Origin of the sequence: Caulobacter endophyticus, from assembly GCF_029543245.1 — a bacterium.
In the GTDB taxonomy this organism is placed as follows: domain Bacteria; phylum Pseudomonadota; class Alphaproteobacteria; order Caulobacterales; family Caulobacteraceae; genus Caulobacter; species Caulobacter endophyticus_A.
This window is the reverse complement of record NZ_JARQWV010000011.1, coordinates 1-55,447: the sequence shown is the minus strand read 5'-3', so window position 1 is coordinate 55,447 and position 55,447 is coordinate 1. Positions and strand designations below refer to the sequence as shown.

Below are 55,447 nucleotides of genomic sequence, written 5' to 3'. Positions count from 1 at the left end.
CTCCTGCTGATGGTCGTGGCCCCCTCGGGCGTGGGCAAGACCTCGCTGACCCGCCGCCTGGTGGCCGACCACGGCGACCTGCACCTGTCGATCAGCGCCACCACCCGCGAGCCGCGCCCCGGCGAGCACGACGGCCGCGACTACCACTTCGTCTCCAAGGACAAGTTCAAGGGGATGATTGAGGAGAACGCCTTCTTCGAATGGGCCGAGGTCTACGGCAACTTCTACGGCAGCCCCAAGGCCCCGATCATGGAGGCGCTGGAGGGCGGCGAGAGCGTGCTGTTCGACATCGACTTCCAGGGCGCCATGAAGGTGCACGAGCAGGCCGGCGCCGACAGCGTGCTGGTCTACATCCTGCCGCCGTCGCTCGCCGAGATGAGCCGTCGCCTGCACGCCCGCAGCCAGGACAGCGAGGAAGTCATCGCCCGTCGCCTGTCGCGCGCCAAGGACGAGGTCGCCGCCTGGGAGAAGTTCGACTACGTCGTGCTCAACGACGACTTCGACAAGGCCTACGCCGACCTCGCCCACATCTACCACGCCGAACGCCAGAAGCGCTCGCGCAACCCCTGGATCGGCGATCTGGTCGGCGACCTGCTGGCGGAAGATATCTGACGGGCGCCCGGGGAAATCTCCGGACCGTCCCCCATTTTCCGAGCTTCCCCGCGAAGGCGGGGATCCAAGCGGCCCTGGCGGCCTGTACCGCCACCGCTCCATCCTGAACCTCGGCTTGGGTCCCCGCCTCCGCGGGGATTGTGCGGGTTGGGAGTGCGGGGTGATGCTCAGTAGTGAAAGCTGCCGCTCTCGCGCGGCTGGATCAGCTCGCGGGCCCGCAGCACCAGCTGGGTGGGCGTGAACGGCTTCATCATGTAGGTCGTCGCGCCCGCGCTCATGGCCTCGACCACCCGGTCGAGCCGGCGCTCGCCGGTCATGATCACCACCGGCACCTCGCGGCCCCAGTCGCTGACCCGCAGGCGGCGCAGCACCTCGATTCCCGTCTCGCCGGGCATGCGCACGTCCAGGAACACGATCGCCGGGTGGCGGTCCTGCACGTCGGCCAGCAGGCGCTGGGCGTCCTCGGCCGTTTCGACCTCGAAGCCGCCCTCGACCAGCGCGCCCGACACGTATTCCAGCATCAGGGGGTCGTCGTCGATCACCAGGGCGAGGGGACGGGACATGCGGGACTCCGGGGGCGTCACAGCCAGACGCGAGACTGATTCTTGGTCGCCGCCCGCACCCGCGCCAGCAGGTCGTCGGCGGAGAAGGGCTTGAGCACGTAGCCGACGGCGCCGGCCTCCATGGCGGCCTTGACGTTCGCCCCGGCCGCAGAGGCGGTTATCATGATGGCCGGCACGGCCTTCAACCGCTTTTCCGCCCGCAGGCGTCGCAGCAGCGTCAGGCCGTTGATCTCGGGCAGGCCCACGTCGAGCAGGAACAGGTGCGGCGGACGGCGCAGGGCGGCGGCCAGAGCCTCCTCGGCGTTGTGCGCCACCTCGACGGCGAAGCTCTCCATTTCCAGCCGCAGCCGGACGAACTCCGTCACCAGCGGATCGTCGTCGACGACCAGGACGAGGTGTTGCTGCTCTGGCGCGGGCTGCATGCAGTGAAGATTCCTCCACCCGCGCGCGATTGCAAGCCGTGGTGCAGCCGTTCAGGCCTTCAGCAGCGCCGCCGCCAGGGCCTGGAAGCCCTCGATCGGGATCGTCTCGGCCCGCGCGTCGGGATCGATGCCCGCCGCTTCGCACAGCGCGCCGCCGCCGATCGGCTTGAGGCTGGAGCGCAGCATCTTGCGGCGCTGGCCGAAGGCGGCGGCCGTCACCCGCTCCAGGGCCGAGACCAGGGCCTTGTCCGGCGCCGGCTCCAGCGGCACGAGGCGGGTCACGGCCGAGGCCACCTTGGGCGGCGGGGTGAAGGCGCGGGCCGGCAGGTCCATGACCACCTTGGCGCTGCACACCGTCTGCGACAGCACCGCCAGACGGCCATAGGCGTCGTCGCCGTCCTGTGCCGCGATGCGGTCGGCGACCTCCTTCTGGAACATCAGGGTCATCGACAGAGGCCGGAAGGGCCCGGTGAGCCAGTTGATCAGCAGCTGGGTGCCGACGTTGTAGGGCAGGTTCGAGACCATGTGCGCCGGACCGCCGTCGGCCAGGGCCGCCATGTCGGCCCGCAGGGCGTCGCCCTCGACCAGAGTCAGGCGGCCGTCGGCGGCGTCGGCCAGTTCGCCCAGCAGCGGCAGGAAGCGGCTGTCCTTCTCGACCGCCACCACCTTGGCGCCGGTCTCCAGCAGGGCCCGCGTCAGGCCGCCGGGGCCGGGACCCACCTCGATCACGGTGTCGCCTTCGCCCACCTCGGCCAGGCGCGCGATCTTGCGGGTGATGTTGAGGTCGAGCAGGAAGTGCTGGCCGAAGCTCTTGCGCGCCAGCAGGCCATGGCGCTCGAGCGCCTCACGCAGGGGCGGCAGGTCGGCGAGGGAAGGGGACGTCATCGCCTCCCTCTAGAGCCAAAACCTTCGAAAGCCCAGCCGTCTCTAGGCGTTGCGCCGCGCGGCGATGTCGGCGGCCAGGCGGATGGCGGCGATCAGGCTGTCGGGACGGGCGATCCCGCGGCCGGCGATGTCGAAGCCGGTGCCGTGGTCGGGCGAGGTGCGCACGATCGGCAGACCTAGGGTCACGTTCACCCCGCCCCAGAAGTCGAGCATCTTCACCGGGATCAGGGCCTGGTCGTGATACATGCACAGCACCGCGTCGTAGGTCGCGCGGGCGTCGGCGTGGAACAGGCTGTCGGCCGGCGCGGGGCCGCGGGCGTCGACGCCGCGATTGCGCAGGGCCTCGACGGCCGGGATGATCGTCTCGATTTCCTCGCGGCCCAGCGCCCCGCCTTCGCCGGCGTGCGGGTTCAGCGCCGCGACCGCCAGGCGCGGAGCGGCGATGCCGAAATCGGCCTTCATGGCCTGGGCGGTGACCAGGCCCGCTTCGACGATGCGCTCGACGGAGAGGGAGGCCGGCACGCTGCCCACCGACTGGTGGATGGTGACCAGGGTGGCGCGCAGGTCGCCGGCGGTCAGCATCATCACCGGTCCGCGAGCGCCCTCGAAAGGCACGGGAGCGGTCAGCTCGGCAAGGAACTCGGTGTGGCCGGGAAACTTGAAGCCCGCCTCGTACAGCGGGGCCTTGGCTATCGGGGCGGTGACGAGGCCCGCGACGGCGCCCGACAGCGCCAGGCCCACGCCGGTTTCGATGCAGCGGACGATCTGGCCGGCATGGGCGCTGGAGGGCTTGCCGGCCACCACCGGCGACTGCAGCGGCACGTCCAGCACCGGCAGGGCTTCGGCAAACACCTGGGCGGCTTCGACAGGGCCGGTGACGGGCCGCACCTTCACGCCGCCGCCGGCGGCGGCCAGGCTCTGCAGGTCGCCGACGGCCATGAACACCGGGCCGCTCTCGCGGAGGGCGGCCCAGGCCTTGGCGATGATTTCGGGCCCGACGCCGGCGGGATCGCCGACGCTCAGGGCCAGGGTGTCTGTTTTCACCGGGTCTCGATGGTGGCGGAGTTGCGCAGGTCCCGCAGGTAACGTTTGGAGATCAGCGCAAGTTGCTGACCCTTAAGGCGATTTTCGATCTGATCGTGCGAGGGGGCAGCGCCGCCCGACTGGCGCTTGCCGCACACTGCGATCAGGTGCAGGCCCGCGTCGGTGCGGATCGGGTCCGACACCTGGCCGATGTTCAGGGCGTTGGCGGCTTCCTGGAACGAGGGAGCCAGGTCGCCGATCTCGGCTTCGCCCAGGTCGCCGGCGACCACGCCGCCCACCTTGCCGGCCTCGGCTTCCAGCGTCTGGCAGCTGGTCAGCTTCGGCTTCAGCCCGGCCAGCAGGGCCGTGGCGGCCTGCACGTCGGCTTCCGGAGCATCCTTGGGCAGGGCCACGGCCACCTGCTTGAGGTCGACCAGGGTCGCCTTGGCGCCCGAGCGCTTGTCGCGCAGATAGACGATGTAGACGCCGTCCTTGACCGGGATCGGGGCCGACAGCTGGCCGGGGCGCAGCTGTTCGAGCGCCGCGTCGACCTCGGCCGGCATTTCGCCCGGGCTCACCCAGCCGGCGTCGCCGCCGTTGGCCGCCGTCGAGGCGGCCGAGAACTGCCGGGCCACGGCCGCGAACGGCGCGCCCTGCTGCATCTGCGCCACCAGCTGGCGGGCGCCGTTCAGCGCCACCTCGGCGCCGCCGACGCGGACGGCGTCGATGAACACTTCGCTGACCTGGTACTGCGGCTTGCTCGCCGACTCGGCCATGCGGCGCTGGAAGGCCTTGATCTGGTCTTCGCCGATGCGCAGGCGCGAGCCGTAGCGGCCGCTGATCCAGTTCTGCCAGCTGGTCTCGGCGCGGATCTGGGCGCGCCAGGTGTCGCCGCTGACGCCCTGGGCGGCCAGCTGGCCGAGCAGCTGCTCGGCCGACATCTTGTTGCCCTGGGCGATGTTGGAGATCTCTTCGTCGACTTCCTTGTCGGTCGAGATGATCGTGATCTTCTGTTCGCGCTCGACGCGGCGCAGTTCCTGCATCTGGACGTGTTCGTCGATCAGCGAGCGCAGGGCTTCCTGCTCCAGCTGGGGCAGGTTCTCCTGGGTCGGTTGCAGGCCCGAGGTCACCATCAGCAGGCGCATGCGCTGCATCAGGTCATAGGACGAGATGATGTCGTCGTTGACCACGGCCGCGACGCTTTCCGACAGCGGATTGGCGCGGGGCTCGGCGGCCGCCGGCGGGGCGTCGACCACGGGCGGGGCGGCCTGCCGGGCCTGGGCGGGAAGGCCCGCCACGGTCAGGGCGAGGATGGACGCGGCGCTGGCCGCAAAAGTCGTCACGCTACGCGCAGACCGCATGGATAGTGTCGTTCCTCTGGAGCCCGGCCTGGCCGGCCGGCCTCGATTTCAACCTCTGTGGCGCGACGACCTTCCGGAAGACCGTGGGCGGCCGCGCCTCGATGCGTCGCGGAGACGCGTGCGGACGCCCCGCACGTCCCCCCGGACGTTGGATATTTTAGTCGCTGTACCCTGTATCGCCCAATGTGGCGAGGGTTAGGCGCACGACGATCGAGCGGTCCGGCTGGAGCCGCAGGCCCGTCACCGTCGAGCTATAGCGGTCTTCGTGTTGGTAGATGATGTCGATGCGGATGCAATCGTCCGTATAGGCCACGCCAAGGTCGCGGCGACGCCAGGTCTCGGCCACCAGGTCCAGCTGGCCGAAGGCCGTTAGGGCCCACTTCTTGGTCAGTTGCAGCTGGCCGCGGGTTTCGAAGTTTTCCTGCCGCTCGCCGTTGGAGTCGACATTGTCCTTCAGGTACCGGACCGAGCCTTGCAGGCGGCTGGTATAGGCGTCGGCGCCGGTTTCCAGGCGATTGATCTTGGTGGTGTCGGAATCAAGGCGCGTGCGGACGTAGGCGTTGATGCCCGCCACCGGGGTGACCGTGGCGGCGACGATCCAGTCCGACGACTTGTCCTGCAGGCCCGTGCGGCTGGGCAGCAGCGGGTCGTACTTGGTGCGGAAGCTGCGGCCCACCAGCACGCTGCCGCCGCGGCCGTCGGCGGTGTTGAAGGTGGCGCGGCCGCCCACGTTCATCCGGGTGCCGCCCTCGTAGAGGTCGAAGCCCGGCGACTTGTTGGTGCGGAACAGGTTGGTTTCGTCGAACTCGAAAGCCGAGCTGTCCTCGTTGTAGAGGTAGGTGGTGGCGCCGTTGCGGGCGACGACCACGGGCACGCGCGAGCTGTCCGAACCGGCGGCGATCTGCACCAGCGGCTCGAGGATGACGTTGCCGCCCTTGTTCAGGGCCTTGTAGAGCGGCAGGCTCAGGTCCACCCCCGCCACGCCCAGCGTCCGCGAGTAGTTGACCTCGGCGTCGTCCCCGGTCGCCATGGCGGCCGTCGACAGGTAGATGCCCTTGATCTTGTAGGCGTCGGCGCGGGCCTGGGCGAACGGCTGGACGCGCAGGCCCGGTCCGACGACCGCACTGGCTCGCCAGTCGGCCTGGACGCTGCCGCGAACGCTGTCGACGCCGCTTTCGTGCGAATAGGCCGAGAACAGGTAGGGCGACTCGCCGAACTGCGATTCCGAGCGGTTCAGCATCACGCCCGAACCCTGCAGGCGCAGGCGACCGAACAGCACCGGCGATTCCGGCTCCCAGCGGCCCTCGACCAGCGGGCCGATAACCGGGAACGCACCGCTGTTCTCGAACTTGTTGCCGATGCCGGTCGTCGGGTCGGTGCCGACCACGCGCAGGCCCTGCACCGAGACCGCCGAGATCGACAGCCACGAGCGGTCGTCCTGCCGCGAGGTGAAGATCTGCGACGTCAGGCGACGGTCTTCGCTCGTGAACAGGCCGCGCTGCTCGTAGACGTCGTTGATGTCGTACTTGTCGAAGATCAGGGCGTCGGAGGCGCGCTCGGCGCTAAAGCCCCACTTCCACTTGTCGTTGATGTCGAACGCGCCCTTGGCCAGGATGTAGCTGCGGGTCGTCGCATCGCCGAAGCGGTTGCCCCGGTTGTCGAACTCCTTCTCATACGTCGCCCCCATGCGCGCCTCGAGCATGCCCGAGTAGAAGCGCTTGCGGTAATTGACGTTGAGGAACGGGTTAACTTTCGTGTTGATTTGAGGACTTATGATCACATCCTGAGACGGTGAGATCACTTGCAGATAGGGCTGCTGGTAGGACAGGCCGCGACGCTGCGACAGGCCCACCTTCGGCGTCAGGAAGCCCGAGCTGCGGGGCGCCTGCGGGTCCGGGTGCCAGAACAGCGGCAGATACAGCAGCGGCGCGCCCCACAGGCGGATCTTGGCGCCGTGGTAGTAGACAATCTGGCGGCTCTTATCCTGCACCACCTTGTCGGCCTCGATCGACCAGGTCGGGGTCGGCTTCTCGGCGCAGACGTCGCAAGGGGTGTAGATCGCCTGGTTGAGCTCGGTGACCTGCTCGTTGCGGCGGATGGCGGTGGCGGCCGCGATCTTCACGTTCTGGTCCATGCGCGTGGAGAAGTTGCGCGCGAAGCCCGCACGCATGTCCTTGTCCAGCGTCAGGTCGTCGGCGAACTGGGCCGTGCCGTCGGCGTTGATCAGCGAAACCTTGCCGTGGGCGGTCACCACGCCGGTGGCGGTGTCGTAGATCACTTCCTGGGCGCGCAGGGTGCGGCCCTGGTAGCGAACCTCGACCGAGCCGCGCGCCGTCATGGTCTTGGCCGCGTCGTCGCGGACCAGGATGTCGGACTCCAGGAAGTAGCCTTCGTCGCCGAGGCCGTCGTCGGCCGCGGCTGGCGTGGCCGGAACTTCCGGGATCGTGGCGAGCGGTTGCTGGGCGTGCGCGCCGCTCGCGGCGGCGAACGCCAGCCAGGCCACGCCGGCCATCAGCAGCTTGCGAACCGCCGCGCCCGGCGCTGGGCTTAGATCGATCATCAGGGGCCTCGATGCCGGCGTCACAGACTCAACCATCCTCGGTATAGCAAAGCAGGGTCAGACCCGCCAAAAGCGCCGCAGCCGGAGGAGTCCAGGCGGCCAGGACAGGCCCCAGGACGTCGGCCTTGCCCAGCGCGCCGCACAGTTCGTTGAAGAAGAAGAAGCCAAAGCCGAGCGCGACGCCAGAGCCGGCCAGCGCCGCCAGGCCGCCAAGCCGCATCAGGCGCAGCGAAAAGGCGGCGGCAAGCACCGACATGGCCGCGAACAGCAGCGGCGTGGCCAGCATCGTCTGCAGGCGCATCTTGAACGGCGTCGCCGAGAAGCCGGCCGCCTCGGTGCGGGCGATGGTCTCGGGCAGGCGCCAGAAGGCGACGGCCTGCGGGTTCTTGAACCGGTCGGCGGCGGTGCGCTCGTCCAGGTCGGACGGCACCGTGACGCTGTCGGTGCGGATCGCGCCGGCGCCGGGGGTGGCCTCGCTGACGCCGGTCAGGCGCCAGAAGCCAGGCTCCAGGCGAGCCTCGGCGGCCTCGTAGCGGCGGGTGAAGGCCAGTGAACCGTCCGGCTTCACGTCGTAGACGAAGAACGACACGCCGCGCAGGCGGACCGCGCCGTCGACCGTGTCGCGCACGCGGGCGCGGATGACGATCTGGCGCTTGTCGTCGCCCTGGCGCAGCCAGGCGCCCTTGGGGGCGTTCTTCAGGTAGCCGGCCAGCAGGGCGTCGCGCTCGGTCTCGAACCGGGCGCTCATCGCCGAGGTCAGCGGGTTGAGCAGGGTGACGGTGACGACGCCCATGGCGAAGGCCGCGAAGGCCGCCGGCAGGATGAAGCGCCAGGCCGAGACGCCCGCCGCGCGCATGGCGATCAGTTCGCTGCGGCGGTTGAGGCCCACGAACGCCCCCAGGGTGCCGAACAGGAAGATGAACGGCGTCAGGGTGAGGAGGGTGGCCGGGGCCTGCAGCACCGTCAGGTACAGCAACTGGCCGAAGCTGGCGTCTTCCGAACGGGTGCCGACGTTGCGGGTGATGTCGACGAAGGCGATCAACATCACCAGCGCGCCCAGCACGGCCAGGGCCGCGCCGAGCGAGGCCAGCGTCTTGCGCAGGACGTAGCGCTCGATCATGCCGACGCCGATCACGACAGGCCTCCCAGCGGCTGCAGGCCGCCTTGGCCGCCGATCGGCACGTGGCGCTGCACCTTCTGGCGGAAGATCTGCGACAGGCCCCACCAAGTGGCGGCGATCGGCACGATGTACTGCAGCACGTTCAGCCACGCCGCATCGTCGCAGGCGGCCTGCACGCCGAAGCCCATGATCCGAACCACGGCCGCGGCCGCGCCGACGGCGGCGATGCGCTTGCCATAGCCCATGCGGCTGAACGCGCCGCCGATGACGGCGGCCAGCGCCATGGCCATCATGGCGATGTTGTATAGCGGGCTGGCCAGCCGCGAATGGCCCTCGGCCAGCATCTTCACGCGGTTATGCTGCTCCCACTCCTGGGTCATGTCCGGGAAGAACAGCTCGTGCGGATAGCGGTCGGCGATCTTGTAGTGCAGCAGCTCGTCGCTCTGGAACAGGGTCGACAGGTCGAAGACGTATTCCTCGAACGACAGGTAGTTCAGCACGCCGGCGCTCGAGAATTCCTGGTTCGAGCCCTTGCGCATGATCAGCACCGGCAGGTCGTTGCGCCGGGCGATCACGCCCTCGCGCGCCGTGTAGGTGACCGAGCCGCCATTGGGCTTTTCCTGGTGGATGAACAGGTTCTTGATCAGGTTGTCGCGGTCGATCGACTGGGCGTAGACCGTCAGGCCGGGGCCCGGCTCGGTGAACTCGCCCGGCCGCACCAGGGTCGAGGCGAGATCCGTCTTCATCGCGAAGGCCGTCTCGCGGATCAGGCGCGCCGACCACGGCTGCGCCCACAGGCCCAGTCCCAGCGAGATCAGGGCGGCCAGCACCGCAAGGCGCATGGCCGGCGAGATCACCCGCCAGCGACTCATGCCGCCGGCGAAGCAGACGACGATCTCCTGCTCGGTATGCAGACGGTTCAGGGCCACCAGGGCGGCCACGAACAGGGCCACCGGCATGATGATGTTCAGAAGCTGGGGCAGGGCCAGCAGGATCATCTTGGCGAAGATAAGCGCCGTCTGGCGCTGTTCGACCAGGATGTCGAATTCCGAGAGGCTGCGCGCCAGCAGCGCCAGCGCCGCGAGGGCCGCCGTGGCCAGGATGGTCGGCCCGACCAGCTGACGGAAGAGATAGCGTTCGATCAGGCGCATGCAGGGGGTGTTTCGGGGGCTTCACGGATTCGCGCGGCGAACCCCGGCGTTGAGGCGTGTTCTACACGTCTGGCTCGGCTTGGCACAACCGAAGACATCATGGGGAACCGCGTGACGGTGCTGTGAACGGCGACGGTCTTTTCCCAAGGATCGGCATGGACTATGCCGGGCGTTCACGTCCTGTCGCGTCGGATCGCGGCCTTCTTGAGGCCGCGCCGCGACGGGATCTCCCGCTTCCTGAGGAGCGCTGCATGCGTATCGAGTTCGTTCCCGCCGACAGCCAAGCCGGCGCCACCGCCGCCTTGGCGGTGCTGGCCTACGAGGCCGCCGCCCTTTCGCCCGAGGCCAAGGCCGTCAACGACGCCGCCGGCGGCGCGATCGCCCGCGCCGCGGCCGGCGGCCGCTTCATCGGCGCCAAGGGTCAGGTGCTCGACATCCTCGCCCCGGCCGGCCTGGACGCCGCCCGCGTGGTGGTGATCGGCGTCGACGGCGCCGGCGTCGTCGAGCCCGAGACGGCCGAGATCGCCGCCGCCCACGCCTACAACGCCGTCAAGACCTCGGGCGTCACCGAGCTGCTGCTCAAGCTGGGCGGCGACGCCGAGACCGCCGCCCGCGTCGCCTTCGGCGTCAGGCTGGCCGCCTACCGCTTCGACAAGTACCGCACCACCGAAAAGGCCGAGAAGAAGCCTTCGGTCGCCACCGTCAAGGTCGCCGCCGCCGATCCGGCCAAGGCCCAGAAGGCCTTCGCCGCCCTCGAGCCGATCGCCGACGCCATCCTGTTCAGCCGCGACCTCGTCTCCGAGCCGGCCAACATCCTGCACCCGGAAGAGTTCGCCGCCCGCGTGAAGGGCCTGGAGAGCCTGGGCCTCGAGGTCGAGATCCTCGGCGAGAAGGAAATGGCCGCTCTGGGCATGGGCAGCCTGCTGGGCGTTGGCCAAGGCAGCGTCCGCGAGAGCCAGCTGGTCATCGCCAGGTGGAACGGCGCGGCCGACAAGTCGGCCCAGCCGATCGCCTTCGTCGGCAAGGGCGTCTGCTTCGACACCGGCGGCATCTCGATCAAGCCCGCCGAGGGCATGGAAGACATGAAGTGGGACATGGGCGGCGCGGCCGCCGTGGCCGGCGTCATGCACGCCCTGGCCGGCCGCAAGGCCAAGGTCAACGCCATCGGCGTCCTGGGTCTCGTGGAAAACATGCCCGACGGTAACGCCCAGCGTCCCGGCGACGTCGTCACGTCGATGTCGGGCCAGACCATCGAGGTCATCAACACCGACGCCGAAGGCCGCCTCGTGCTGGCCGACGCCCTCTGGTACACGCAGGACCGCTTCAAGCCGAAGTTCATGGTCGACCTGGCCACCCTGACCGGCGCGATCATCATCTCGCTGGGCAACGACTACGCGGGCCTCTTCAGCAACAACGACGGCCTGTCGGAGAAGCTGCTGGCCGCCGGCGAGGCCGAGCGCGAGCCGCTGTGGCGCCTGCCGCTGCCCAAGGCCTACGAGAAGCAGATCGAAAGCCCGATCGCCGACATGAAGAACATCGGCGGCCGCCCGGCCGGCTCGATCACGGCGGGCCTGTTCCTGCAGCGCTTCGTCAATGGCGTGCCGTGGGCCCACCTCGACATCGCCTCGACCGCCTGGCGCAAGGGCTCGACCGATCCGACCGTGCCGGACGGCGCCGTCGGCTTCGGCGTGCGCCTGCTCAATCGCCTCGTCGCCGACGCCTACGAGGGCTGAGCCCCCTTATGTCGGCCGCGCCCTGCGAAATCTGGTTCTACCACCTGGAGCGAAGCAGCGCCGAACAGGTGCTGCCCGAGCTTCTGGAAAAGACCCTGGGGCGCGGCTGGAAGGCTCTGGTCCGGGGAGGGGATCCGGCGCGCCTCAACGCGCTGGACGCCCACCTCTGGACCTTTCGCGACGACAGCTTCCTGCCGCACGGCATGGCCGAGGAGCCGCTGGCCGAGCGCCAGCCGGTGCTGCTGATCGCCGCCCTCGACAACCCGAACGGCGGCGATGCGTTGTTTCTGCTCGACGGCGCCGAGCCGGGGGATCTCAGCGACTTTGCGCGCTGCATCCTGCTGTTCGACGGCCGTGACGAAGAGGCCCTGCGGCTGGCGCGGGGCCGCTGGAAGGCGTTCAAGGCGGCCGGCCACCCGGTGTCCTACTGGCAGCAGGCCGAGCGCGGATGGGAGAAGAAGGCATGAAGCGGCTGTTCACGGTTCTGGGCGCCACGATGGTCCTGGCGGCCTGCTCGACCAGCACGCCCGAGCCCGCGCCGCCGCCGCCGCCCGAAACGCCGGTGGCGCCGCCCGCCATCGCCCTGCCCAAGCCGCCGGAGCCGCAAAAGGACCAGTGCGGCCTGAAGGAGGCGCAGGCCTTCGTCGGCAAGAACCGCACGCAGCTGCCGGCCCCGGTCGATCCTTCCCGCTGGCGCGTGGCCTGCACCACCTGCCCGGTGACCATGGACTACCGCGCCGACCGCCTGAACATCCTGTTCAACCCCGACACCGGGGTCGTGCAGCAGGTGAAGTGCGGGTAAGGGCGGGCTGATCGCGCCCACCTCAATCCGAACTTCCCCGCGAAGGCGGGGACCCAAGCTGACGCTCCGAAATGTGGCTCGGTCGTAGGTCGTCGGCGACCTCGGCTTGGATCCCCGCCTTCGCGGGGAAGTTCGGTGAGAAAGATAGTATTTCCCCCTAACCATTTGTCCTCATGGACAAATGCGGAGTCCATCTAGACAGAATCGCCAGTCCCCGGGCCAAGTCTCCGCGCGACGTCGCGGCGCTCCCAACCAGCCGCGCGCGCCTGGGGAGTCTGAGCATGAAATTCGCCGCCGTCCTGGCCGCCGCTGCCTCGTTGCTGGCCGTTTCCTCCGCCTTCGCCGCCGATCCCGTCCCGCCGCCCGGCCCGCAATGGCTGAAGGCGAAGGACGGCCGCATCGTCGACGAGACCGGCGCGCCGGTGATCCTGCGCGGCATGGGCTTAGGGGGCTGGATGCTGCAGGAGGGCTACATGCTGCGCCTCTCCAAGCTCGGCCAGGAGCACGTCATTCGCGGCAAGATCGCCGCCCTGGTCGGCCCCGAGCGTGAAGCGGCGATCCACACCGCCTGGCTCGACAACCACACCACCAAGGCCGACATCGACTACATGGCCGCCGCCGGCTTCAACTCGGTGCGCCTGCCGATGCACTACGCGCTCCTGACCCTGCCGGCCGACCAGGAGCCCGTTCCCGGCGCCGACACCTGGAAGGAGGACGGCTTCAGGCGCATCGACGACCTCCTGGCCTGGACCAAGGCCGCTGGCATGCACCTGATCCTGGACCTGCACGCCGCGCCGGGCGGGCAGGGCAATGACCTGGCCATCTCCGACCGAAATCCGGCCAAGCCCTCGCTGTGGGAAAGCCCCGAGAACCAGCGCAAGACCATCGCCCTCTGGAAGAAGCTCGCCGACCGCTACAAGGACGAGCCGGCCATCGGCGCCTACGACGTGCTCAACGAGCCCAACTGGGACTTCGACAAGCCGGCCACGAAGAACGGCTGCGGCGACGAGAAGCAGCAACTGCTCTGGGACTTCCAGCGCCGGGTCACCGCCGCCATCCGGCAGGTCGACCAGCGCCACCTGGTGATCATCGAGGGCAACTGCTGGGGCAACAACTACAAGGGCATGGGCAAGCCGTGGGACGGCAACATGGCCCTGTCGTTCCACAAGTACTGGAACCGCAACGACGAGGCCGCGCTCGAGCCGTTCCTGAAGCTGCGCGAGGAAACCGGCCTGCCGGTGTGGCTGGGCGAGTCGGGCGAGAACTCCAACGTCTGGTTCGCCGACGCCATCCGCCTCGTCGAGAGCCATGGCGTCGGCTGGGCCTTCTGGCCGCTGAAGAAGATCGGCTTCAATCAGCCCCTTCAGGTCGAGGTCGGCGCCGACTACGACGCCGTGGTCGCCACCCTTACGGGCGAGGCCAAGACGCCCGTCTCGGCCGACAAGGCCTATGCGGTCTTGATGAAGCTGGCCTCCCACGACGTGCGCTTCGAGAACAACACCGCCCATCCCGATGTGATCGACGCCATGCTGCGCCAGCCGCACGACGAGAGCGTCCGGCCGTTCAAGCCGCACCGCATCGCCGCCAGGGGCGGGACGATCAAGGCCGTCGACTACGACCTTGGCCCCATCGGCAAGGCCTATTGGGACAAGGACGCGGCCAACTACCACGTCGCCACCGGCGGCGAACGCACGCTCTGGAACAACGGCCGCACCTACCGCAACGACGGCGTCGATATCGCCCCCGACGGCAAGCGCGTCACCGACTTCACCGCCGGCGAATGGCTGCGCTACACGGTGACCGCCGACCGCGCGGGGACCTACGGCGTGAAGATCGCAGGGCAGGGGCCGATGACCGTGTCAGCCAACGGCGGCGCCGGCGTGGTCTCGGGCGGAACGGTACGGCTGCCGGCGGGGACCAACGTGCTGGTGCTGCGGTCCGACGGCGCGGCTGAGGTGACGTCGGTGAGCCTGAACGCTCTCCCATAGAGGTTCAGCGATCCAGATCCTCCCCCTGAAGGGGGAGGTGGCCCAGAGGGCCGGAGGGGGGGCGTTTTCAGCTTCCCAGATTGCTGGACCTTTCTCCGTAAAATCCCCGCGAAAGCGGGGACCCAGGCTTTGCCCCCCAATCGCCGCCTCCCTCGCCCTTGTGGCGAGGGCCCATGCTGGCGACCGCTCAGACCTGGGCCATCCAGCAAAGGTCTGAGCAGGCTGAGCGATGGATCCTCGCCACAAGGGCGAGGAAGGCGTGAATTGGGTTGGGCTCGGAAAGTGGCCCGGACGGGGATAGAGCAGCGTGGATCCCCGGCGATTGCCGAAAAAAGTTCCACGAACTCAACCGCTTGCAACTTTCTCATCCAATTCAATCAGACGCGCCGAAACCCGCCGCATAATCAAACCCGTCCCCGCCATGGGGAGGGCTCTTGGTACCGGCCCAAGCGTGGCGAGGACCGCATCGAGCGGGGCCGCTTGAAGCGTCGTGGGAAAAGGCGGGCTTGCAGGAGCGCTCAGAAGGCGTGAATGGGCCGCCAAGCCGTCCACGGCGCAACGAGCGGGTCGACAGGGCCGGGATCGTTCAAACCGGCCTAACAGGATCAGCCGAGGCTCGCGCCGGATTACCGCGGAGCTATTGGTCCTGCCCGTCCGAGGGACAGCCGGATCCAGGGTTGAAACAGCACCCGCGCCTTCGGCCCTTCGGAATAACGATGCGGCGGAGCGGTCGACGAAGCCGAAACGCTAAAACAAATCACGGTCCCCGGGCTCCGCCCGGCCGCTCCGCGCCTCCCCACCAGCTTTCGTGGATTGCCACGGGAGATCGCCTCTCCATGTCCCTCTCCCCTTGCGGGAGAGGGTGGCCTCGCGAAGCGAGGTCGGGTGAGGGGTCTCTCAGAACCGTCCGCGCGACCCCTCATCCGTCGCCTTCGGCGACACCTTCTCCCGCAAGGGGAGAAGGATCTAAGCGGAGAACCCCATGCCCAAGTCCAAACCCCCGCGCAGCCGCCTGCGCCGCGCCCCGAACGGCAAGGCGCTCAGCGGCGTAAATCAGCGGGTGATCGCCGCCTGCGACGACCATATCGCCTTCCTGCAGCGCATGCAGCGGCAGGTCGACCAGGTGGCGCTCAAAGCTCCGGCCGAGGAGGTGGCCAACTTTCGCGAAGAGACGAACGAAGGCATCCGTTGCTGGACGGCCGTTCGCGACATGCAATACGAGTTTCAGCGTGATCGATCGCCGGCTTGGCCTGGCATCGCCGAGGCGCTCAAGGCGCACGAGGCGGAGGAAGCCCGGCGTAAGCGCCGCTAGCGCTTGCCCAAGCCCGGGAACATCGCCGCCTCGCCGTCGAAGACGCCCAGATAGCCCAGCTCGCCGAGCAGCGGCGTCAGGTCTTCGAGCTTGTCGGCCTGGGCGCGGGCGGCGGCCAGTTCGCTGGGGCGGCCGGTCTGGTCGTGCAGGCGATAGACCGTCCACATCTTGCCCTTGGGGGCCGCGGCGCCCGGGGCGAGATAGCGGTGTTCCCAGCCCACCAGGGCCGGCGTGCGGCCGATCTCGACGTCGAACGGACGGTCGCGGAAGGCGAGATCCATCTCCAGTCGCGTGGCCTCGGCCAGGCGCTGGTCGAGCCAGGCCGCGAAGGCTTCCAGCACGGCGGCGGCCGACAACCCTTCGGGGTTGGCGACGACGTGGTTGCGGCTGGAAAGGGCTGCGGTCATGGCCGCATCAATAGGCCCGAAGGTCTGTCGGAACGGCTAAAGCTCTTGGTTTACTGGCGTTTACCGAGAGTTGTTGTTCTGGAGCGGATCGATGCTCATCCGGTCTTCGCCGCCAGATCCGTTCTTCCCCGCGAAGGCGGGGACCCAAGCGGAGACTGCGGGCGATCACACTCCGAGCTTCCTCCTGAACCACAGCTTGGATCCCCGCCTTCGCGGGGAAGCTCGGTGAGATAAGATCTGAGCTGCCCGAACGCCTGTCCGACCTAGCCCTCGGCCTCGGCCAGCTGTTCGGCCAGCTCCATCCACGCCGCCTCGGCCTCTTCCAGCTTGGCCTTGGCGTTGTCGCGGCGCTTTTCCAGCTCCGGAACCTTGGCCGGCGTCTTCACATAGAGCTGCGGATCGGCCAGCTGGGCTTCCAGTTCAGCCAGGTCGCGGGTCTTGCGGTTCATCACCTGCTCGGCGGCCTCGACCTTGCGGCGCAGGGGCTCGACGGCGACCTTCTTCGGGGCGGCGGGAGAAGCGGCTTCCGCCTTGGCCGGCTCGCGGGCCACCTGGGTGGGCTTCACCGCCTGCTTGGCGCGCTCGAGCACGAACTTGGCGTAGTCGTCCATGTCGCCATCGAACGGCACGACCTTGCCGTCGGCGGCCAGCCACAGGCGGTCGGCGACGAGCTCCATCAGCGAGCGGTCGTGGGTGATCAGCAGCACCGCGCCCTCGTAGTCGTTCAGCGCGTCGAGCAGGGCCCGGCGGCTGTCGATGTCGAGGTGGTTGGTCGGTTCGTCGAGGATCAGGACGTGCGGGGCGTCCATGGCCACCAGGTTCAGCAGCAGGCGGGCGCGTTCGCCGCCCGACAGGTTGGCCACCGTGGTGTCCTGCTTCTCGAAGGTCAGGCCCCATTGCGCCAGGCGCGAGCGGCGCGAGGATTCGCTGGCCTCGGGCATGGCCCGGCGCACGATCTCCAGCGGGGTGTCCTTGGGATCCATCGCCTCGATCTGATGCTGGTGGAACCAGCCGACCTTCATCTTCTTGTCGCGGTGCAGCTCGCCCTTCTGGATGTCCAGCGCGCCGGCGATCATCTTGGCGAAGGTCGACTTGCCCGCGCCGTTGACGCCGAGAAGACCGATGCGGTCGTCCAGGTCCATGCGCAGGTTGAGGTTCTTCAGGATGGCGCGACCGGCCTCGTAGCCGACGTCGGCCTTTTCCAGCCGGATCAGCGGCGGGGCCAGCGGCTTGGGCGGCGAGGGCAGGGTGAAGGGCGCGACGCGCTCCTCGATGGTGGTCGCCACCGGCTCCATCTTGGCCAGGCGCTTCATGCGCGACTGGGCCTGGGCGGCCTTGGAGGCCTTGGCCTTGAAGCGGTCGACGAAGGCCTGCAGGTGGGCGCGCTCGGCGTCCTGCTTGGCCTTGGCCGACAGTTGCAGCCGGGCCTTCTCGGCGCGGCGCTTCTCGAAGTCGTCGTAGCCGCCGACATAGAGCTCCAGCTTGCCGCCGGCCAGGTGCAGCATGTGCGTGCAGCTGTTGTTGAGCAGCTCGCGGTCGTGGCTGACGATCAGGGCGGTGTGCGGATACTTCTTCAGCCGCGCTTCCAGCCAGAGGGCGCCTTCCAGGTCGAGATAGTTGGTCGGTTCGTCGAGCAGCAGCATGTCGGGCTCGGCGAACAGCGCGGCCGCCAGGGCCACGCGCATGCGCCAGCCGCCCGAGAACTCGCTCATCGGCCGGGCCAGGTCGTCCTGGGTGAAGCCCAGGCCGACCAGGATTTCCGAGGCCCGGGCCGGAGCCGAATCCGCGTCGATCTCGATCAAGCGCCCCCAGATCTCGCCCATCTCCTCGGGGGCGGCGGTTTCCAGGCGGGTCGTCAGGGCGTGGCGCTCCTCGTCGGCCTCCAGCACCGTGTCGAGCAGGGTGACGGGCGTGGCCGGGTGCTCCTGGTCCACCGAACCGATGCGGGCGTTCCTGGGCAGGCTGATCTCGTCGTCACCGGCCGTCAGTTGGCCGAGGATCAGCTTGAACAGGGTCGACTTGCCTACCCCGTTGCGGCCGATCAGGCCGACCTTCGCGCCCGGAGGCAGGCTGACGGTCGCCTTTTCGAAGAACCGGCGTCCCCAGGCGTCGAAAGTAAGGTCGTTGATCTGAAGCATCTGGGAACGCGGGGTTGGCGGGGAGGAGGCGCACGGCTATAAGCCCGCAACCTCCCAATTCACAAACTTTCTCTGTGAGATTTTCGGAATGACCGAACGTACCTTCTCGATCATCAAGCCCGACGCGACCCGCCGCAACATCACCGGCAAGATCAACGCCGTGATCGAGGAAGCTGGTCTGCGCATCGTCGCCCAGCGTCGCGTCCACCTGACCGAAGCTCAGGCCAAGAAGTTCTACGAAGTCCACGCCGAGCGCCCGTTCTACGGTGAACTCGTCGCCCAGATGACCGCCGAGCCGGTCGTCGTGCAGGTCCTGGAAGCCGAAGGCGCCGTGGCCAAGTACCGTGAAGTCATGGGCGCCACGAACCCGGACAACGCCGCCGAGGGCACCATCCGCAAGCTGTTCGCCCTGTCGATCGGCGAAAACTCGGTCCACGGTTCGGACAGCCTCGAGAACGCCGGCATCGAAATCGCCCAGTTCTTCACCGACGCCGACATCGTCGGCTAAGGCTTCCGGGCTTTAGGTTATGAAAAGGCCGGCGGGGCGACCCGCCGGCCTTTTTGTTTTTGGGGCGGTGAGAGAGCTTTTCGCATCCCCCAACTGCTTTCCTCGCCCTTGTGGCGAGGACCCATGTTCGAGCGATCTCAGACCTTGGCCGTCAAAGCTCGGAGGTAGGCGCTGGTCCTGAATTTTCTGAGCAGGCGGACGCATGGATCCTCGCCACAAGGGCGAGGAAGGCGAACGTTGGTGTCGGCTGGGGCCAAACCCTAAGCCAGCCCCGGATACAGATCGTCCCAGAACGGATTCGTCCGCTCGATCAGGTTGATCTTCCACTGCCTAGGCCAACGCTTCAGCGACCGTTCCCGTTGGAACGCCGTGCCCATGTCGTCTTGAGGTTCGTACCAGACGAGGCGTTTGAGCCCGTACTTCTTCGTGAAGCCTGGGATCAGTCCCTCGCGATGTTCCCAAATCCGGCGTGTCAGATACCCGGTCGCACCGATGTAGAGCGTCTCTAGGCGCTCGTTGGCCATGATGTAGACGGCGATGTAGCGCTCTTCGCTAGGCATGCGGGGAGCGTGGAGCAGTGGCCGAAAAGAAGGCCAGCGGAAAAGCCGGTGTTTTCGTCTCGCTTAGCTCTCAACCGCTTTCCTCGCCCTTGTGGCGAGGATCCATGGTGGAGCGTTCTCAAAAATTGGAGGATGGAACTGGGCGGTCAGCGCCTGTCCCGAAGCAACTGAGCATTCGGACACATGGGTCCTCGCCACAAGGGCGAGGAAAGCAAAGAAGTGGAAGGGCAAGAGTTGGGGCCCTTTAAAGCCCCTGCACAAACTCCGCCAGCACCGCCGGATAGAGCTTGTGCTCTTCCACCAGCACCCTTGCGGCCAGGGCGTGATCGTCGTCGCCGGTCTCGATGGCCACCCGGGCCTGGCCCAGGATCGGGCCCTCGTCGACGCCGGCCGTGACCAGGTGCACGGTGCAGCCGGCCTCGGCCTCGCCTGCGGCGATGGCGCGGGCGTGGGTGTCGAGGCCTGGATATTTGGGCAGCAGGGAAGGGTGGATGTTCAGCATGCGGCCTTCCCAGGCGTCGACCAGGAACGGCGTCAGGATCCGCATGTAGCCGGCCAGGGCGATGACCTCGATCCCGCGCTCACGTAAGGCGCTGTCGACCGCGCGTTCATGGGCCTCGCGGTCCTTGCCGAAGGGCTTGCTCTCGACGCAAAGCGCCTCGATCCCGGCGGCCTGGGCCGTGGCGAGACCGCCGGCGTCGGCCTTGTTGGCCAGCACCAGAGCGATCTCGAACGGGCAGTCCGGGGCCTGGGCGGCGCGGACCAGGGCTTCCATGTTGGAGCCCCGGCCCGAGATCAGGGCGGCGACCTTGGTCTTGGCCGACATCAGGCCTTGGCCAGCTGGCCGCAGACGAAGGCGTCTTCACCGGCGTTCAGCAGGGCGGCCAGCACCGGCTCGACGTCCGACTGGGCGACGATCAGGATGAAGCCGACGCCGCAGTTGAAGGTCCGGCGCAGTTCGTGGGCGTCGATCTGGCCGACTTCCTGCAGCCACTCGAACACGGGCGGCAGCGGCCAGGCGTTCCAGTCGAATTCCGGAACCAGACCCTCGGCGATGCAGCGCGGCGGGTTCTCGATCAGGCCGCCGCCGGTGATGTGCGCCCCGCCTTTCACTCGCCCCGACTGAAGGAGGGGCAGGATCGACTTCACATAGATGCGGGTCGGGGCCATCAGGGCCTCGGCCAGCGTCTTGCCTTCCTCGAAGGGGCAGGGGGCGTCCCAGGCCAGGCCCGAGCGCTCGACCACGCGGCGCACCAGCGAATAGCCGTTCGAGTGCGGGCCCGACGAGCCGATGCCGATGATCACGTCGCCGGCCCGCTGCTTGTCCAGCTTGGGCAGGACGCCGTCGCGCTCGACCGCGCCGACCGAGAAGCCGGCCAGGTCGTACTCGCCGTCGCTGTACATACCGGGCATTTCGGCGGTCTCGCCGCCGACCAGGGCCGCGCCGGCCAGCTTGCAGCCTTCGGCGATGCCGGCGACGACGCTCTTGGCGGTCTCGACGTCCAGCTTGCCGGTGGCGAAGTAGTCCAGGAACATCAGCGGCTCGGCGCCCTGGGCCAGCAGGTCGTTGACGCACATGGCCACCAGATCGATGCCGACCGTGGCGTGCATGCCAGCGTCGATGGCGATGCGCAGCTTGGTGCCGACGCCGTCGGTGGTGGTCACCAGCAGGGCGTCCTCGTAGCCGGCGGCCTTGAGGTCGAACAGCGCGCCGAAGCCGCCGAGGCTGGCTTCCGCGCCCGGACGGCGAGTCGCCTTGGCCAGCGGCTTGATCGCGTCGACGAGGGCGTTGCCGGCATCGATGTCGACGCCCGCCTGGGCGTAGGTCAGGCCGCCGGCTTGGTCGGTCTTCGGATCGCTCATCGGGTCGCTCATCTGTGGTTCCAGGCCCTCGGCGACCCTTGTTCGGCGCTTTGGGACAGAAAAGTGGCTGCTCCGCAACGCTTGACGCTTGCAGACTCGGGGGTGCGCGAGGCTATTAGCAGCCGATGACGCCGATCACCACCACCGCCGAGCTGGCGGAGTTCTGTAATGGTTTGAAGGGGCAGCCCTTCATCGCCGTGGACACCGAGTTCATGCGCGAGACCACCTATTGGCCCAAGCTCTGCCTGATTCAGGTTGCTTCGCCCGTTTCCGACGCGGTGATCGACCCGCTGGCCGAGGGCCTCGACCTCGAGCCGCTGCTCGAACTGATGCGCGACGAGACCCTCTTGAAGGTGTTCCACGCCGCCCGTCAGGACGTCGAGATCTTCAATAATCTGAAGGCGATGCCCACGCCTCTGTTCGATACCCAGGTGGCCGGCATGGCCGCGGGTTTCGGCGAGCAGATCGCCTATGACGCCCTCGTGCGCCAGATGCTGAAGATCGAGATCGACAAGTCGAGCCGCTTCACCGACTGGGCGCGCCGTCCGCTGACCGACGCCCAGCTGGCCTACGCCCTGGCCGACGTGACGCACCTGGCGCGCCTGTTCCCGGTGCTGCGCGATCGCCTCCAGGAATCAGGCCGCCTGGCCTGGGTCGAGGAGGAGATGAAGGCCCTGAGCGATCCGGCCGCCTACGATGTCGACCCCGAGAAGGCCTGGCGCCGCCTGCGTCCGCGCAAGACGCAAGCCAAGTACCTGGCCGTCTTCAAGTCGGTCTCGGCCTGGCGCGAGCGCACCGCCCAGCAGCGTGATCAGCCGCGCGGCCGCATCCTCAAGGACGAGGCCATCGACGAGCTGGCCACCCAGGCCCCGACCTCGCTGGAGGGGCTCAATACCCTGCGCGGCGTGCCCAAGGGCTTCGGCGGCAGCAAGTTCGGCCCCGACCTGATCGCCGCGATCAAGGCCGCCCTGGCCGATCCCGAGGGCTACGCCCCCGTGGTCGACAAGCCCGGTCCGCCGCCGCCGCCCTCGGCCGGCGCCGTGGTCGAGCTGCTGAAGGTGCTGCTCAAGGCTCGCGCCGAGGAAGCCGGCGTGGCCTCCAAGCTGATCGCCACCGTTTCGGATCTCGAGAAGATCGCGGCCGACGACGAAGCCGACACCCCGGCCCTCCAGGGCTGGCGTCGCGAGGCCTTCGGCAGCGACGCCCTGAAGATCAAGCGGGGCGAACTGGCCCTGGTGCTCGACGGGATCAAGGTCCGCGTCGTCGAAGTCCGCCGGACCCCGCGTTCGGCCTGACCTCGGTGCGATTTCAGTCGGCGGCGCGACTCAAAAGGGTTGCGCCGTCCGCCATCCGGCGTGAAGTGCAGCGGCTGTCTTTGTGCAAGACGGCACAGCTGCCTTATGGTCGACATGCTTTGAAAAACGATTGTTGATCTCCGGGCGCTATAAGCGTCGCGGGGGTAATCGGCTGTGGGGACGGCCGAAGACTGGGGAACTTGGTCGAGTTGGCGTACGCGGAACAGGAACCGTGGCTGGTCAGGGCCGCGCGTAGTTATGTGAGGCCCGCCAAGGCCCTGCGGCAGCAGATTCCGCTGCGTCTCTTCGTCATCGCGATGGTTTGCGCGGCGATCGGCCTGGCCCCGCGATTTTCCTTCATGCTGCCGTGGGCGTTCGCCTGCCTTGCGGCGCAAGGGCTTCAGGCCCTGGCCCTGCGCGCTTTCGAGGGAAATCAGCGCCGCTGGATTTTTGCTTGCCTGGGCGCCGACTTCCTGCTGGCCGTCGCCTTTGGCTGGCTGGCGGTGCCGCTCTGGCGGACTGGCCTGCCGGCCGGCGCGGCGGGCGGGGCGCTGCTGCTGGCCGGATCGGTCATGACCGCCCTGATGGGCGCTAAGGGCTCGCGCCTGGCCTTCGCGGTCACCGCCACGCCGCATCTGAGCTATCTGTTCGCCGCGCCGATCCTGGCCGGCAACCACGAAGACGTCGGCGTGAAGGCCTTCCTGATCGGAAGCGGGCTGATGGTGCTGGTGACCTCGCTCGTCTTCGGCTGGTCGCGCCAGACCCTGCTGGCCGAGCGTGAGGCCCGCGCCGCCGCCGAGATCCGTCGCGAGCAGGCCGTGGCGGCCGACGCCGCCAAGAGCGCCTTCGTCGCCATGGTCAGCCATGAGCTGCGCACGCCGCTCAGCGCGATACTGGCCGGCGCCGGCGAAATCGCCCGTGGTTCGCGCGGCCAGGCCAAGGGCAAGGCCGAGCTGATCGCTGACGCGGGCGTGATGATGCGGGCGCTGCTCAACGACCTTCTCGACCTGTCCAAGATCGAGGCCGGGCGGATGACGGTGGAGTCGATCGATTTCGCGCCGCGGACCTTGATCTGCGACACCCTGCGCTTCTGGCGGGCCGAGGCGCGCGACAAGGGCCTGGCCTTACGCTTCAAGGGTGGGCGTCATCTGCCCAGATGGATCAAGGGCGACCCGGTGCGTCTGCGCCAGGTGCTCAACAACCTGCTCTCCAACGCCATCAAGTTCACGCCCGAGGGCCGGGTCTGCGTAGAACTGGCCATGGAGCCGCGCACCGAAGGCGGCCTACTGCTGAACCTGGCGGTGACCGACACCGGTCCGGGTCTGGGTCCCGAGCAGATGGCGCGCCTGTTCACGGCCTATGACCAGTTGGGCGCCGACACCGCCCGGACCTTCGGCGGCACGGGGCTTGGCCTGGCCATCAGCCGTGATCTGTCCCGCCTGATGGGCGGCGACCTGACCGCGGTCTCGGCCGAGGGATCTGGGGCTCGCTTCGTGCTGACCTTGCCGGCCCCGGTCGGCGAGGAGCCGCCGGCGCCGGAACCGCTGGACGCGTCAGCCGAGGGCTTTTCCGACATGCCGACGGTGCTGGTCGTCGACGACCACGAGATCAACCGCCGCACGCTGGCCCAGGTGCTGGAAGCCTTCGGGCTGGAGGTCGCCCTGGCCGCCGACGGTGAGACGGCGCTGCAACTCGCCGGCGAGACCCGCTTCGACGCCATACTGATGGACGTCAACATGCCCGGACTCGACGGCCTGGACACCACGCGCCGCCTGCGCGCCGAGGGCCTGAACCAGGCCACGCCGGTGATCGCCGTCACCGGCGCGGTGGCCGAGGGCGACATCGCCGCCTGCCGCGCAGCCGGCATGCAGGACTTCGTCGAAAAACCGTTCGAGGTGACCGCGCTCTACACCGTGCTGGTGCGCGTGCTGGGCGGCGAGGAAACCGCCTAGCTGGTGATGTGGCTGAAGGTCTCGATGGCCGCCATGAGCAGGGCCGACAGGACCACGCCGTGATAGGCCGCGCCAAGCACGACCGTCCGCCGTACCGACCACCCACGCTTCGCACCGAAGGCGGCTGCGACCTCGCGCTGTAACTGCCTGGCGGGGCTGTCCACGGGGGTCGCGCAAGCGCCTGCCAACCGAACCACTTCGGGTGTCGCCGGCGGTTGCCGAGCCGCTTCGATGCTATCGTGAACGTCGTAGGCGACCTGCTTCTGCATGTCGGTTTTCTCCCCGTGCTGAGGGGGAAAGCTTCGGCTTGGCGTGGCTAACAAACCATGCTGAAAGAACGGCGTTCGCCTGCGGCTCGCTGTCGCGGCCTAGAGCGGCAGGACCTTCAGTTTCAGGCCCAGAACCTGAGCCAGAGAGCCGGCTCGTTTGGCGGTCTGTTCGCCCAGCAGCAGGGCCGCATAGCCCGGCTCGGCCGACAGCTGGACGTCGGCCTTTTCGATCGCCAGCCGCGAACGTGACAGCAGGGCCGGGCTACGCCCCGACAGGTCGCAGCCCAGTCGGATCGCCGCGCCCAGGGCCCGGGCGCGCTTGAGGCGGGCCGGGGTCAGCAAGCGCTCCAGGACCTGCATCTCCGGCGGATTGAACGGCGTCGAATGGCGCGCGAAGGCGGCGGCGGCCAGGAAGGCGCGCTCCACATGGGTCTGGCCGGCGATCGGCGCGCGCAGCACCTGCTCGAAGACGAGGTCGGCGCGATGGTCCGGATGCAGGCGCGCACCCAGGTCGGCCAGGCGGCAGGCCGCGGCCGTCAGCACCGCGTCGCGGCCGTCGAACAGGGGCTCCAGCTTGGCGAAGGCCGGCTCCAGCCAGGCCTGCAAGGCCACGCCCAGATCGTCGGCCACGCCCTGGCGGGCGGTCAGCGAGGCGCAGCCTTCGATCAGCGGATCCAGGCCCCGCACGCGCGGCGCCATGGCTTCGAAAAGCAGGCCCTCGCGAACGCCGAAGGCCGAGATCTCGATGCGCTTGAGGTCCAGGCGCTCGATCAGGCTCTCCAGCACCTCGGCGGCGTAGGGCAGGGTCTCGATGCGCTTCCTGGACATGCCCTCGATGCGCTCGAGCGAACTTCTGGACTGGTGCGAGACCAGGCGCGCGGCCTCCAGGGCCTCGCTGCGGCCGATCTCGTACTGGTGCACCACCTGAAGCGGGTAGCCCGACAGCCGCATGTGCAGCAAAGCCAGGTTGCGCCAGGCGCCGCCCACGGCGTGGAAGGCGTCGGCCTTGAACACCTCGGCCACCGGCGCCAGGCGCTGGGCGGCCAGGCGCCGCACGCGCTCGGCGTCGAAGCCCTCTGTCAGGCCCAGGCTGAACGGACCCAGCGGCAGGGTCACGCCCTGGCCGGCGCCGGTCGGCTCCAATCGAACCAGTTCCAGGCTGGCGCCGCCCAGGTCGCCGACCACGCCGGTGGCGTCGGGAGCGCCGGCCAGCACGCCGAGCGCGGCGTAGCGGGCCTCTTCCTCGCCGGAGAGCACGCGGATGGTCAGGCCGGTCTCTTCGGCGACGCGCTTGACGAAGGCGGGGCCGTCGGAGGCCTCGCGCACGGCGGCGGTGGCGGCGACGAAGGTCTCGGCCGGCTGCACGGCCTCCAGCACCGCCTTGAAGCGCTTCAGCGCCGCCAGGGTCTGGGTGACGCCGTCAGGCGCCAGGCGGCCTTTGGAGCCGAGCTCACGGCCAAGGCCGGCCAGCACCTTCTCGTTGAAGACGGTCCAGATGGCGCGACCTTCCAGCCGGTACACCACCAGGCGGACCGAGTTGGAGCCGATATCGATCACGGCCGCGTCGCGCGGCGCCGAGAGAGGCATGAGGCTGGTTTAACGCATTCGTCGCGCAGGGGAAGCAGCGGCCTTGGACGAAACTGTCACGAAAGCCGTCGCTCCCCAGTTTTTCAGCGCTTGCGCTTGGGGCCGACGTGATCGAAGGCGCGCGGCAGGTCCTGCACGTGATGGCCGCGGCCCGACAGGCTGGGATTGGTCATGAAGTACTCGTGGGCCGAGAACGCCCCCTTGCTGTCCCAGGCCGGATCGCGAGCGTAGTGGCCCTCGCTGTCGAGGCGCCAGCTCTGGGCCTCGTCGTTGAGGTTGGCGACCATGATCTGGCTCAGCACCTGCTGGTGCACGGTCGGGTTCTCGATCGGCACTAGGCTTTCCACCCGGCGGTCTAGGTTGCGGGGCATCCAGTCGGCCGAGCTGATGAAGGCGCGGGTCTGGGCGCTGGGCATGTCGGCCCCGTTGGCGAAGGCCACGACGCGGGCGTGTTCCAGAAAGCGGCCGACGATCGACTTGACCCGGATGTTCTCCGACAGGCCCGGAATGCCCGGGCGCAGGCAGCAGATGCCCCGCACCACGAGATCGATCTGCACGCCGTCCTGGCTGGCGGCGTAGAGGGCGTCGATGATCTGCGGGTCGACCACGGCGTTCATCTTGGCCCAGATGCCGGCCGGCTTGCCGGCGCGGGCGTTGGCGGCCTCGGCGGCGATCATGGCCAGCAGGTCGGGCTTCAGCGTCTGGGGCGAGAACGACAGCTTCTCCAGCGCGCCGGGCTGGGCGTAGCCGGTGATGAAGTTGAACAGCTTGCCGCCGTCGCGGCCCATGGCCGGGTCGCAGGTGAACAGGGAAAGGTCGGTGTAAACCCGCGCCGTCTGCGGGTGATAGTTGCCGGTGCCGAAGTGGCAGTAGGTGCGCAGGGCCTCGCCCTCGCGCCGCACCACCACCGACAGCTTGGCGTGGGTTTTCCAGTCGACGAAGCCGAACACCACGTGCACGCCGGCCCGTTCGAGGTCGCGCGCCCACTTCAGGTTATTTTCCTCGTCGAACCGCGCCTTGATCTCGACCAGGGCGGTGACGTTCTTGCCGTTGTCGGCCGCTTCGATCAGGGCCGCCACGATCGGGCTGTCCTTCGACGTTCGATACAGCGTCTGCTTGATGGCCAGCACGTTCGGGTCGCGGGCGGCCTGGCGGATGAACTGCACCACCACGTCGAAGCTCTCGAACGGATGGTGGACGAGGATGTCCTTCTCGCGGATTGCCGCGAAGCAGTCACCGCCGTGATCGCGCACCCGTTCGGGGAAGCGGGCGTTGTAGGGCTTGAACTTCAGGTCCGGGCGATCAGGCGGGATCAACTCGCTCATCTGGGCCAGACCCAGCTTGCCGTCGACCAGCACCACGTCTTCGGGTTCGGCGCGCAGGCCCTCGATGATGAATTCGCGAAGGTCGGCGGGCATGGTGGTCTGGATCTTCACCCGCACCACGCGGCCGAGGCGGCGCTTCTTCAGGCGCGCCTCGAACTCGCGCACCAGATCTTCGGCCTCTTCCTCGATCTCCAGGTCGCTGTCGCGGATCAGGCGGAACAGGCCGCGGCCCTCGACCTCGTAGCCGGGGAACAGGTGGTCGAGGAACAGGATGATGAAGCTTTCCAGCGCCACGATCTTGCGCTCGCGCTTGCGGCCGCGGGCGGTGCTGGCGATCTCCCAGAAGCGCTGAACCTGGTTGGGGATCGGGGCCAGGGCGTAGAGGTGCTTGTCGTCGGCGATCCGGCGCAGTTTCAGCGCCAGGCAGAAGCCCAGGTTCGGGATGAACGGGAACGGGTGGGCCGGGTCGACCGCCAGCGGCGTCAGCACCGGGAAGATGCGCGACTTGAAGATCTCCTCGGCGCGCTCGCGGTCGGCGCCGACGATGTCCTTGGCGTCCAGCAGCTTCAGGCCCTCGGCCCACAGCTCGGCGCGCACCTCGCGCCAGATCTTCTGCTGCTCGCTCATCAGCTCGAAAGCCGAGGCGTTGATGCGGGTCAGCTGCTCGCCCGGCGTCAGGCCGTCCTGGCTGACCACGCGCACGCCCTCGCGCACCTGGCCCTTCAGACCGGCCACGCGGACCATGTAGAATTCATCGAGGTTATTGGCGCTGATCGACAGGAAGCGCAGGCGCTCCAGCAGCGGGTGGCGCGGATTGCCGCTTTCCTCGAGCACGCGCTGGTTGAAGGCCAGCCACGACAGTTCGCGATTGAAGAACCGCTCGGGCGAGGCCAGCAGATCCTCGTCCAGCGTCAGGCGCGCGCGATCCTCGGGCGCGGTCTCCGCCTTGTGAAGGGCGGGCGCGAGGGCGGCGGCGTCTGTCATCGTCTACTCCGGGGCAATGCCCGGCATGGTGGACGAGCCCGATGACAGCCGCAAGACAAACAGGGATTTGTTCAAGAAAAGCCGGGCTTTCGGCTGGTCTTGTCTAGTCCTCGAACGCGTCGTCCTCGCCGAAGGCCAGCACCTGGGCGACGAAGGCGCGGGTGATGCCGCGATTGCCTTCCGAGGCGGCCTCGTCGAGCAGCGCCACCAGGGCCACGGCTTCCGGCGCGCTGCGCGGAATGCGACGCAGCAGATAGGCGTAGACGTCGTCGGCGGGCCGGATCAGGCGGTCGGCGAAGGCGCGGCGCAGCACGGCCTCCAGCACCACGTCGTCGGGCTCGTCGATGACGGCGGCGGTCATGGCGTTCAGGCGCGAGCGCAGGTCCGGCACGATCGTCGGCCATTCCAGAGGCGCGGCCTGGGCGGTCAGCAGCAGGCTGCCGCCGTCGACGCCGGCCATGTTCAAGAGGTGGAACAGATCCTCGTCCGACACCACGCCGCCCAGGGCGCGGCGGTCAGCGTTCTCCACCAGCACGGCGCGACCGCGCAGGGCCGGCAGGTTCAGCGGCGCCTGGTGAGGATCGGTGGCGTCGATGATCACCGCGCCGGCCTCCGCGGCCCAGGCGCGGGCCAGGTGGGTCTTGCCGCTGCCCGACGGGCCGATCAGCGCCAGACGACCGTTCGGCCATTCCGGCCACGTATCGATGGCGCGCACGGCGTCTTCGTTCGCCGGTGAGACGGCGAAGTCGGCCCGCTCGAAGGTGGGCAGGCGTTCCAACGGCAATTTCAGCTGGCTCAAGGTCGTCGCGAAGTCACATGGTGAATGGGTAGGCAAGGTATAGGCCGCGGGCCGCTGCGCCGCGAGACGGCGGGCAGGCGGTGTTGGGGATATAGGCCACCATAGATGTGGACGCAGGAAGCGGGTGTGGATGCTCGTGTGGACGCCGGTGTGGACGGCCGTGGTCAAATGATCCACCGGCCTGTTGAGCGTTAATCTTCTGGGGACTTCGAGGGTCTCGCCGACTGCGGCATGATCCGGCGGCGAACGCTTGGACGTCGCCGCGATTCACTTTCGGAGCTTCAAACTGGCCCAGACCGCCGCCACCGCCGACCTCGCCGCCTGGCGCGAGCAGATGACCAGGCCGCCCGGCGCGCTGGGCATGGCCGCTCGCGCCGTCCAGCTGAAGGTCAACCGGATCATTCCGGAAAAGGTCCATGCCGCCATCACCACGGCGATGCAGGGCATGACCCGGGCGATCCTCACCGGTTCGGACTTCGCCACCGGGGCGCCGCTGGTCCAGGCTACGCTGGACGAGCGGCTGGAGCGCGTTCGGACGGCGATCGACAACTGGAAGAAGGCCGCCGCCGCCGAGGGCGGGATCGCCGGGGCAGGGGGCTTCGTCCTGGCCGCCGCCGATTTCCCGCTGCTGATGAGCTTCAAGATCAAGCTGCTGTTCGAGATCGCCGCGGCTTTCGGCCACGAGGGCTCGCAGCTGTCCGAGCGGCTCTACATCCTGCACATCTTCGAACTGGCCTTCTCGGACTCCGCTCACCGCGCCAAGGTGTTCGAGGCCATGGACGGCTGGGATGCACGCACCCATCCGACCGATCTTTCCGGCTTCGACTGGCGGGCCTTCCAGCAGCAGTACCGCGACCACATCGACCTAGCGAAACTGGCCCAGCTGCTGCCGGTCGTCGGCGCGCCGGTGGGGGCGATCGTCAACTGGCGCCTGGTCGAGAAGCTCGGTCACACGGCGGTGATGGCCTACCGGATGCGGTTGGAGGCGATCCCACCTCTCCCAGAGGGAGAGGGAGGGGCCCATGCGTAGCATGGGAGGGTGAGGGGTTTCGGTCTTTCCCGATAAGGTGCGAGCGACGTGTGATGGGACCGCCAGTAGCGTACGCCCTCACCTTCCCACCGCTTCGCGGCGGGCCCCTCCCTCTCCCCACGGGAGAGGTTTTTAGAGAAGAGCCTGATCGATCGCCTTCTGCAGGTTTTCAGGGCTCTCGGCGCCGACCACCGCCACCTTGCCGGCGAAGATCGCCACCGGCACGCCGGTGACGCCGCCCTGCACGGCCATCGCGTGCTGCTGGGCGATCACGTCCTTGTCGGCGCCTTCCGACAGCAGTTGCAGCACGGCGACCTCGTCCATGCCGGCCGCCTTGGCGATCTGGCCCAGCACGACGGGATCGCCGATGTCGCGGCCTTCCTCGAAATAGGCGGCGAACAGGCCCTCGACCACGGCGTCCTGCACGGCCGCGCCGCGCGCCCAGCGGATCAGGCGGTGGGCGGCGCTGGTGTTGGGCGACAGGGCGATCCTGTCGAAGGCGAAGTCAATGCCTTCCTCGGCGCCGGCCTCTTGCAGCGCCTTGTGCACGGCCTTCAGCCGCGTCTGGTCCTTGAACTTGCCGGCCATGTAGGCGGCGCGGTCGACGCCTTCCTCGGGAAGGCTTGGGTCCAGCTGGTACGGACGCCAGATGACGATCGGCTCGAGGTCGGGCCGCGCGGCCAGGGCGCTCTTCACCCGCCGCCAGCCGAGATAGCACCACGGGCAGACGACGTCGGCGACGACGTCGACGGTGATCGGCTGGCCCATGGGAGAACTCCTGCGAACTAGATGGCTTTCTGGAGCGCTTGCGAGGCGGCGCGCTCCAGTGCGTGGATGGCGGTCTCGCCCGGCTCGATCTGGGCGACGCCGATGTCGAACTCGCAGACGAACGGGCTGCGGTCCTCGCCGGCGTCGAAGGCCGTGCAGCCGATGACCGCGGCGATGCGCTCAGCGGCGGCCTTGGCGGCGGCCAGGTTGGTCGCCGGCAGGGCCAGGGCGAAGACTTCCGGCGCAAGGCGCGCGGCGGTGTCCTCGACGCGGACCAGGCGGCCGACCATCGAGCCGATCTGCGGGATGGCGCGGTCCAGCCAGCCGTTCTGGCGCGCCCAGACCACGTCGGCCTTGTCGGCCACGCGCAGCACGCCGATCGACAGCGGGCGTCCACGTTCGCGCGCCGCGCCGGCCAGGCGGGCCAGGTGGGCGGCGAACAGGTCGCGGGTGAACAGGCCCGTGGCCGCGTCCATCAGGCCCGAGCTGCGAGCCTTTTCCAGCGCGCCGCGAATGGCTTCGCCGCGTCGGTAGTTGCGGGCCAGCTCGATCACGCGGCGGGCGGTGTCGCCCTCGGGCGTCTGCGGCGAGGCCACGTCCGACACGCCGCGATGGAACGCCTCGGACATGGTCACGTAGCTCTCGGCGTTCATGTAGAGCAGCGCCGGGATGTGGAAGAGGCGGGTGTTGCGCCGCATGCCGGCGGCGATCGACAGCGCTTCCTGCTGGTTCTCGCCGGCCCACAGCACCACCGCGTCGAAGGCCCGCTCGTGCAGGTAGTCGAAGGCGGTGTAGGCGGTGAAGGCGCCGACGACGTCGGCGCCGCCGCGGGTCAGGGCGTTCGAGAGAGCCAGGAACTGCGGGGCCGGCTCGCCGATGGCCAGCACGCGATAGGGCGCGCTGGAGGCTTCCGGCAGGTCCAGCCGGCGGCCGCGATCGCCGAAGGTGGTCAGGCGAAGCTCGAACTCTTCCTCGGCGATGGCCGTGCGGACCAGGGATTCCAGGCGCAGCACCGCCTGCGACGGATGCAGCGGCGGCGACAGGGTCAGGTCGAAGGCGCTCTGGCCGACATCCGTGCCCGGCTCGCCGATGGCGATCACCGGCAGGCGGCGCGGGGCCACTGCGGCCTTCAGGCGACGGGCCAGGGTCTGGCTGTCGGGGCCGGCGGCGTCCAGGTCGACGATCACCGCCTCGATCTGCAGGTCGCCCAGCGCGGCCAGGGCGGCGTAGGGGCCGCGCGCGGTGATGGTGCGCCAGCCCAGGCGGTCCAGCCCTTCGGACAGGGGACCGGCCCGCGTGTCGTCACGCGCCACGATCAGGATCCGGGCGTTCACCGCCAAATTCGTTCTCCGCTGGCGCAGGCCTTCGATTCGCGAGCCAACATAGCAGAGGCGAGGGTGCGGCAAAGGGATGCGTGGTCGCAGTCTTTACCTTGTCGACAGGCGATTTCGCCTGGGCTTGCCTGACCGGGCGTCAACCGGGTCCTACTGCCGCCAACAAGATCGAAACGGGAGGATGCGATGGGCCAGGGACCGCTGTCGGGGCTGAAGGTGCTGGAGTTCGCCGGGATCGGCCCCGGGCCGTTCTGCGGCATGCTGCTGTCGGACCTCGGCGCCGACGTCGTGCGCATCGACCGCAAGGGCTCGGGCCGCTCCTCGCCGGCCGACGTCACGGCCCGGGGCCGCCGCTCGGTGGCGCTGGACCTCAAGCAGCCCGCCGCCGTCGAGACCTGCCTGAAGCTGATGGAGACCGCCGACGCGGTGTTCGAGGGCTTTCGCCCCGGCGTCATGGAGCGCCTGGGTCTCGGTCCCGACGCCGCCTTGGCCCGCAATCGGAGGCTCGTCTACGGCCGCATGACCGGCTGGGGCCAGACCGGCCCCTACGCCAAGGCCGCCGGCCATGACATGAACTACATCGCCATCACCGGCGCGCTCGACGCCATAGGCACGCAGGACAAGCCGATCCCGCCGCTGAACCTGGTGGGCGACTTCGGCGGCGGGGCGCTCTATCTGGCGTTTGGCCTGCTGGCCGGGGTGATTCACGCCCGCGAGACGGGGCAGGGCCAGGTCATCGACTGCGCCATGAGCGACGGCGCGGCCTCCTTGATGGCCATGTTCTACGGCTTCAAGGCCATGGGCATGTGGCGCGAAGGTCGGCGCAGCAACCTGCTCGACGGCGGGGCCCACTTCTACGACACCTACCAGTGCGCCGACGGCAAGTGGGTGTCGATCGGCTCGATCGAGCCGCAGTTCTATCTGCTGCTGCTGGAAAAGACCGGCATCACCGATCCGCACTTCCAGGCCCAGATGAGCCGCGACGACTGGCCGGCCCTGCGCGAGAAGCTGGCCGCCGTCATCGCCACCAAGACCCGCGACGAGTGGTGCCAGATCATGGACGCCACCGACGTCTGCTTCGCGCCGGTGCTGTCGATGGACGAGGCGCCGGACCACGTCCACAACAAGGCCCGCGAGACCTTCGTCGAGGTCGCCGGCGTCATCCAGCCCGCACCCGCGCCGCGCTTTTCGGCCACGCCGGGCGTGATCCAGGGCCCGCCGCCCAAGATCGGCGCCGACAATGCTTCGGCGCTCGGCGACTGGGGCTTTGATCCGGAAGCCATTGCGGCGTTGGAGGCCGTGGGGGCGCTGTAGTCGTCCTGCGTGATCCTCGTCCTTCGACGAGCTCAGGATGAGGATCAAGGCGCAGGCGGCGCATTAGAAACCCTCACCCTGAGCCTGTCGAAGGGCGAGGGCTTCGCTATCCCTGCGCAAGCTGACAACCGCGTTCAGATGCGGTTCAGGCGGCGAATCCTACCTTCGAACTGTGACCGGCCGCTGCGCCAACCCGTCCCTCGATGTGGCGGCCGGTTCAGGCAAGACCTGCGGAGACGCGTCGCTTTCCCTGAGGCGGCGCGTCTTTGACCATCTGGAATAGCGCGACTTTATCGACAGCGTCGCCGTCCAAGGGTTGCTTCACCGGACGGCCGGGGGCAGTTTCCGCCGAATGCAGCCCCCCAAGGCCCCCATTCGCTGGCGAGACCTCGATCTCGACCCGATCCACTGGGTTCAGGAAATCCTTCGCGTTCTCGGCCTGGCCCTGTCCCGGCTGTGGGGGCGCGACGTCATGCTCTATGTGGGCGGCGTCTCGTTCTTCGCCCTGCTGGCGGTGTTTCCGGGCCTGGCCATACTGATCGGGCTCTACAGCCTGCTGCTGGACCCTAACACCGCCGCCCGCCAGGCCGACGCCCTGGCCTTCATGATGCCCACCGGCGCGCGGCCGATCTTCCAGAGCGAGATGCAGCGACTGGCCCATGCGCCGGTCTACACCGTCTCGCTGCAGAGCCTCGTGATCCTGGTCATCGGCGTCTATGCCGCCCATCGCGGCTTCAAGGCCCTGCTGGCCGGCCTGTCGTTCATCCACGACGAGGAGGATCAGCGCGGCTTCTTCGGCTTCAACCTGATGGCGCTGTTCGTGCTGATCGCGGCCTTCGGCCTGCTGTTCCTTATGTCGGGCATCTTCCTGACCTTCCGCCTGCTGGCCAGCACCCTGAACCTGCGGCCGCTGGAGGGCGTGTCCTGGATCCAGAGCGAGTGGACCTGGGCGACCATGGGCCTCGTCATCGGCATGACCCTGATCTATCGCTACGCCATGTCCCGCCAGCCCGTGGGCTGGCGCGCCTCGCTGACGGGCGGGTTCGCTGCGGGCCTGTTCTGCGTCTTCATGTCGTGGGCCAGCGCCTTCTACGTCGAGAAGGTGGCGCACCTGGGCGCGACCTATGGCTCGATCTCGGCCGTGATCATCTTCCTGATCTGGCTGTCGTGGAGCGTGAACGCGGTGTTCTTCGGCGGCGCCCTGGCCACCGAGGTCGAGATCGCGCTCGACGAGCGGCCCCAGGCCCTGGTCGACGGCCCCAAGGCCATCGCCCTCAAGGCGCCTTCGTCACCCGAAAGCTGATCACGCCGCCAGGCAGGTCCTCGACGCCTTCCAGCGTCGCGCCCAACTGGCGGGCGAAGTGCGGCACGTCGATGCGCGCCAGCGGGTCGTCGGCCAGCAGCCGCACCGTCGCCCCAGCCGGCGCATGTTCCAGCGCCCGCCGCAGCCGAAGCGTCGGCACCGGGCAGCGGTGGCCGCGCGCGTCGACCTCGATGTCGCTCACGAAAACACCTGCTCGGCTTCTTCTGCCGTGAGGATCCGGTGCTTGCCGGGCTCCAGGTCGTCCGGCAGCGTGATGCCGCCGATCCGCTCGCGATGCAGCGCCGTGACGTGGTTGCCCATGGCCGCGAACATCCGGCGCACCTGATGATAGCGGCCCTCGGTGATGGTCAGTCGGGCGGTCTTGTCGTCCACCACCTCCAGCTGCGCCGGCAGCAGCGACTTTTCCTCGCCCTCCAGCATCAGCGTCCCGCTGGCGAAGGCCTCGCCCTCCTTGCCCGACAGCGGCCGGTCGAGGCTCGCCAGATAGGTCTTGGCCACGTGGCGCTTGGGCGAGATCACCCGGTGCAGGAAGTCGCCGTCGTCGGTGATCAGCAAGAGGCCCGAGGTGTCCTTGTCCAGCCGCCCCACGCTCGACAGCGCAGGATCCCGGATCTGCCAGCGGCGCGGCAGCAGGTCGTAGATCTTGGCCCCGTCCTCCCGGTGCGAGCACACCACGCCCAGGGGCTTGTTCATCAGCAGCACCAGCGGCGCGGGCGGATCGATCGGCACGCCGCGCACGAACAGGTGCTGGGGCAGGTCGGCGGTCACGGCGATGCGCTTGCCGGCGTCCTTCAGCGGCGCGCCGTCGAAGGTCACCTTGCCGGCCGCCACCAGGGCCTGGACCTCGCGCCGCGCGCCATAGCCCAGATTGGCCAGCAGCCGGTCCAGCCGCGCCATCAGCGCCTTGGTCATTTCACGGCCTCGAGCACCTTGAAGCCTTCCTGGTCGACCACCGGCTTCACGCGGGCGAAGTGATCGGCCAGCACGGCCTCGTAGGGCAGGTGGCGGTTGGCCACCAGCCACAGCACGCCGCCCTTCTTCAGCAGGGCCGCCGCGCCGCGGATGAAAGCCTGGCCCAGCGCCTTGTCCTCGCCGCCGCCCTCGTGGAACGGCGGGTTGGAGACCACGAAGTCGAGGTTCGACAGTTCCGGCAGGCCCAGGCGGATGTCGGCGTGCGAGAAGCTGACCCGCGCGTCGTCGACATTGCGCTGCGCCGCGTCCAGGGCCCGGCGGTCGATGTCGACCAGAGCAAGCTTGGTCACCTTGGGCGAGGCCAGCACCTGGTGGGCCAGCACGCCGATGCCGCAGCCCAGGTCCGCGCCGGCGCCGGCGAAGGCGGGCAGGGCCTGCATCAGAAGGGCGGTGCCGGTGTCGAGGCGATCCCAGCTGAACACGCCCGGCTGGGTCCAAAGGCCCTCGCCGTCGATGCGGCGCGGCGCGCCCTCGGCCAGGGCTTCGGAGAGGCCCGTGGGCGCCTCCGGGCGCAGGGTCACGCAGATGCGATGGTGGCGACGGGCGTCCTCGCCGATGGTGCAGCCGAAAGCCGACAGTTCCTTCTTCAGGCGCAGGCCGCCGCGATCCTTGGGCGCGGCCACGGTCAGGCGGCCGCCGGGCTTCAGCGCGCGCAGGGCCTGGGCCAGCACATAGCGCCGCTCCACCGCGCCGGCCGGGGCCAGGATCACGAAGGCGTCCAGCGAGGCGTCGGCCAGGGCTTCCAGCGGCTGAGCCCCCGGCACGGTCGGCGCGGTCTGCACGGCGCCGCGCGGCGTCTCGATCACCTCGCGCTGAGGAAAGCCATAGACGGCGGCGGAGACGGTGTCGGTCATGAGCAGAGGATCTTGGGCCGTGGAACGCGAAGGGCGGGAAAGGGGCGTTGGTTACCTTGGGCCGGCCTCTGACGCCAGACTTTCACGTTTCGGCCGCTCGTGGGCATTGCTTGGGGCAGGGCGTCGAAGCAAGCTTTGGCCATGAACGCCACGGCCCTCATACTCATCGACCTGCAGCGCGGCATGCTTCCGGAGAACACCGGGCCGCGCAACAACCCGCAGGCCGAGGACAATGCCGCCCACCTGCTGCACGCCTGGCGCGTTCGCGGCCTGCCGGTCGTCCATGTGCGCCATATGAGCCGCTCGCCCGAGGGCTCGTTCTGGCCGGGCTCGTCCAACTGCGAGTTCCAGCCGCGGTTCGAGCCCCTGCCGTCCGAGCATCGGATGGAGAAGAACGTCCCCGACGCCTTCGCCGGCAGCGGACTGGAGCGCTGGCTGCGTCTGCGCGACGTGCTTCATCTGGTCGTGGTCGGGGTGGCCACCAACAACTCGGTCGAGGCCACCGTGCGCTCGGCCGCCTGCCTGGGCTTCGATGTCGCCGTACCGGCCGACGCCTGCTTCACCTTCGACAAGGCCGACCTCGAAGGTGTCGTCCGCGACGCGGTCGAATGGCACCTGATGAGCCTGTCGAACCTGGACGGCGAATACGCGGTGGTGACGCGGACGGACGAGATCCTGGCGCGGCTGGGGTAGGGCGTTCCGAAGCAGGGACGCGGCTACGGGTCTTGCCCGCTTCGATCGAACAGATCAGCCTTACGGGATGTCGACCAGATTTGCGTTGCACCTCTTGGCCCTGGGCCTGATCTCCGTCGCGCCGTCGCTGGCCTGCGCGACGGCTCCCCAAAGCCCGATCGCCGCCGGGCCCGTCGATGGCGTGCTCGAGGTCATTCGGCAGGCCCGCGCCTGTGGCTACAAGGCGCTCAGGATCGAGCTGGAAAGCGACGCGTCCGCTTCAGAGCAAGCAAGGCTCTTCCTTGATGACGCCCCAACCGAGGCGGCGACTAGATGTCTGGATAGCTGGACGACCTCGAATGGCGCGCGGTTGCGCCTGTCGCCGCGCTGGTACGGCGACAAATTTGAAGGCGATCCGCCCAAGTCTCGCTGAGCGGATGCGCAGTTCGAAGCCTAAGGCTCCCGCCGCTCCAGCAGCAGGATCTGCAGGTCCTTCTCCGGCCGCCAGTTCCTGCGCCGCACCTCGAACTGGGTCGGGCTGATCTTCTTGACGCCATCGAAGCAGAAGCTGACGAGGTTGCGCGCCGCGCCCTTGTCGACCACCAGCCTGAAGTCGCCGATCGGCTCGCTCCAGTTGCCGCCGGTGACCAGCACGTAGTCGATCCACTTCTCGATATAGGCGCCGTCCTCGCCGCCGGCGCGCTTTACCGCCGCGACCATGCCGGGATCCACGCAGTACTTGGCCTCGGTCTCCGCGCCATAGGCGCTGCCCACCGAGGTCGCCACCGTCGCGCCCACCGAGGGCGTATAGGCGTGCTCGACCACGATCGGCTTGCCGGCCGGGAAGGTCTGGCTCCAGTGATAGGTGGTCTTCATCACCCAGATCGGGCCCTGGTCCTCGTCATAGAGGCCAAGCGCCTGGGCTTCTTTCAGCTTGGCCGGCGGCAGGGCCGCCATGGCCTTGGTCGCGGCGTCCTGGTGCACGGCCAGCGGGATCCTGTTGGCGACCAGCCAGGCGGTGCGGTCGACGCCGCCGCCAAAGGCCTTCTGCTCGACCTGGGCCTTAACGGGCTTGCCGTCAACCTTGGTCGAGAAACCTAGAATGTTGGCCGGATCGTCCACCGGGATCGACACGTCGCCCATGAAGAAGCCGTCGCCGCCGATGTCGGGCATCGGGAAGGCCACGCGCAGCGTCACGTCCTTGCCGCTGGTGTTCTCGAACACGTAGCGGACCCGCACGGCCGTCGGCGAGATGTAGAGGTCCTCCGACCGCATGGCGACGGCGGTGGTTTTCGTCAGCACCAGCCCGCCGGCCGCCAGTTCGGCCGAGGTGTCGTTGGCCATGACCGGCGCGGCGCAGGCGAGGGCGGCGGCGAGAGCGGCTGAGCTGAGGAGCGAGCGAAAGGTCATGTCGCCGGGATAGCACGGCGACGACGACGAAGAAGTGGCGGACAGGGTGGGATTCGAACCCACGGTAGGCTTCCACCTACGGCGGTTTTCAAGACCGCTGCCTTAAACCACTCGGCCACCTGTCCGGAGCGGGCGGCTATATCAGCGCTTGTGCTTCGGCTCCAGAACGATCTGTCGCAGGCATCCTTAACCAAGCCTAAAAACATCTGAACGAAGCTGAAACCATGATGGGGGCGACCATCCGGAGTTTTGGCGACGTATGCGGCGCGAGCACAGATCTGAAATCCGGGCGCTGAAGGTCCTGGGCCTCTTGGCGCTGGGCGCCGCGGGCCTGGCCGCCTGCGCCACGCCCAGCCCGCGCCTGCCGATCGCCAAGAGCGTGCCCAAGTCCACGCCCGATCGCGAATATCATGGGCCGCCGCCGCCCGGTTATGGCCAGGGCCTGCGCGGCACCGAGAAGCCCTATCAGATCAAGGGTATCTGGTACTATCCGAAGGCCGATCCGGATTACGACGTGGTCGGGACCGGCTCTTGGTACGGCGAGCAGTTCCACAATCGCCGCACCGCCAATGGCGAAGTCTTCGACATGGACCTGCCGTCTGCGGCCCACAAGACGCTGCCGCTGCCCAGCATCGTCGAGGTCACCAATCTGGAGAACGGCCGCAAGATGCGGCTGCGGGTCAACGACCGCGGGCCGTTCGTCGGCGATCGCCTGATCGATCTGTCCAAGGCCGCGGCCGACGAGCTCGGCTATCGCGGCAAGGGCCTAGCCAAGGTGCGCGTGCGCTATATCGGCCCCGCGCCCAAGAAAGCCGCCGACCAGCCCCGGCGCTACGCCTCGGCGCCGGTCACGCCGCCGCCTGCCGCGCCCTACCGTCCGCCCGTGGCCCCGCCGCCGCGCGAGCCCGAGATCGTCAATGTTTCGGCTCCGCCGTCGGGCGCCTATCGCGTGCAGGCCGGCAGCTTCGCCAACCGCGACAACGCCGAGCGCGCGGCTGAGCGGCTGTCGGGCGCGGGCCGCGTAACCGTCGAGCCCATGGAGCGGGCCGGCGGCACGCTCTACCGCGTGCTGGTCAGCGCCGGCGACGACGAGGGCCTGGCCTGGGGCGTTCGCGACCGCGTCGCTTCGCTGGGCTTTGGCGACGCCACGGTGCTGCGGCCCTAAGCGGGTCTGGACAAGGCTCGCGTTCCGGCCGATTTGAGGCCGATGGCCAGCGGAACGTTCATCAGCTTCGAAGGCGGCGAGGGCGCCGGCAAATCCACCCAGGTGCGCCTCCTGGCGCAGCGCCTGGACGCGCTCGGCCGCGAGGTCGTCGTCACCCGCGAGCCGGGCGGCAGCCCCGGCGGCGAGGCGATCCGCGAGCTTCTGGTGCACGGCGCGGCCGATCGTTGGTCGCCGGTCACCGAGACCCTCCTGATGTACGCCGCCCGCCGCGACCACGTGGAGCGGGTGATCCGTCCGGCCCTGGCGCGCGGGGCGGTGGTCGTCTGCGACCGCTTCGCCGATTCGACCCGGGCCTATCAGGGCGCCGGCGGCGACGCGCCCGCCTCGCTGATCGCCAGCCTGGAAGAGCATGTGCTGGGCGCCACGATCCCGGCCCTGACCCTGGTCTTCGACCTGCCCGCCACCGTGGGCCTGGAGCGCGCCAATGCGCGGGGCGGCGCCGCCCGCTTCGAATCCAAGGGGCTGGATTTCCACGAGCGCCTGCGCGCCGGCTTCCTGGAGATCGCCCGCCGCGAGCCCGAGCGCTGCGCGGTCATCGACGCCACCGCCTCGATCGACGAGGTCTCGCAGGCCGTCTGGGCCGCTGTCGGCGAACGGCTGGACCTGGCATGAGCGACGCGCCTCCGCATCCGCGCGATGTCTTCTCGCTGGACGGCCAGGAGAAGGCCGAGCTGTCGTTCCTCGACGCCCTGGGCCGTGGCCGCCTGCACCACGCCTGGCTGCTGACCGGTCCCGAAGGCGTCGGCAAGGCCACGCTGGCCTACCGTATGGCCCGTCGCCTGCTGGGCGCGCGCGAGGACCAGGCGTTCGGCGTCCTGGGCTCGGCGCCGTCCGACTTCGTCAGCCGCCAGGTCGCCGCCCGCTCGCATCCCGATCTGATGGTGCTGGAGCGGGCCACCGATGACGGCAAGGCCCGCAAGTCGATCCCCGTCGACGAGGCCCGCCTGCTGCCCGGCTTCTTCGCCAATTCGCCGGCGACCTCGCCCTACCGGGTGGCGATCATCGACGCGGCCGACGACCTCAACGTCAACGCCGCCAACGCGGTGCTGAAGACGCTGGAGGAGCCGCCGCCGCGCGGGGTGATCCTGCTGATCAGCCATTCGCCCGGCAAGCTGCTGCCCACGATCCGTTCGCGCTGCCGGCGCCTGGCTGTGCCCGCGCCCGGCGTCGAGCGCGCCGCCGACATGGTCGAGCACCGCCTGGGCCTGGATCGCCGGCAGGCCGAGCGCCTGGGCCGCATGGCCCATGGCGCGCCCGGCAAGGCCCTGCAACTGGCCGCCGCCAAGGCGCTGGAGGCCGACGACACCGCCGGCGAGATCCTGCGCAAGCTGCCCGAGATCGACGAGGCCGCTCTGCTGGCCCTGGCCGACACCTTCAAGGGCGCCGAGGGCCAGGCCCGCTTCGAGCTGCTGTTCGAGCGCCTGGCCGACCAGATCCACGCCATGGCCGTGGGCATGGCGGGCGAACGCACGCCGTCGGGTCTCGACCGCTGGGCGGCCGCCTGGGAGCGCATCGTGCGCTGGCCCATCGAGGCCGAGGCCGTGAACCTCGACCGCGCCGACGTGTTCTGGACGGCGATTGCGGACTTGCGCGCCGCGGCGAAGGCCTCCATCTGACCGCATGCTCATCGACAGCCACGTAAACCTGCACGCGCCCCAGTTCGCCGAGGACCGCGACGCGGTCATCGCCCGCGCCCGCGAGGCCGGCATCGAAATGATGCTGACCATCTGCGACAAGATCCCCAATTTCCCGGCCGTCCACGCCATCGCGATGGCCGAGAGTGACATCTGGTGCACCGTCGGCGCCCACCCGCACGAGGCCAAGGACCACGTCGACCTGACGACCGCCCATCTGGTCGAGCTGGCCGGCAAGGCCAAGGTCGTCGGCATCGGCGAGACGGGTCTCGACTTCCACTACGACCTGTCGCCGCGCGACGTGCAGGCCGCCGTGTTCAAGCAGCACGTCGCCGCCGCCCGCGAGACCGGCCTGCCGCTGGTGGTCCATACCCGCGAGGCCGACGACGTCATGGGCCAGATCCTCGAGGAAGAGCACGCCAAGGGCGCCTTCAAGATCCTGATGCACTGCTACACCAGCGGCGCGGAGCTGGCCCGCCGGGCCGCCGCTCTGGGCGCCTGGTTCTCGGTCTCGGGCATCGCCACCTTCAAGCAGGCCGAGGACGTGCGCGCGGTGATCCGCGACATGCCGGCCGACCGCATCATCGTCGAGACCGACTGCCCGTACCTGGCCCCCGTGCCGATGCGCGGCCGCCGCTGCGAGCCGGCCCACCTGCCGCACATCGTCGACAAGCTGGCCGAGATCCGCGGCTGGACCCGCGCCGACGCCGAGAAGCGCTCGGAAGACGCCTTCTTCGCCCTGTTCGACGCGATACCGCGTCCATGACCGGCGGCCGGCTCGAGTTCACGATCCTCGGCAGCGGCTCCTCGGGCGGGGTGCCGCGCGCCGACGGCAATTGGGGCGACTGCGATCCGGCCGAGCCGAAGAATCACCGCTCGCGCTGCTCGATGCTGGTGCGCCGGCTGTCAGGCGGGGATCCGCGTGGCGACACCACCGTGCTGGTCGACACCTCGCCGGATCTGCGCTTGCAAACGGCGCGGGCCGGGGCGGGGCGCATTGACGCGGTGCTGTTCACCCACGACCACGCCGACCAGGCCCACGGCATCGACGACGTGCGGCCGTTCTTCCTCAATCACCGCTTCAAGATCCCGACCTACATGGATCCGGCCACCTATGACGGCCTCCTGGCGCGGTTCGGCTACGTGTTCGAGACCAAGGGCGGCTATCCGGCCATCTGCGAGGCGCGCCACCTGCCGCCACACGGCCAGGCCTGGAGTCTTCAGGGCCCCAGCGGCGAGATCCCTGTGGTCAGCTTCGATGTCGACCACGGCGAGATCCGCGCCGCCGGCTTCCGCTTCGGCGGCGTGGCCTATGCGCCCGACGTCTTGCAGATTCCCGAGGAAAGCTGGCCGGTGCTGGAGGGCCTGGACGTCCTGATCGTCGACGCCCTGCGCTGGACGCCGCATCCCACCCACGCCAATGTCGAGCGGGCGCTCGAATGGATCGAGCGCGCCAGGCCCCGGCGGGCGATCCTCACCAACCTGCACATCGATCTCGACTACAACGCCCTGGCCGCTGCGCTGCCGCCGGGGGTCGAGCCGGCCTATGACGGCATGCGCTTCGAGGTCGCGATCTAGCGCTGCTAGTGCAGCGTTGCCGTCTGCATCGGCCGCGCATCCTCGGCCGGCTCGCCCATGCGCACGGGCAGCGGCGCGCCGTCCAGGGCCAGGGCGTGGTTCAGCGCGCGGGCCAGCACGGCGGCGACGTCCGGGCGCGCCACCAGACACGACAGCAGTCGCGAGGCCAGGCCCGGGGCCGCGGCGGCCAGGCCGCAGGCGGTGACCAGCCGTTGCTCGTCGATGGCGTAGCCGGCGCAGTGGGGGCACTGGATCTGTAGCGGCCGCACCAACTCGCCCTCGACCAGCATCATCGTTTGCAGGAACAGCGAGGCCGTCCGGGGAGAGGCGGCGCGGGTGAAGGCGGCCCTGATGGTGGTGTCGGCCGGCTGGCCCTGCAGGCGCAGCGCCGCCCAGGTGCGCACGCCCCACAGCAGCAGGCGTTCGCCGCGCGCCAGCCCTTCAGGACCGGTGTCTTCGTAATCGAGATCCAATCCGCAGGCGCAGCTCATGAAAGGCTCCAGGCGGGAAAAGGCGTCCGGCGGAGGGGAGCCCCGCCGGACGCAGTCGATGTGGGTGAGGGGAGGAAACCCGACATCGGATTTGAGAATTGATCGCAACAAGGTCTAGGTCGCTCGTTGTTGCGAGTCAATCGCATAAAATCATATACAGCCTATGCGATAGTTTATGCTTCTATCGCCGCGTTGCGATTGTTGGGGGCGGCATGGCGCGGCGATCAATGCGGCTTGGCTGGACGGCTCTGCTCATCCTGGCGGCGGGGCCGGCCCATACGGCCGCCTGGACCCAGCCCAAGGGCGGCAAGGAGGTCATCGTCAGCGTCCATCGCCAGGACAGCTCGCACGGCTTCGACCTGGGCGGCGAGGCGGTCGACATCGTCGACTATCGCAAGACCGAACTACAAGGGTTCGCCGAGTACGGCCTTTTCGACCGGCTGACGCTGAGGGCGCAAGGCTCTGTGCGCCGGCTGCGCACGCGTAACGCCCGCGATACCGAGCCCGGCCACTTGGAGCTGGCCGCGCGCTACAGAATCTCCTCGGGCGACACCTGGGTGCTTTCGACCGAGAGCGCCGTGCGCCTTCCGGGCGGCGATGGCGATCCCGGCGCGGCCCAGCGCGGTTCTCCCGATGCCGAGCTCGACACCCGCCTCCTGCTGGGCAAGAGCGCCAGGCTGGCGGGACGGGAGGTCTTTCTCGACCTCCAGGCGGGCTGGCGAAGCCGCGATGGCGACGCCCCCGACGAGCGACGCCTGGAGGTCACGCTGGGCGGGCGTCCGACCGGCCGGCTGATGCTGATCGGCCAGGTTTTCGACGTCGCGTCTGTGGGAGCGGGCCAGGGGGTGTACGAGCGTTATCGCTATCGCAACCTGCAGCTCACCGCCGTCTACGACCTGCCGGCCGGCTGGTCGGTGCAGGCCGGCGCCATGGGCACCGCGTCGGGGCGCAACGCCCTGCGCGAGCGCGGTGGGGTTCTGGCGGTGTGGCGGCGTTTCTAGGCGTCAGGAAGCGACGCGGCGGGCCAGCTCTTCCAGGCGGCGGGCCGGGGCGTCGGAAATCGCGGCCCACAGCAGGCGCGACAGTTCCAGGCGATAGACAGCCGCATAACCGGCCGTGAAGGGTGAGGTGACGCTGCCGGGCGGCTCGGCCGCCTTGGCGTTGGCCAGGTCGCGGCGGGTGAGCACGAGGTCGCGGGGGATGGGAATGTCGCCGGCGCCCGCGGCCACCCAGCGGTCGGCTTCGGCGGCCGCCAGGGCGGCGGCCTGCACCAGGGCCCGCGCGCCGCGCAGGTCGCCCGGGGCTCCGGTCATCACCGGCGTTCCGATCGTGGGGTCGCGGGTCACCTGGAAGTCTAGGCTGGCCACGCCGCGTTGCAGCGTGACCGACCACTGGTCGTCGGGTTGGTTCATCATGAACGCTTTAGCGAGCGAGTCGCGTTGCGGGAAGGGAGCGGCGTATCGCCGTTACACATTGCCGCGACCCGTCCGAGCGGCGGGGGCGCCTGCGACCTTTTGGCAAGGGCTGTGGAAATTAAGACCTGGTTAACCATGAGCGGCGAGCCTGTGGACGTCTTCTTTTGAAGGCGCCCCACCATCACTCAACTTTTCACAGCCCGGCTTTCTGGCCGGGCTGTTTTTTTGTCAGAAGGCGCTTGCGCCGAGTCAGTGAGGCGGCTATCAACCGCGCCTCACTCGAGAGCGACCTGTTCCGCGGTAGCTCAGTGGTAGAGCAGCCGGCTGTTAACCGGCTGGTCGTAGGTTCGAATCCTACCCGCGGAGCCACTCTTTCTTCGATCCGTCGAAGTCGCCTGGCTGAGAAATTCCTCCACAAGAACATAAGCTTTTGTTCGCGATGCGACATTCATGCGTCTTGCGTCGAGTCGCGGCGGCCGCTATCAACCGCCTCCTCAACTGAGAGCGACCTGTTCCGCGGTAGCTCAGTGGTAGAGCAGCCGGCTGTTAACCGGCTGGTCGTAGGTTCGAATCCTACCCGCGGAGCCACTCTCCTTCGTTCGCCGAAGGTTTCGTCGCCGGTTTGATCACCGAGATCTGAAAATACACTCCGCTGTTGTCGCGGGGGTGTTTCACATCGCCATCAGCTTCTGCAATTCGCGATAGTAGGTCTCGGTGTACTGGTGCTGACGATCCAGGGCCTCCAACATGCCGGGGCGGGTGAACACTGCGGCCGGAATGGTCACGCCCTTGCGGCCGTGGCGCACGCACAGGCCGTCGGCGATCAGGGCCCCGACGTGGCGGCGCACCGTCTCGGCCGGCATGGCCAGCGAGTCGGCGACCTGCACCACGGTGACCGGCCGTCGCTGGGCGTCCTTGGCCAGTGCGCCCTTGGCGTCGAACCCCGCATTGGGGCGGATGTGGGCGACGTTGGCCACCCAGATGGTCGTGAAGACGATGGCGCGCACAGGATCGTCCTCGTGCAGGCTCTTGGCGACATCCAGCGAGCGCAGGAAGTAGCCCGCCGATAGGCGGATGACCGCGCGCCGAACATCCGTAGTCATGCCTGCTCCCGATAAAAGCCGCTCGGTGCAGGCTGGGGCCGAGTCGTCTCTGTGAGAAAATTCACCATGTCCCCATTTTGGGGACAGTGTGCTTTTCAGGGAGGCGCCGCGCCGCGATTTGCGCCATACGGGCCGCCGATTCAGGGGAAAGCGGACGCGGGGGGCGCGTTGGGGCATGAGTGAAATCGAAGCCAAATTGCGCGAGGCGGCGGCCGCGGTCGGCGTGGCCGGGCGGATCGGAGAGCTTCTGGCAAGCGTCGAGCAGGCCATCGAATCCTATCCGGACGATGCGGATCCTCGTTACCTGACCCGCCTTATGGACCAGCGGACGGCCTTGCTGGACCCCGATCTGCCGCTGATCGCGCGCATCGCCGTGCAGCTTTGCGAGGATGACGCCTCGCGCGCCGCCGTGCTCGGGCCGCCGCTGGCCACGGCCGCGACGGTCTGCCCATTGATGAAGCCGGCGGTGAACCAACTGCGCCGTCTGCTCGGCGAGACGGCCTGAGTCGGGCAAATCCTCGGCGCGATTGGATGCACGGGCCTGATTGCCTTCCGGCGAGGCCCGGACCTATAAGCCTCTCGAACTGCTGTCCGAGGAAGTCCATGAGCTCCGATTTCGCGGCTGCCCGCCTGAACATGGTGGAAAGCCAGATCCGCACCGCCGACGTGACCGACCTGCCGTTGCAGGACGCCCTGCGGGTGGTTCCGCGCGAAAACCTCGTTCCCGCGGGCAAGGCCTATCTGGCCTATGCCGACGCCGAGGTCGAATACGCCCCGGGCCGCAACCTGATGCGCCCGCGCGACATCGGCAAGCTGCTCCAGAACCTCAAGCCGCGCGCCGGCGAGAAGGCCCTGGCCATCGCCGCGCCGTACGCCGCCGTCGTGCTCCAGACCATGGGCCTGGAAGTCACCCGTCTTGATGGCGACGACCTGACCGCCGTCCCGGGCGGCGAATATGACGTCATCGTCTGCGAAGGCGCCGTGCCGCAGGCTCCGGCCTCGTGGACCGGCGCCCTGGCCCTGAACGGTCGTCTTGGCGTCGTCGAGCGCGAAGGTCCGGTCGGTCGTGCGGTGATCTACGCCCGCGCCGAGGACGGCGTGGCCCGTCGCGCCGCCTTCGATTCGACGCCGTCGCTCCTGGCCGGCTTCCCGGTCGAGGCCGGCTTCGCGTTCTGATCTTTCGATAATGGGGCGTTCGGGTGCTGAACCCGCTCGAGCGCCTCGCTTAAGTCCTTGAAACCAGGGACTGCTGCCCAGGGTTGGGTATTTCATCCAAGCTTGGCTGGGCCTAGTCTGGCGTTCTCGGTGACAAGCGCGCAAGTCCGCGTGAAAAAAGCTTAACTAGCGATGGTCCACGGTGGGCCTTACAGCGCTTGGGTGTAAAGCGCGGACTTCGCGTGTGTTGGGGAATGAGGGATGTCGAAGAGCCGTCGGGCCGGTTTGCTGGCCGCTGCTTGCTGCATGGGTTTTCTGGCCTCGGCGGCTAGCGCCGAGACGCTGACCGATGCGGTCGCCCTGGCCTATCAGACCAATCCCACCATCCAGCAGCAGCGCGCCGTGCAGCGCGCCGCCGACGAGGGCGTGGTCCAGGCCAAGACCGGCTTCCGGCCGACCGTGGGCCTGGACGGATCGATCTCGGGATCGCGCACCGATCTGGCCCACCCCCGTACGACCCTGGTCGGCGGCCAGGTGGTCACGGGTGCCGACACCACCAAGTCCGCTTCCAGCAGCGCCACGCTTTCGCTGAGCCAGCCGCTCTACACGGGCGGCCAGGCCAGCGCCCGTCTGTCGGCCGCCGAAGCCGACGTGCTGGCCGGTCGCGAAGACCTGCGCGGCGTCGAGCAGGGCGTGCTGGCCAATGTCATCACCGCCTATGTCGATGTCCGCCGTGGCCAGGAAAGCCTGCGGATCGCCCAGGAGAACGTCAGCGTCCTGACCCGTCAGCTCGACGAGTCGAACGCCCGCTTCGAGGTCGGCGAGATCACCCGCACCGACGTCGCCCAGTCCCAGGCCCGCCTGGCCGCCGCCAAGGCCAGCCTGTCGTCGGCCCAGGCCACGCTGGCCGTCGCCCGCGCCAACTACGCCCAGGTCGTCGGCCAGAACCCGACCGATCTGGCGCCCGAGCCGTCGCTGGCCGAGCTGCTGCCGGCCTCGGTCGAGCAGGCTTTCGACGCCGCCGAAGCCAACAATCCCAGCGTCCTGGCCGCCCGCTACAGCGAACAGGCCGCTTCGGCCCGCGTCGCCCAGGCCAAGTCGGCCTATCTGCCCACCGTCTCGGCCGGAGCCAGCCTCGGCTATTCGGCCAACGAGGTGAACGGCGAGTACAAGCAGTTCGGCGAGTACGATCGCGCCATCAGCGGCTCGGTGACCGCCCGCGTGCCCCTGTTCACCGGCGGTCTCAACGCCTCGAACGTGCGCGCCGCCAAGGAGCGCGAGAACGCCGCCCGCATCGCCGTCGAAGGCGCCAAGCGCACCGTCGTCCAGCAGGTCTCGGCCGCCTGGAGCACCCTGCTGGCCGCGCGCGCCAACCTCGTCTCCAACGAAGAGCAGGTGAGGGCGACCAAGATCGCCTTCGAGGGCGTGCGCCAGGAGCAGCAGGTCGGCCTGCGCACCACGCTGGACGTGCTGAACGCCCAGCAGGAGCTTCGCGCCGCCGAGCTGGCCCTCGTCACCGCCCGTCGCGACGAATACGTCGCCAGCGCCGGCGTGCTGCAGGCCATGGGCGCGCTGGACGTGACCAAGCTGGCCCCGAGTGTCGAGCGCTACGACCCGAAGACCTCGTACGACCGCGTGTCCAATTCGGGTTCGGTGCCGTGGGAGCCGCTGGTGCGGACCCTCGACAAGGTCGCCTCGCCGGCGATCGAGACCTCGTCCGGCGGCAAGTAATCCCGTCCAACTTCAGGACGAATCAACGCGGCGCGAATCCTTGGCTTGCTTAAGCCGTGCAAGTCTGCACCATCGGCGGCACGCGTCTTGCGAGACGCTCAAGGATTCGTAGCCCCTTCAAGACGGCCCAGCCCACATGTCCGACCAGAGCTCCCAAGAACCGACGATGGAGGAGATCCTCGCCTCGATCAGGCGGATCATCTCCGAAGACGACGCTCCGGCCGCCGAAGCGGCGCCGCCGCCCGCGCCCGAGCCGGTTCCCGAGCCCGAGCCGGTGATCGAGGACGACGTCCTCGAGCTGACCGATCCGATCGAGCCGCCGGCCCCGGTCGAGACGCTCGGCGATCTGGACCTCTACGCCCCGGAGCCCGAGCCGGAGCCGGCCTACGAGCCGCCTGCGCCTGCGCCGGAGCCCGCCTACACCCCGCCGCCGGTGTTCAACCGTGACGAAGTGGCCGAGACCCTGGTCGGCGACCACGCCGCCGGCCTCGCCGCCAGCGCCTTCGGCAGCCTCAGCTCGGCCCTTCTGATGCCGGCCAACGGCCGCACGCTGGAAGACGTCGTGCGCGAACTGCTGCGCCCGCTGCTGAAAGAGTGGCTGGACACCAACCTGCCGCGCATCGTCGAGAACAAGGTCGAGGAAGAAGTCCACCGGATCTCGCGCGGCCGCGGCGTATGACATCGGCGTCGCTCCGCTGCTGAGCGGAGTACGACGCCCGGACTTTGAGAAGGCGGTCGCGCTCGCGGCCGCCTTTTCCCGTTCAAAATCCCCGATAATCCCGTCGCCCGGTTTCGCCGGGCGGCCGCAGATGGCATATCCCCTCCGCCATGCTTGAAAAGACCTTCGATCCCAAAGCCGTCGAACCGCGCCTGTACGAAGCCTGGGAGGCCTCCGGGGCCTTCAAGCCGTCCGAGGATCCGAACGCCGAGCCGTTCGTCATCGTGATCCCGCCGCCGAACGTGACGGGCAGCCTGCATATCGGCCACGCCCTGAACAACACGCTGCAGGACGTGCTGACCCGCTTCCACCGCATGCGCGGCAAGGCCGCCCTGTGGCTGCCGGGCACCGACCACGCGGGCATCGCCACCCAGATGGTGGTCGAGCGCCAGCTGGCCGCCGCCGGCAACATCGGCCGCCGCGACATGGGCCGCGAGGCCTTCGTCGAGAAGGTCTGGGAATGGAAGGCCGAAAGCGGCGGCGCCATCACCAACCAGCTGCGCCGGCTCGGGGCATCGTGCGACTGGTCGCGCGAGCGCTTCACGCTGGACGATGGCTTGTCGGCCGCCGTCCGCAAGGTCTTCGTCCAGCTGCACAAGCAGGGCCTGCTTTATCGCGACAAGCGCCTGGTCAACTGGGACCCGCAGTTCCAGACCGCCATCTCCGACCTCGAGGTCGAGCAGAAGGAGGTCGACGGCGCCTACTGGCACTTCGCCTATCCGCTGGCCGACGGCGTCACCTACCAGCACCCCGTCGAGTTCGACGACGAGGGCAAGCCGACCCAATTTGAGACGCGCGACTACATCGTCGTGGCCACCACCCGTCCCGAAACGATGCTGGGCGATACCGGCGTGGCCGTCCATCCGACCGACGAGCGCTACAAGGACCTGGTCGGCAAGGACGTCGTCCTGCCGATCGTCGGCCGTCGCATCCCGATCGTCGCCGACGACTATGCCGACCCGACCAAGGGCTCGGGCGCGGTGAAGATCACCCCGGCCCACGACTTCAACGACTTCCAGGTCGGCAAGCGCGCCGGCCTGCCGTCGATCAACATCCTGACGCCGGAAGCCAAGCTGAACGACGCCGTCCCCGCCGAATATGTCGGCATGGACCGCTTCGCCGCGCGCAAGGCCATCGTCGCCCGCGCCGAGGAAGAGGGCTGGCTGAAGGAGATCGAGAAGACCAAGCACATGGTCCCGCATGGCGACCGTTCGGGCGTGGTCATCGAGCCCTACCTGACCGACCAGTGGTACGTCGACGCCTACACCCTGGCCCAGCCGGCGCTGAAGGCCGTCGAGAACGGCGACACCGTCTTCGAGCCCAAGCACTGGGAGAAGACCTATTTCGAATGGCTGCGCAACATCGAGCCCTGGTGCGTCTCGCGCCAGCTCTGGTGGGGCCACCGCATCCCGGCCTGGTTCGGTCCCCCAGCAGACGATGAGGGGCGCCTTCTAGAGGCCGGTCCCTACAGAATTTTTGTTGCTGAGACGGAAGAAGAGGCCTTGGCAGAAGGCGCAAGGTTCTATGGCGTACGCGCGGAGGCTGACAGTCGGGTTGGATTTGACGGACCCTTTGATGCGCCGAAGGTTGTTTATCTGAACCAGGACGAAGACGTCCTCGACACCTGGTTCAGCTCGGCCCTGTGGCCGTTCTCGACCCTCGGCTGGCCGGAAAAGACCCCCGACGTCGCCCGCTTCTATCCGACCAGCACCCTGGTCACGGGCTTCGACATCATCTTCTTCTGGGTCGCCCGGATGATGATGATGGGCATCCACTTCATGGACGAGGTTCCGTTCAAGCAGGTGTTCATCAACGCCCTCGTCCGTGACGAGAAGGGCGCCAAGATGAGCAAGTCCAAGGGCAACGTCATCGACCCGCTGGCCCTGATCGACGAGCTGGGCTGCGACGCCGTGCGCTTCACCCTCACGGCGATGTCGGGCCAGGCGCGCGACATCAAGCTGTCGAAGCAACGCATTGAAGGCTATCGCAACTTCGGCACCAAGCTGTGGAACGCCACGCGCTTCGCCCAGATGAACGGCTGCGTCCGCGTCGAGGGTTTCGACCCGGCGTCGGTGACCCAGCCGCTCAACAAGTGGATCCGCGGCGAGGTCGTCAAGACGCTCGGCGAAGTCACCAAAGCCTTCGAGGCCCCGGCCTTCGACGAAGGCGCCAGCGCGCTTTACCGCTTCATCTGGAACGTGTTCTGCGACTGGTACCTGGAACTGGCCAAGCCGGTTCTGAACGGCGAGGACGAGGCCGCCAAGGCCGAGACCCGCGCCATGACCGCCTGGGTGCTCGACCAGATCCTGATCCTGCTGCACCCGGTGATGCCGTTCATCACCGAGGAGCTGTGGGACAAGACGGCCGAGGAGGGCGGTCCGGCTCGCGACGCCATGCTGATCTCCACGTCGTGGCCGGAAATGCCGGAAAGCTGGATCGACGCCGAGGCCGCCGCCGAGATCGGCTGGCTGGTCGACACCGTCGGCGAGATCCGCTCGCTGCGCGCCGAGATGAACGTGCCGCCGTCGGCCAAGCCGGCCCTGGCCGTGGTCGGGGCGGGCGAGGGCACCCTGGGTCGCCTTGAGCGTCAGCGCGACCTCTTGGTCAGCCTCGCCCGCCTGGGCGAGGTCTCTATCGCCGAGACCGCGCCTGCCGGCACGGCCCCGGTGGTGATGGGTGAAGCGACCGGCGCCCTTGGCGTCGCCGAGTTCATCGATGTCGCCGCCGAAAAGGCTCGCCTGACCAAGGAGATCGCCGGCCACGTCGGCGAGATCGAAAAGACCGGCAAGAAGCTCGGCAACCCCGACTTCCTGGCCCGCGCCAAGCCGGAGGTCGTCGAGGAAAACCGCGAACGCCTGGCCGAGGCCGAAGCGGCCAAGGCCAAGCTGGAAGCGGCGCTCGGCCGCCTGGCGGCGATGGGCTGAGGCTTCGGCCTCTCCACCCATTTTCTGCCTTCCTGGGCCTTGTGCCCAGGATCCATGGTTCACCCTGCTCAGACCTCGGCAACGAGACTAAGGTCTGAGCAGGCTGTTGGCATGGGCCCTCGCCACAGGGGCGAGGGAAGCGATCTTTTGTTGGACTCGGCCCTGACCGCCGCCCCAACTAAACATTGTTCCCCTATCGTCCAAACGACCGTTTACATCGGCCGTCCGGGCGTGCTTACTCGACGGAAACGCGCCGCCTGAACGAGCGCGATCGACACCGGGAGAGTAACGAATGACCCAGGCCGCTCACGCGCCTAACCCCGTTCCGTGGCCGGCCATGTCGGTGAAGCAGGCCTACGCCCTGATCACCGCGCCAGGATCGGTCGGTGAGATGGAGGAGGTCGAGATCCGCGGCGTGCCGACGCGGACCTGGAAGAACCTCCCGCCCACGCTGCGCCACACCCTGCAGGTCGGCCGCACCCACGGCGACAAGATCTATCTGGTCCACGAGGACGAGCGGGTCAGCTTCGAGGCCTTCTATCGCGCCGTCACCGCCTTCGCCGCCGAGCTGGAGGCCAAGGGCGTCAAGAAGGGCGACCGCGTCGCCCTGATCATGCGCAACCTGCCCGAATGGCCGGTGGCCTTCTATGCGGGCCTCTCCATCGGCGCGATCCTCACCCCGCTGAACGCCTGGTGGACCGGGCCGGAGCTTGAGTACGGTCTGACCGACTCCGGCGCCTCGGTGGCGGTGATGGACGTCGAGCGTTTCGAGCGCCTGGCCGAGCATTTCGACAACTGCCCGCAGCTCAAGCGCGTCTACGTCTCGCGCAGCAAGGAAGACATCGCCCATCCCTACGTCACGCGCCTGGAAAGCGTGATCGGCTGCCCCAATGACTGGATCAAGCTGGACGAGCGTCCGCTCTCCACCGTCGAGCTGGGCCCGGAAGACGATGCGACGATCTTCTACACCTCGGGCACCACGGGCAAACCCAAGGGCGCCCTGGCCACCCACCGCGCGGTGAACAGCAACATCTTCGCTGCAGCCGCCGCTTCGGCCCGGAGTTTCCTGCGCCGTGGCGAGGCGCCGCCCCAGCCCGATCCCAGCCTGCCGCAGAAGGGCGCCCTGATCTCGGTGCCGTTCTTCCACGCCACCGGCTGCTTTGCGGTGATGAACCCCTCGCTGTTCGGCGGGGCCAAGATGGCCATGATCCGCAAGTGGGATCCTGAAAAGGCCATGCAGCTGATCCAGGACGAGAAGCTGACCCAGATGGGCGGCGTGCCCACCATCGCCTGGCAGATCATCGAGCACCCCAGCCGCGACAAGTACGACCTGTCGTCGCTCGAGGCCGTGGCCTATGGCGGCGCGCCCTCGGCCCCGGAACTGGTGCGCAAGATCAAGGAAATCTGGCCCAAGTCCTCGCCCGGCAACGGCTGGGGCATGACCGAGACCTCGGCCACCGCCACCTCCAATTCGGCCGAAGACTACGAGAACCGCCCCGAAAGCTGCGGCCCGGCCGTGCCGGTCACCGACCTGAAGATCATGACCCTGGAGGCCCCCTACGAGGAGCTGCCGATCGGCTCGGTAGGCGAGCTGTGGTGCAAGGGGCCGCAGGTGGTGAAGGGCTACTGGAACAAGCCCGAGGCCACGGCCCAGACCTTCATCGACGGCTGGGTGCGCACGGGCGACCTAGCGCGCCTCGACGAAGAGGGCTTCTGCTACATCATCGACCGGGCCAAGGACATGCTGATCCGCGGCGGCGAGAACATCTACTGCATCGAGGTCGAGAACGTCCTTTACGACCACCCGGCGGTGATGGACGCCGCCCTCGTGGGCGTCGAGCACAAGACCCTGGGCGAAGAGCCCGCCGCCGTCGTCACCCTCAAGCCCGGCGCGAGCGCCACCGAAGACGAACTGCGCGCCTTCGTCGCCGACCGCCTGGCCGCCTTCAAGGTGCCGGTGAAAGTGATCTTCTGGCCCGAAACCCTGCCCAGGAACGCCAACGGCAAGATCCTCAAGACCGAGCTGAAGAAGGTCTTCGTCACCGGGTGAGGGGGGGGGCAAGATCCAGATCCTCCCCCTCTGGGGGAGGTGGCCCAGAGGGCCGGAGGGGGGCGTTCTCAGTTTCAGGTCGCTCTGCTCCTCCCCCGTAAAACGGGGGAGGGGGACCGCGAAGCGGTGGAGGGGGCGAGACTGGGCGCCGTGCCGGCCGTGGGCGCCCCCCCCCCCCCGCGCGTGCCCCGCGCGCCCCCCCCCCCCCCCCCCCGGGGGGGGGGGGGGGGGGCCGGCCCGCGGGGGGGGCGGCCCCCGAGACTGGGCGCCGTGCCGGCCGTCGCCCCCTCCGTCACGCTGCGTATCCGCAGCGCGCCACCTCCCCCGCTTCGCGAGGGAGGAGTAGGCCCGGACGGGGATAGACGCAGCTCCATCCACGGTGAGTTCGTCAAAGAACCCAACCAATCCAATGCTCTACAACTTTCTCACCCAAACTTATCAGACGCGCTGAAACCCGCCGCATAATCAAAGCCGTCCCCGCCATGGGGAGGGCTCTTGGTACCGGCCCAAGCGTGGCGAGGACCGC

51 protein-coding genes, 3 tRNA genes and 2 pseudogenes (1 of these 56 cut by a window edge) are annotated in these 55,447 nt (G+C 68.7%); 28 read left to right on the top strand and 28 right to left on the bottom strand.

Features of this window, described 5'->3' with window-relative positions; genetic code table 11:
- Positions 1-612, top strand: the 3' portion of a protein-coding gene (gene gmk / locus P7A99_RS12175; protein ID WP_277794122.1) for a guanylate kinase. 45 nt of this gene lie to the left of the window's left edge; the window shows 612 of its 657 coding nt (coding positions 46-657); its start codon lies beyond the left edge, outside the window; it ends in the stop codon at positions 610-612.
- Positions 613-779: 167 nt separating this feature from the next.
- Here the strand turns inward: gmk and P7A99_RS12170 are convergent, their stop codons facing one another.
- The 8 genes and pseudogenes from P7A99_RS12170 to lptF all read right to left on the bottom strand — a co-directional run.
- Positions 780-1,175: a response regulator gene (locus P7A99_RS12170; protein WP_277794121.1), complete on the bottom strand. Its 396-nt coding sequence runs from the start codon at positions 1,173-1,175 to the stop codon at positions 780-782.
- 17 nt (positions 1,176-1,192) lie between these two features.
- Positions 1,193-1,597 (bottom strand): response regulator transcription factor, encoded by a 405-nt coding sequence (locus P7A99_RS12165; protein ID WP_277794120.1) that lies wholly within the window; start codon positions 1,595-1,597, stop codon positions 1,193-1,195.
- Between the two features lie 51 nt (positions 1,598-1,648).
- Positions 1,649-2,482: a 16S rRNA (adenine(1518)-N(6)/adenine(1519)-N(6))-dimethyltransferase RsmA gene (rsmA, locus tag P7A99_RS12160; protein WP_277794119.1), complete on the bottom strand. Its 834-nt coding sequence runs from the start codon at positions 2,480-2,482 to the stop codon at positions 1,649-1,651.
- A gap of 42 nt (positions 2,483-2,524) precedes the next feature.
- Positions 2,525-3,526, bottom strand: coding sequence for a 4-hydroxythreonine-4-phosphate dehydrogenase PdxA (gene pdxA, locus P7A99_RS12155; protein ID WP_277794118.1), 1,002 nt, complete (start codon positions 3,524-3,526; stop codon positions 2,525-2,527).
- Positions 3,523-4,866: a peptidylprolyl isomerase gene (locus P7A99_RS12150; protein WP_277794117.1), complete on the bottom strand. Its 1,344-nt coding sequence runs from the start codon at positions 4,864-4,866 to the stop codon at positions 3,523-3,525. The genes pdxA and P7A99_RS12150 overlap by 4 nt, the downstream gene beginning before the upstream one ends.
- Before the next feature lie 157 nt (positions 4,867-5,023).
- Entirely contained in the window at positions 5,024-7,426 is a 2,403-nt protein-coding gene (locus tag P7A99_RS12145; protein WP_277794116.1) for an LPS-assembly protein LptD, read from the bottom strand.
- Between the two features lie 28 nt (positions 7,427-7,454).
- A complete protein-coding gene (gene lptG, locus P7A99_RS12140; RefSeq protein ID WP_431307669.1) occupies positions 7,455-8,546 on the bottom strand; it encodes an LPS export ABC transporter permease LptG in 1,092 nt (363 codons plus the stop codon).
- A 27-nt stretch (positions 8,547-8,573) separates the two neighbouring features.
- Positions 8,574-9,697, bottom strand: a pseudogene (gene lptF / locus P7A99_RS12135) (LPS export ABC transporter permease LptF); the annotation flags it as partial.
- Between the two features lie 251 nt (positions 9,698-9,948).
- Here lptF and P7A99_RS12130 point away from each other — a divergent pair.
- The 4 genes from P7A99_RS12130 (at position 9,949) to P7A99_RS12115 (ending at position 14,220) form a co-directional block, all read left to right on the top strand.
- Positions 9,949-11,430, top strand: a complete 1,482-nt coding sequence (locus P7A99_RS12130) for a leucyl aminopeptidase (RefSeq protein WP_277794115.1) — start codon at positions 9,949-9,951, stop codon at positions 11,428-11,430.
- An 8-nt stretch (positions 11,431-11,438) separates the two neighbouring features.
- Positions 11,439-11,897 carry a DNA polymerase III subunit chi gene (locus P7A99_RS12125; RefSeq protein ID WP_277794114.1) on the top strand — a complete coding sequence of 153 codons (459 nt, stop codon included), beginning with the start codon at positions 11,439-11,441 and terminating at the stop codon, positions 11,895-11,897.
- Positions 11,894-12,232: a peptidase inhibitor I78 gene (locus P7A99_RS12120; RefSeq protein ID WP_277794113.1), complete on the top strand. Its 339-nt coding sequence runs from the start codon at positions 11,894-11,896 to the stop codon at positions 12,230-12,232. Before P7A99_RS12125 ends, P7A99_RS12120 begins: the two co-directional genes overlap by 4 nt.
- Before the next feature lie 281 nt (positions 12,233-12,513).
- Positions 12,514-14,220 carry a cellulase family glycosylhydrolase gene (locus P7A99_RS12115; RefSeq protein ID WP_277794112.1) on the top strand — a complete coding sequence of 569 codons (1,707 nt, stop codon included), beginning with the start codon at positions 12,514-12,516 and terminating at the stop codon, positions 14,218-14,220.
- 839 nt (positions 14,221-15,059) lie between these two features.
- Here P7A99_RS12115 and P7A99_RS25205 read toward each other — a convergent pair.
- Positions 15,060-15,186: pseudogene (locus tag P7A99_RS25205) on the bottom strand (hypothetical protein); the annotation flags it as partial.
- A 16-nt stretch (positions 15,187-15,202) separates the two neighbouring features.
- Between P7A99_RS25205 and P7A99_RS12110 the strand changes: the two are divergent.
- Positions 15,203-15,532 carry a hypothetical protein gene (locus P7A99_RS12110; protein ID WP_277794111.1) on the top strand — a complete coding sequence of 110 codons (330 nt, stop codon included), beginning with the start codon at positions 15,203-15,205 and terminating at the stop codon, positions 15,530-15,532.
- On the opposite strand, the gene P7A99_RS12105 is transcribed toward P7A99_RS12110, so the two are convergent.
- A complete protein-coding gene (locus P7A99_RS12105) occupies positions 15,529-15,939 on the bottom strand; it encodes a hypothetical protein (RefSeq protein WP_277794110.1) in 411 nt (136 codons plus the stop codon). The two genes, P7A99_RS12110 and P7A99_RS12105, sit on opposite strands and share 4 nt — an antisense overlap.
- 263 nt (positions 15,940-16,202) lie before the next feature.
- The gene (locus P7A99_RS12100; protein ID WP_277794109.1) at positions 16,203-18,077 is read right to left on the bottom strand and encodes an ABC-F family ATP-binding cassette domain-containing protein; all 1,875 of its coding nucleotides are present in this window, start codon (positions 18,075-18,077) and stop codon (positions 16,203-16,205) included.
- An 88-nt stretch (positions 18,078-18,165) separates the two neighbouring features.
- Here P7A99_RS12100 and ndk point away from each other — a divergent pair, with 88 nt between their 5' ends.
- Positions 18,166-18,585 (top strand): nucleoside-diphosphate kinase, encoded by a 420-nt coding sequence (ndk, locus tag P7A99_RS12095; RefSeq protein ID WP_109101871.1) that lies wholly within the window; start codon positions 18,166-18,168, stop codon positions 18,583-18,585.
- 260 nt (positions 18,586-18,845) lie between these two features.
- On the opposite strand, the gene P7A99_RS12090 is transcribed toward ndk, so the two are convergent.
- From P7A99_RS12090 to purM, 3 genes are all read right to left on the bottom strand, one after another.
- On the bottom strand, positions 18,846-19,145 hold the full coding sequence (locus P7A99_RS12090) for a GIY-YIG nuclease family protein (protein WP_277794108.1): 300 nt from the start codon (positions 19,143-19,145) through the stop codon (positions 18,846-18,848).
- 244 nt (positions 19,146-19,389) lie between these two features.
- A complete protein-coding gene (purN, locus tag P7A99_RS12085) occupies positions 19,390-19,971 on the bottom strand; it encodes a phosphoribosylglycinamide formyltransferase (protein WP_277794107.1) in 582 nt (193 codons plus the stop codon).
- The gene (gene purM / locus P7A99_RS12080; protein ID WP_277794211.1) at positions 19,971-21,008 is read right to left on the bottom strand and encodes a phosphoribosylformylglycinamidine cyclo-ligase; all 1,038 of its coding nucleotides are present in this window, start codon (positions 21,006-21,008) and stop codon (positions 19,971-19,973) included. Before purM ends, purN begins: the two co-directional genes overlap by 1 nt.
- Positions 21,009-21,133: 125 nt before the next feature.
- On the opposite strand from purM, the gene rnd reads away from it, so the two are divergent.
- Both rnd and P7A99_RS12070 read left to right on the top strand, forming a co-directional pair.
- On the top strand, positions 21,134-22,303 hold the full coding sequence (gene rnd, locus P7A99_RS12075) for a ribonuclease D (protein WP_277794106.1): 1,170 nt from the start codon (positions 21,134-21,136) through the stop codon (positions 22,301-22,303).
- Positions 22,304-22,512: 209 nt separating this feature from the next.
- The gene (locus tag P7A99_RS12070) at positions 22,513-24,255 is read left to right on the top strand and encodes a response regulator (RefSeq protein WP_277794105.1); all 1,743 of its coding nucleotides are present in this window, start codon (positions 22,513-22,515) and stop codon (positions 24,253-24,255) included.
- On the opposite strand, the gene P7A99_RS12065 is transcribed toward P7A99_RS12070, so the two are convergent.
- The 4 genes from P7A99_RS12065 to P7A99_RS12050 all read right to left on the bottom strand — a co-directional run bounded on the left by P7A99_RS12065 (position 24,252) and on the right by P7A99_RS12050 (position 29,198).
- On the bottom strand, positions 24,252-24,524 hold the full coding sequence (locus tag P7A99_RS12065) for a hypothetical protein (protein WP_277794104.1): 273 nt from the start codon (positions 24,522-24,524) through the stop codon (positions 24,252-24,254). The genes P7A99_RS12070 and P7A99_RS12065 overlap by 4 nt on opposite strands.
- Before the next feature lie 99 nt (positions 24,525-24,623).
- Entirely contained in the window at positions 24,624-26,111 is a 1,488-nt protein-coding gene (locus P7A99_RS12060; protein WP_277794103.1) for a Ppx/GppA phosphatase family protein, read from the bottom strand.
- An 83-nt stretch (positions 26,112-26,194) separates the two neighbouring features.
- Positions 26,195-28,420, bottom strand: a complete 2,226-nt coding sequence (locus P7A99_RS12055) for an RNA degradosome polyphosphate kinase (protein ID WP_277794102.1) — start codon at positions 28,418-28,420, stop codon at positions 26,195-26,197.
- 103 nt (positions 28,421-28,523) lie between these two features.
- A complete protein-coding gene (locus P7A99_RS12050) occupies positions 28,524-29,198 on the bottom strand; it encodes a chromosomal replication initiator DnaA (RefSeq protein WP_277794101.1) in 675 nt (224 codons plus the stop codon).
- 271 nt (positions 29,199-29,469) lie between these two features.
- Here P7A99_RS12050 and P7A99_RS12045 point away from each other — a divergent pair, with 271 nt between their 5' ends.
- Positions 29,470-30,249, top strand: coding sequence for an EcsC family protein (locus P7A99_RS12045; RefSeq protein WP_277794100.1), 780 nt, complete (start codon positions 29,470-29,472; stop codon positions 30,247-30,249).
- A gap of 132 nt (positions 30,250-30,381) precedes the next feature.
- On the opposite strand, the gene P7A99_RS12040 is transcribed toward P7A99_RS12045, so the two are convergent.
- Complete coding sequence (locus P7A99_RS12040; RefSeq protein WP_277794099.1) at positions 30,382-31,017, bottom strand: DsbA family oxidoreductase; 636 nt, start codon at positions 31,015-31,017, stop codon at positions 30,382-30,384.
- 17 nt (positions 31,018-31,034) lie between these two features.
- Positions 31,035-32,357: a diguanylate cyclase domain-containing protein gene (locus tag P7A99_RS12035; protein ID WP_277794098.1), complete on the bottom strand. Its 1,323-nt coding sequence runs from the start codon at positions 32,355-32,357 to the stop codon at positions 31,035-31,037.
- A gap of 180 nt (positions 32,358-32,537) precedes the next feature.
- On the opposite strand from P7A99_RS12035, the gene P7A99_RS12030 reads away from it, so the two are divergent.
- On the top strand, positions 32,538-33,665 hold the full coding sequence (locus tag P7A99_RS12030) for a CaiB/BaiF CoA transferase family protein (protein WP_277794097.1): 1,128 nt from the start codon (positions 32,538-32,540) through the stop codon (positions 33,663-33,665).
- Between the two features lie 352 nt (positions 33,666-34,017).
- On the top strand, positions 34,018-34,968 hold the full coding sequence (locus tag P7A99_RS12025; RefSeq protein WP_277794096.1) for a YihY/virulence factor BrkB family protein: 951 nt from the start codon (positions 34,018-34,020) through the stop codon (positions 34,966-34,968).
- On the opposite strand, the gene P7A99_RS12020 is transcribed toward P7A99_RS12025, so the two are convergent.
- From P7A99_RS12020 to P7A99_RS12010, 3 genes are read right to left on the bottom strand one after another with little or no spacing between them, the layout of a single operon-like run.
- On the bottom strand, positions 34,940-35,170 hold the full coding sequence (locus P7A99_RS12020) for a sulfurtransferase TusA family protein (RefSeq protein ID WP_277794095.1): 231 nt from the start codon (positions 35,168-35,170) through the stop codon (positions 34,940-34,942). The two genes, P7A99_RS12025 and P7A99_RS12020, sit on opposite strands and share 29 nt — an antisense overlap.
- The gene (locus P7A99_RS12015) at positions 35,167-35,901 is read right to left on the bottom strand and encodes a pseudouridine synthase (RefSeq protein WP_277794094.1); all 735 of its coding nucleotides are present in this window, start codon (positions 35,899-35,901) and stop codon (positions 35,167-35,169) included. Before P7A99_RS12015 ends, P7A99_RS12020 begins: the two co-directional genes overlap by 4 nt.
- Complete coding sequence (locus P7A99_RS12010) at positions 35,898-36,815, bottom strand: class I SAM-dependent methyltransferase (RefSeq protein WP_277794093.1); 918 nt, start codon at positions 36,813-36,815, stop codon at positions 35,898-35,900. Before P7A99_RS12010 ends, P7A99_RS12015 begins: the two co-directional genes overlap by 4 nt.
- 141 nt (positions 36,816-36,956) lie before the next feature.
- On the opposite strand from P7A99_RS12010, the gene P7A99_RS12005 reads away from it, so the two are divergent.
- Complete coding sequence (locus tag P7A99_RS12005) at positions 36,957-37,508, top strand: cysteine hydrolase family protein (RefSeq protein WP_277794092.1); 552 nt, start codon at positions 36,957-36,959, stop codon at positions 37,506-37,508.
- Between the two features lie 85 nt (positions 37,509-37,593).
- The gene (locus tag P7A99_RS12000) at positions 37,594-37,920 is read left to right on the top strand and encodes a hypothetical protein (protein ID WP_277794091.1); all 327 of its coding nucleotides are present in this window, start codon (positions 37,594-37,596) and stop codon (positions 37,918-37,920) included.
- Positions 37,921-37,940: 20 nt separating this feature from the next.
- Here the strand turns inward: P7A99_RS12000 and P7A99_RS11995 are convergent, their stop codons facing one another.
- Both P7A99_RS11995 and P7A99_RS11990 read right to left on the bottom strand, forming a co-directional pair.
- Positions 37,941-38,897, bottom strand: coding sequence for a DUF4424 domain-containing protein (locus P7A99_RS11995; protein ID WP_277794090.1), 957 nt, complete (start codon positions 38,895-38,897; stop codon positions 37,941-37,943).
- A 35-nt stretch (positions 38,898-38,932) separates the two neighbouring features.
- Positions 38,933-39,022: transfer RNA gene (locus P7A99_RS11990), tRNA-Ser, on the bottom strand.
- A gap of 134 nt (positions 39,023-39,156) precedes the next feature.
- Between P7A99_RS11990 and P7A99_RS11985 the strand changes: the two genes are divergently transcribed.
- The 5 genes from P7A99_RS11985 to P7A99_RS11965 are packed head-to-tail and all read left to right on the top strand — an operon-like array spanning position 39,157 to position 43,334.
- Entirely contained in the window at positions 39,157-40,062 is a 906-nt protein-coding gene (locus P7A99_RS11985) for a septal ring lytic transglycosylase RlpA family protein (RefSeq protein WP_277794089.1), read from the top strand.
- Positions 40,063-40,104: 42 nt separating this feature from the next.
- The gene (gene tmk / locus P7A99_RS11980; RefSeq protein ID WP_277794088.1) at positions 40,105-40,734 is read left to right on the top strand and encodes a dTMP kinase; all 630 of its coding nucleotides are present in this window, start codon (positions 40,105-40,107) and stop codon (positions 40,732-40,734) included.
- Entirely contained in the window at positions 40,731-41,738 is a 1,008-nt protein-coding gene (locus tag P7A99_RS11975) for a DNA polymerase III subunit delta' (protein ID WP_277794087.1), read from the top strand. The genes tmk and P7A99_RS11975 overlap by 4 nt, the downstream gene beginning before the upstream one ends.
- 4 nt (positions 41,739-41,742) lie before the next feature.
- The gene (locus P7A99_RS11970; protein WP_277794086.1) at positions 41,743-42,522 is read left to right on the top strand and encodes a TatD family hydrolase; all 780 of its coding nucleotides are present in this window, start codon (positions 41,743-41,745) and stop codon (positions 42,520-42,522) included.
- Positions 42,519-43,334, top strand: coding sequence for an MBL fold metallo-hydrolase (locus P7A99_RS11965; RefSeq protein ID WP_277794085.1), 816 nt, complete (start codon positions 42,519-42,521; stop codon positions 43,332-43,334). Before P7A99_RS11970 ends, P7A99_RS11965 begins: the two co-directional genes overlap by 4 nt.
- Before the next feature lie 5 nt (positions 43,335-43,339).
- On the opposite strand, the gene P7A99_RS11960 is transcribed toward P7A99_RS11965, so the two are convergent.
- Positions 43,340-43,825, bottom strand: a complete 486-nt coding sequence (locus tag P7A99_RS11960) for a hypothetical protein (protein WP_277794084.1) — start codon at positions 43,823-43,825, stop codon at positions 43,340-43,342.
- A gap of 212 nt (positions 43,826-44,037) precedes the next feature.
- Here P7A99_RS11960 and P7A99_RS11955 point away from each other — a divergent pair, with 212 nt between their 5' ends.
- The gene (locus P7A99_RS11955) at positions 44,038-44,826 is read left to right on the top strand and encodes a hypothetical protein (protein WP_277794083.1); all 789 of its coding nucleotides are present in this window, start codon (positions 44,038-44,040) and stop codon (positions 44,824-44,826) included.
- Positions 44,827-44,829: 3 nt separating this feature from the next.
- Here the strand turns inward: P7A99_RS11955 and P7A99_RS11950 are convergent, their stop codons facing one another.
- A complete protein-coding gene (locus tag P7A99_RS11950; RefSeq protein ID WP_277794082.1) occupies positions 44,830-45,240 on the bottom strand; it encodes a hypothetical protein in 411 nt (136 codons plus the stop codon).
- 294 nt (positions 45,241-45,534) lie between these two features.
- Between P7A99_RS11950 and P7A99_RS11945 the strand changes: the two genes are divergently transcribed.
- Positions 45,535-45,609, top strand: a tRNA-Asn gene (locus P7A99_RS11945).
- 144 nt (positions 45,610-45,753) lie between these two features.
- Positions 45,754-45,828: transfer RNA gene (locus tag P7A99_RS11940), tRNA-Asn, on the top strand.
- Positions 45,829-45,911: 83 nt separating this feature from the next.
- Here P7A99_RS11940 and P7A99_RS11935 read toward each other — a convergent pair.
- On the bottom strand, positions 45,912-46,343 hold the full coding sequence (locus P7A99_RS11935) for a hypothetical protein (RefSeq protein WP_277794081.1): 432 nt from the start codon (positions 46,341-46,343) through the stop codon (positions 45,912-45,914).
- A 175-nt stretch (positions 46,344-46,518) separates the two neighbouring features.
- On the opposite strand from P7A99_RS11935, the gene P7A99_RS11930 reads away from it, so the two are divergent.
- The 6 genes from P7A99_RS11930 (at position 46,519) to P7A99_RS11905 (ending at position 54,921) form a co-directional block, all read left to right on the top strand.
- Complete coding sequence (locus P7A99_RS11930; protein ID WP_277794080.1) at positions 46,519-46,848, top strand: hypothetical protein; 330 nt, start codon at positions 46,519-46,521, stop codon at positions 46,846-46,848.
- A gap of 98 nt (positions 46,849-46,946) precedes the next feature.
- Positions 46,947-47,519, top strand: coding sequence for a protein-L-isoaspartate O-methyltransferase family protein (locus tag P7A99_RS11925; RefSeq protein ID WP_277794079.1), 573 nt, complete (start codon positions 46,947-46,949; stop codon positions 47,517-47,519).
- A 240-nt stretch (positions 47,520-47,759) separates the two neighbouring features.
- Positions 47,760-49,229 (top strand): TolC family outer membrane protein, encoded by a 1,470-nt coding sequence (locus tag P7A99_RS11920; RefSeq protein ID WP_277794078.1) that lies wholly within the window; start codon positions 47,760-47,762, stop codon positions 49,227-49,229.
- Positions 49,230-49,365: 136 nt separating this feature from the next.
- Positions 49,366-49,908, top strand: coding sequence for a PopZ family protein (locus P7A99_RS11915; protein WP_277794077.1), 543 nt, complete (start codon positions 49,366-49,368; stop codon positions 49,906-49,908).
- A 149-nt stretch (positions 49,909-50,057) separates the two neighbouring features.
- Positions 50,058-52,871, top strand: coding sequence for a valine--tRNA ligase (locus P7A99_RS11910; protein ID WP_277794076.1), 2,814 nt, complete (start codon positions 50,058-50,060; stop codon positions 52,869-52,871).
- 292 nt (positions 52,872-53,163) lie between these two features.
- Positions 53,164-54,921: a class I adenylate-forming enzyme family protein gene (locus tag P7A99_RS11905; protein ID WP_277794075.1), complete on the top strand. Its 1,758-nt coding sequence runs from the start codon at positions 53,164-53,166 to the stop codon at positions 54,919-54,921.
- The last annotated feature ends 526 nt before the right edge of the window (positions 54,922-55,447 follow it).

Coding starts and splice junctions, on each gene's coding strand:
- P7A99_RS12170 (WP_277794121.1), bottom strand. CDS start 1,175: ATGTCCCGTCCCCTCGCCCTGGTGATCGACGACGACCCCCTGATGCTG.
- P7A99_RS12165 (WP_277794120.1), bottom strand. CDS start 1,597: ATGCAGCCCGCGCCAGAGCAGCAACACCTCGTCCTGGTCGTCGACGAC.
- rsmA (WP_277794119.1), bottom strand. CDS start 2,482: ATGACGTCCCCTTCCCTCGCCGACCTGCCGCCCCTGCGTGAGGCGCTC.
- P7A99_RS12150 (WP_277794117.1), bottom strand. CDS start 4,866: ATGCGGTCTGCGCGTAGCGTGACGACTTTTGCGGCCAGCGCCGCGTCC.
- P7A99_RS12145 (WP_277794116.1), bottom strand. CDS start 7,426: ATGATCGATCTAAGCCCAGCGCCGGGCGCGGCGGTTCGCAAGCTGCTG.
- lptG (WP_431307669.1), bottom strand. CDS start 8,546: ATGATCGAGCGCTACGTCCTGCGCAAGACGCTGGCCTCGCTCGGCGCG.
- P7A99_RS12130 (WP_277794115.1), top strand. CDS start 9,949: ATGCGTATCGAGTTCGTTCCCGCCGACAGCCAAGCCGGCGCCACCGCC.
- P7A99_RS12125 (WP_277794114.1), top strand. CDS start 11,439: ATGTCGGCCGCGCCCTGCGAAATCTGGTTCTACCACCTGGAGCGAAGC.
- P7A99_RS12120 (WP_277794113.1), top strand. CDS start 11,894: ATGAAGCGGCTGTTCACGGTTCTGGGCGCCACGATGGTCCTGGCGGCC.
- P7A99_RS12115 (WP_277794112.1), top strand. CDS start 12,514: ATGAAATTCGCCGCCGTCCTGGCCGCCGCTGCCTCGTTGCTGGCCGTT.
- P7A99_RS12110 (WP_277794111.1), top strand. CDS start 15,203: ATGCCCAAGTCCAAACCCCCGCGCAGCCGCCTGCGCCGCGCCCCGAAC.
- P7A99_RS12105 (WP_277794110.1), bottom strand. CDS start 15,939: ATGACCGCAGCCCTTTCCAGCCGCAACCACGTCGTCGCCAACCCCGAA.
- P7A99_RS12100 (WP_277794109.1), bottom strand. CDS start 18,077: ATGCTTCAGATCAACGACCTTACTTTCGACGCCTGGGGACGCCGGTTC.
- ndk (WP_109101871.1), top strand. CDS start 18,166: ATGACCGAACGTACCTTCTCGATCATCAAGCCCGACGCGACCCGCCGC.
- P7A99_RS12090 (WP_277794108.1), bottom strand. CDS start 19,145: ATGCCTAGCGAAGAGCGCTACATCGCCGTCTACATCATGGCCAACGAG.
- purN (WP_277794107.1), bottom strand. CDS start 19,971: ATGTCGGCCAAGACCAAGGTCGCCGCCCTGATCTCGGGCCGGGGCTCC.
- purM (WP_277794211.1), bottom strand. CDS start 21,008: ATGAGCGATCCGAAGACCGACCAAGCCGGCGGCCTGACCTACGCCCAG.
- rnd (WP_277794106.1), top strand. CDS start 21,134: ATGACGCCGATCACCACCACCGCCGAGCTGGCGGAGTTCTGTAATGGT.
- P7A99_RS12065 (WP_277794104.1), bottom strand. CDS start 24,524: ATGCAGAAGCAGGTCGCCTACGACGTTCACGATAGCATCGAAGCGGCT.
- P7A99_RS12060 (WP_277794103.1), bottom strand. CDS start 26,111: ATGCCTCTCTCGGCGCCGCGCGACGCGGCCGTGATCGATATCGGCTCC.
- P7A99_RS12055 (WP_277794102.1), bottom strand. CDS start 28,420: ATGACAGACGCCGCCGCCCTCGCGCCCGCCCTTCACAAGGCGGAGACC.
- P7A99_RS12040 (WP_277794099.1), bottom strand. CDS start 31,017: ATGGGCCAGCCGATCACCGTCGACGTCGTCGCCGACGTCGTCTGCCCG.
- P7A99_RS12030 (WP_277794097.1), top strand. CDS start 32,538: ATGGGCCAGGGACCGCTGTCGGGGCTGAAGGTGCTGGAGTTCGCCGGG.
- P7A99_RS12025 (WP_277794096.1), top strand. CDS start 34,018: ATGCAGCCCCCCAAGGCCCCCATTCGCTGGCGAGACCTCGATCTCGAC.
- P7A99_RS12015 (WP_277794094.1), bottom strand. CDS start 35,901: ATGACCAAGGCGCTGATGGCGCGGCTGGACCGGCTGCTGGCCAATCTG.
- P7A99_RS12010 (WP_277794093.1), bottom strand. CDS start 36,815: ATGACCGACACCGTCTCCGCCGCCGTCTATGGCTTTCCTCAGCGCGAG.
- P7A99_RS12005 (WP_277794092.1), top strand. CDS start 36,957: ATGAACGCCACGGCCCTCATACTCATCGACCTGCAGCGCGGCATGCTT.
- P7A99_RS11995 (WP_277794090.1), bottom strand. CDS start 38,897: ATGACCTTTCGCTCGCTCCTCAGCTCAGCCGCTCTCGCCGCCGCCCTC.
- P7A99_RS11985 (WP_277794089.1), top strand. CDS start 39,157: ATGCGGCGCGAGCACAGATCTGAAATCCGGGCGCTGAAGGTCCTGGGC.
- tmk (WP_277794088.1), top strand. CDS start 40,105: ATGGCCAGCGGAACGTTCATCAGCTTCGAAGGCGGCGAGGGCGCCGGC.
- P7A99_RS11975 (WP_277794087.1), top strand. CDS start 40,731: ATGAGCGACGCGCCTCCGCATCCGCGCGATGTCTTCTCGCTGGACGGC.
- P7A99_RS11970 (WP_277794086.1), top strand. CDS start 41,743: ATGCTCATCGACAGCCACGTAAACCTGCACGCGCCCCAGTTCGCCGAG.
- P7A99_RS11965 (WP_277794085.1), top strand. CDS start 42,519: ATGACCGGCGGCCGGCTCGAGTTCACGATCCTCGGCAGCGGCTCCTCG.
- P7A99_RS11960 (WP_277794084.1), bottom strand. CDS start 43,825: ATGAGCTGCGCCTGCGGATTGGATCTCGATTACGAAGACACCGGTCCT.
- P7A99_RS11955 (WP_277794083.1), top strand. CDS start 44,038: ATGGCGCGGCGATCAATGCGGCTTGGCTGGACGGCTCTGCTCATCCTG.
- P7A99_RS11950 (WP_277794082.1), bottom strand. CDS start 45,240: ATGATGAACCAACCCGACGACCAGTGGTCGGTCACGCTGCAACGCGGC.
- P7A99_RS11935 (WP_277794081.1), bottom strand. CDS start 46,343: ATGACTACGGATGTTCGGCGCGCGGTCATCCGCCTATCGGCGGGCTAC.
- P7A99_RS11930 (WP_277794080.1), top strand. CDS start 46,519: ATGAGTGAAATCGAAGCCAAATTGCGCGAGGCGGCGGCCGCGGTCGGC.
- P7A99_RS11925 (WP_277794079.1), top strand. CDS start 46,947: ATGAGCTCCGATTTCGCGGCTGCCCGCCTGAACATGGTGGAAAGCCAG.
- P7A99_RS11920 (WP_277794078.1), top strand. CDS start 47,760: ATGTCGAAGAGCCGTCGGGCCGGTTTGCTGGCCGCTGCTTGCTGCATG.
- P7A99_RS11915 (WP_277794077.1), top strand. CDS start 49,366: ATGTCCGACCAGAGCTCCCAAGAACCGACGATGGAGGAGATCCTCGCC.
- P7A99_RS11910 (WP_277794076.1), top strand. CDS start 50,058: ATGCTTGAAAAGACCTTCGATCCCAAAGCCGTCGAACCGCGCCTGTAC.
- P7A99_RS11905 (WP_277794075.1), top strand. CDS start 53,164: ATGACCCAGGCCGCTCACGCGCCTAACCCCGTTCCGTGGCCGGCCATG.